This is a genomic window from Niastella yeongjuensis, assembly GCF_900110245.1.
Lineage (GTDB): Bacteria > Bacteroidota > Bacteroidia > Chitinophagales > Chitinophagaceae > Niastella > Niastella yeongjuensis.
Genome location: NZ_FOCZ01000001.1, coordinates 633,125 through 690,795, shown reverse-complemented (window position 1 = coordinate 690,795; position 57,671 = coordinate 633,125). Strand labels below are relative to the sequence as shown.

General features: G+C 44.0%; 52 protein-coding genes (2 of these 52 running past the window's edge). 32 read left to right on the top strand and 20 right to left on the bottom strand.

Annotated features, from left to right (window positions below; genetic code table 11):
- On the bottom strand, window positions 1-401 hold the 5' portion of the coding sequence (locus BMX95_RS03175; RefSeq protein WP_165758869.1) for a GLPGLI family protein. The gene continues 163 nt to the left of window position 1, outside the view; only the first 401 of its 564 coding nucleotides appear in the window; its start codon is at window positions 399-401; its stop codon lies off the left edge, out of view.
- A gap of 41 nt (window positions 402-442) precedes the next feature.
- On the opposite strand from BMX95_RS03175, the gene BMX95_RS03170 reads away from it, so the two are divergent.
- Window positions 443-1,087: a response regulator transcription factor gene (locus BMX95_RS03170; protein ID WP_081198870.1), complete on the top strand. Its 645-nt coding sequence runs from the start codon at window positions 443-445 to the stop codon at window positions 1,085-1,087.
- Here BMX95_RS03170 and BMX95_RS03165 read toward each other — a convergent pair whose 3' ends face one another.
- The 3 genes from BMX95_RS03165 to mqnC form a co-directional block, all read right to left on the bottom strand.
- A complete protein-coding gene (locus BMX95_RS03165) occupies window positions 1,088-1,384 on the bottom strand; it encodes a hypothetical protein (protein WP_081198871.1) in 297 nt (98 codons plus the stop codon).
- A 92-nt stretch (window positions 1,385-1,476) separates the two neighbouring features.
- A complete protein-coding gene (locus BMX95_RS03160; RefSeq protein WP_081198872.1) occupies window positions 1,477-5,466 on the bottom strand; it encodes a response regulator in 3,990 nt (1,329 codons plus the stop codon).
- Window positions 5,467-5,825: 359 nt separating this feature from the next.
- Window positions 5,826-6,950: a cyclic dehypoxanthinyl futalosine synthase gene (mqnC, locus tag BMX95_RS03150; protein ID WP_081198874.1), complete on the bottom strand. Its 1,125-nt coding sequence runs from the start codon at window positions 6,948-6,950 to the stop codon at window positions 5,826-5,828.
- A gap of 210 nt (window positions 6,951-7,160) precedes the next feature.
- Between mqnC and BMX95_RS03145 the strand changes: the two genes are divergently transcribed.
- The 8 genes from BMX95_RS03145 to BMX95_RS03110 all read left to right on the top strand — a co-directional run bounded on the left by BMX95_RS03145 (window position 7,161) and on the right by BMX95_RS03110 (window position 17,442).
- Window positions 7,161-8,360, top strand: coding sequence for an aspartyl protease family protein (locus BMX95_RS03145; RefSeq protein WP_081198875.1), 1,200 nt, complete (start codon window positions 7,161-7,163; stop codon window positions 8,358-8,360).
- A 120-nt stretch (window positions 8,361-8,480) separates the two neighbouring features.
- Window positions 8,481-9,719 carry a M16 family metallopeptidase gene (locus BMX95_RS03140; RefSeq protein WP_081198876.1) on the top strand — a complete coding sequence of 413 codons (1,239 nt, stop codon included), beginning with the start codon at window positions 8,481-8,483 and terminating at the stop codon, window positions 9,717-9,719.
- 27 nt (window positions 9,720-9,746) lie between these two features.
- Window positions 9,747-11,033, top strand: a complete 1,287-nt coding sequence (locus BMX95_RS03135; RefSeq protein WP_081198877.1) for a M16 family metallopeptidase — start codon at window positions 9,747-9,749, stop codon at window positions 11,031-11,033.
- Window positions 11,034-11,184: 151 nt separating this feature from the next.
- Window positions 11,185-11,532: a phage holin family protein gene (locus BMX95_RS03130; RefSeq protein WP_081198878.1), complete on the top strand. Its 348-nt coding sequence runs from the start codon at window positions 11,185-11,187 to the stop codon at window positions 11,530-11,532.
- A gap of 61 nt (window positions 11,533-11,593) precedes the next feature.
- Entirely contained in the window at window positions 11,594-13,597 is a 2,004-nt protein-coding gene (locus BMX95_RS03125) for an alpha-ketoacid dehydrogenase subunit alpha/beta (protein ID WP_081198879.1), read from the top strand.
- A gap of 97 nt (window positions 13,598-13,694) precedes the next feature.
- The gene (locus BMX95_RS03120) at window positions 13,695-14,228 is read left to right on the top strand and encodes a Uma2 family endonuclease (protein WP_165758870.1); all 534 of its coding nucleotides are present in this window, start codon (window positions 13,695-13,697) and stop codon (window positions 14,226-14,228) included.
- 49 nt (window positions 14,229-14,277) lie between these two features.
- Window positions 14,278-16,356, top strand: a complete 2,079-nt coding sequence (locus BMX95_RS03115; protein WP_081198881.1) for a carboxy terminal-processing peptidase — start codon at window positions 14,278-14,280, stop codon at window positions 16,354-16,356.
- Window positions 16,357-16,389: 33 nt separating this feature from the next.
- Window positions 16,390-17,442 (top strand): LIC11966 family surface protein, encoded by a 1,053-nt coding sequence (locus BMX95_RS03110; protein WP_081198882.1) that lies wholly within the window; start codon window positions 16,390-16,392, stop codon window positions 17,440-17,442.
- Window positions 17,443-17,924: 482 nt separating this feature from the next.
- Here BMX95_RS03110 and BMX95_RS03105 read toward each other — a convergent pair whose 3' ends face one another.
- On the bottom strand, window positions 17,925-18,272 hold the full coding sequence (locus BMX95_RS03105; RefSeq protein ID WP_081198883.1) for a SymE family type I addiction module toxin: 348 nt from the start codon (window positions 18,270-18,272) through the stop codon (window positions 17,925-17,927).
- Window positions 18,273-18,506: 234 nt separating this feature from the next.
- Between BMX95_RS03105 and BMX95_RS03100 the strand changes: the two genes are divergently transcribed.
- The 3 genes from BMX95_RS03100 to BMX95_RS03085 all read left to right on the top strand — a co-directional run bounded on the left by BMX95_RS03100 (window position 18,507) and on the right by BMX95_RS03085 (window position 21,753).
- Window positions 18,507-18,929 (top strand): helix-turn-helix domain-containing protein, encoded by a 423-nt coding sequence (locus tag BMX95_RS03100; RefSeq protein ID WP_081198884.1) that lies wholly within the window; start codon window positions 18,507-18,509, stop codon window positions 18,927-18,929.
- 263 nt (window positions 18,930-19,192) lie between these two features.
- On the top strand, window positions 19,193-19,522 hold the full coding sequence (locus BMX95_RS03090; RefSeq protein ID WP_165758871.1) for a hypothetical protein: 330 nt from the start codon (window positions 19,193-19,195) through the stop codon (window positions 19,520-19,522).
- A 458-nt stretch (window positions 19,523-19,980) separates the two neighbouring features.
- Window positions 19,981-21,753: a hypothetical protein gene (locus BMX95_RS03085; RefSeq protein ID WP_081198887.1), complete on the top strand. Its 1,773-nt coding sequence runs from the start codon at window positions 19,981-19,983 to the stop codon at window positions 21,751-21,753.
- 73 nt (window positions 21,754-21,826) lie between these two features.
- On the opposite strand, the gene BMX95_RS03080 is transcribed toward BMX95_RS03085, so the two are convergent.
- Both BMX95_RS03080 and BMX95_RS03075 read right to left on the bottom strand, forming a co-directional pair.
- A complete protein-coding gene (locus BMX95_RS03080; RefSeq protein WP_081198888.1) occupies window positions 21,827-24,001 on the bottom strand; it encodes a penicillin acylase family protein in 2,175 nt (724 codons plus the stop codon).
- 177 nt (window positions 24,002-24,178) lie between these two features.
- Window positions 24,179-25,762 (bottom strand): N-acyl-D-amino-acid deacylase family protein, encoded by a 1,584-nt coding sequence (locus BMX95_RS03075; RefSeq protein ID WP_242673077.1) that lies wholly within the window; start codon window positions 25,760-25,762, stop codon window positions 24,179-24,181.
- Between the two features lie 137 nt (window positions 25,763-25,899).
- Here BMX95_RS03075 and BMX95_RS03070 point away from each other — a divergent pair, with 137 nt between their 5' ends.
- Entirely contained in the window at window positions 25,900-26,163 is a 264-nt protein-coding gene (locus BMX95_RS03070; RefSeq protein ID WP_133053887.1) for a hypothetical protein, read from the top strand.
- 90 nt (window positions 26,164-26,253) lie between these two features.
- Here the strand turns inward: BMX95_RS03070 and BMX95_RS03065 are convergent, their stop codons facing one another.
- Window positions 26,254-26,442 carry a CsbD family protein gene (locus BMX95_RS03065; RefSeq protein ID WP_081198890.1) on the bottom strand — a complete coding sequence of 63 codons (189 nt, stop codon included), beginning with the start codon at window positions 26,440-26,442 and terminating at the stop codon, window positions 26,254-26,256.
- Between the two features lie 88 nt (window positions 26,443-26,530).
- Here BMX95_RS03065 and BMX95_RS03060 point away from each other — a divergent pair, with 88 nt between their 5' ends.
- Window positions 26,531-27,322: a Cof-type HAD-IIB family hydrolase gene (locus BMX95_RS03060; RefSeq protein ID WP_081198891.1), complete on the top strand. Its 792-nt coding sequence runs from the start codon at window positions 26,531-26,533 to the stop codon at window positions 27,320-27,322.
- A 160-nt stretch (window positions 27,323-27,482) separates the two neighbouring features.
- Here BMX95_RS03060 and BMX95_RS03055 read toward each other — a convergent pair whose 3' ends face one another.
- The 6 genes from BMX95_RS03055 to purN all read right to left on the bottom strand — a co-directional run bounded on the left by BMX95_RS03055 (window position 27,483) and on the right by purN (window position 34,067).
- Window positions 27,483-28,028, bottom strand: a complete 546-nt coding sequence (locus tag BMX95_RS03055) for a hypothetical protein (protein WP_081198892.1) — start codon at window positions 28,026-28,028, stop codon at window positions 27,483-27,485.
- A 47-nt stretch (window positions 28,029-28,075) separates the two neighbouring features.
- On the bottom strand, window positions 28,076-29,440 hold the full coding sequence (locus tag BMX95_RS03050; protein ID WP_081198893.1) for a serine hydrolase: 1,365 nt from the start codon (window positions 29,438-29,440) through the stop codon (window positions 28,076-28,078).
- Between the two features lie 94 nt (window positions 29,441-29,534).
- Complete coding sequence (locus tag BMX95_RS03045; protein ID WP_081198894.1) at window positions 29,535-31,052, bottom strand: serine hydrolase; 1,518 nt, start codon at window positions 31,050-31,052, stop codon at window positions 29,535-29,537.
- 40 nt (window positions 31,053-31,092) lie between these two features.
- A complete protein-coding gene (locus tag BMX95_RS03040) occupies window positions 31,093-32,385 on the bottom strand; it encodes a serine hydrolase domain-containing protein (protein WP_081198895.1) in 1,293 nt (430 codons plus the stop codon).
- 270 nt (window positions 32,386-32,655) lie between these two features.
- Complete coding sequence (locus BMX95_RS03035) at window positions 32,656-33,414, bottom strand: peptidase associated/transthyretin-like domain-containing protein (protein WP_081198896.1); 759 nt, start codon at window positions 33,412-33,414, stop codon at window positions 32,656-32,658.
- A 62-nt stretch (window positions 33,415-33,476) separates the two neighbouring features.
- Window positions 33,477-34,067: a phosphoribosylglycinamide formyltransferase gene (purN, locus tag BMX95_RS03030; protein ID WP_081198897.1), complete on the bottom strand. Its 591-nt coding sequence runs from the start codon at window positions 34,065-34,067 to the stop codon at window positions 33,477-33,479.
- A 438-nt stretch (window positions 34,068-34,505) separates the two neighbouring features.
- Here purN and BMX95_RS03025 point away from each other — a divergent pair, with 438 nt between their 5' ends.
- The 16 genes from BMX95_RS03025 (at window position 34,506) to BMX95_RS02950 (ending at window position 52,236) form a co-directional block, all read left to right on the top strand.
- Entirely contained in the window at window positions 34,506-35,837 is a 1,332-nt protein-coding gene (locus tag BMX95_RS03025) for a c-type cytochrome (RefSeq protein WP_081199868.1), read from the top strand.
- A gap of 96 nt (window positions 35,838-35,933) precedes the next feature.
- Window positions 35,934-39,122 carry a TAT-variant-translocated molybdopterin oxidoreductase gene (locus BMX95_RS03020; RefSeq protein ID WP_081198898.1) on the top strand — a complete coding sequence of 1,063 codons (3,189 nt, stop codon included), beginning with the start codon at window positions 35,934-35,936 and terminating at the stop codon, window positions 39,120-39,122.
- Window positions 39,123-39,196: 74 nt separating this feature from the next.
- Window positions 39,197-40,648 carry an NrfD/PsrC family molybdoenzyme membrane anchor subunit gene (nrfD, locus tag BMX95_RS03015; protein ID WP_081198899.1) on the top strand — a complete coding sequence of 484 codons (1,452 nt, stop codon included), beginning with the start codon at window positions 39,197-39,199 and terminating at the stop codon, window positions 40,646-40,648.
- Window positions 40,649-40,705: 57 nt separating this feature from the next.
- The gene (locus tag BMX95_RS03010) at window positions 40,706-41,299 is read left to right on the top strand and encodes a DUF3341 domain-containing protein (RefSeq protein ID WP_081198900.1); all 594 of its coding nucleotides are present in this window, start codon (window positions 40,706-40,708) and stop codon (window positions 41,297-41,299) included.
- Between the two features lie 17 nt (window positions 41,300-41,316).
- Window positions 41,317-42,024: a c-type cytochrome gene (locus tag BMX95_RS03005; protein WP_081198901.1), complete on the top strand. Its 708-nt coding sequence runs from the start codon at window positions 41,317-41,319 to the stop codon at window positions 42,022-42,024.
- Window positions 42,025-42,058: 34 nt separating this feature from the next.
- The gene (locus BMX95_RS03000; RefSeq protein ID WP_081198902.1) at window positions 42,059-43,285 is read left to right on the top strand and encodes a quinol:cytochrome C oxidoreductase; all 1,227 of its coding nucleotides are present in this window, start codon (window positions 42,059-42,061) and stop codon (window positions 43,283-43,285) included.
- 74 nt (window positions 43,286-43,359) lie between these two features.
- Window positions 43,360-44,478 carry a cytochrome c oxidase subunit II gene (locus BMX95_RS02995; protein ID WP_081198903.1) on the top strand — a complete coding sequence of 373 codons (1,119 nt, stop codon included), beginning with the start codon at window positions 43,360-43,362 and terminating at the stop codon, window positions 44,476-44,478.
- Window positions 44,479-44,525: 47 nt separating this feature from the next.
- Window positions 44,526-46,334: a cytochrome c oxidase subunit I gene (locus BMX95_RS02990; protein ID WP_081198904.1), complete on the top strand. Its 1,809-nt coding sequence runs from the start codon at window positions 44,526-44,528 to the stop codon at window positions 46,332-46,334.
- Between the two features lie 48 nt (window positions 46,335-46,382).
- Entirely contained in the window at window positions 46,383-47,282 is a 900-nt protein-coding gene (cyoE, locus tag BMX95_RS02985; protein ID WP_081198905.1) for a heme o synthase, read from the top strand.
- Window positions 47,283-47,306: 24 nt separating this feature from the next.
- Window positions 47,307-47,876 carry a cytochrome c oxidase subunit 3 gene (locus tag BMX95_RS02980; RefSeq protein ID WP_081198906.1) on the top strand — a complete coding sequence of 190 codons (570 nt, stop codon included), beginning with the start codon at window positions 47,307-47,309 and terminating at the stop codon, window positions 47,874-47,876.
- A gap of 30 nt (window positions 47,877-47,906) precedes the next feature.
- The gene (locus BMX95_RS02975) at window positions 47,907-48,581 is read left to right on the top strand and encodes a cytochrome c oxidase subunit 3 (protein ID WP_081198907.1); all 675 of its coding nucleotides are present in this window, start codon (window positions 47,907-47,909) and stop codon (window positions 48,579-48,581) included.
- A gap of 71 nt (window positions 48,582-48,652) precedes the next feature.
- Complete coding sequence (locus tag BMX95_RS02970; protein ID WP_081198908.1) at window positions 48,653-49,111, top strand: cytochrome C oxidase subunit IV family protein; 459 nt, start codon at window positions 48,653-48,655, stop codon at window positions 49,109-49,111.
- A 197-nt stretch (window positions 49,112-49,308) separates the two neighbouring features.
- The gene (locus BMX95_RS02965) at window positions 49,309-50,124 is read left to right on the top strand and encodes an SCO family protein (protein ID WP_081198909.1); all 816 of its coding nucleotides are present in this window, start codon (window positions 49,309-49,311) and stop codon (window positions 50,122-50,124) included.
- A gap of 3 nt (window positions 50,125-50,127) precedes the next feature.
- Window positions 50,128-50,709 carry a DUF420 domain-containing protein gene (locus BMX95_RS02960; RefSeq protein ID WP_081198910.1) on the top strand — a complete coding sequence of 194 codons (582 nt, stop codon included), beginning with the start codon at window positions 50,128-50,130 and terminating at the stop codon, window positions 50,707-50,709.
- 9 nt (window positions 50,710-50,718) lie between these two features.
- Complete coding sequence (locus tag BMX95_RS02955; protein ID WP_081198911.1) at window positions 50,719-51,201, top strand: hypothetical protein; 483 nt, start codon at window positions 50,719-50,721, stop codon at window positions 51,199-51,201.
- 21 nt (window positions 51,202-51,222) lie between these two features.
- The gene (locus BMX95_RS02950) at window positions 51,223-52,236 is read left to right on the top strand and encodes a zinc-binding alcohol dehydrogenase family protein (protein ID WP_081198912.1); all 1,014 of its coding nucleotides are present in this window, start codon (window positions 51,223-51,225) and stop codon (window positions 52,234-52,236) included.
- Here the strand turns inward: BMX95_RS02950 and BMX95_RS02945 are convergent, their stop codons facing one another.
- From BMX95_RS02945 to trmB, 3 genes are read right to left on the bottom strand one after another with little or no spacing between them, the layout of a single operon-like run.
- Complete coding sequence (locus BMX95_RS02945; protein WP_081198913.1) at window positions 52,237-52,635, bottom strand: MGMT family protein; 399 nt, start codon at window positions 52,633-52,635, stop codon at window positions 52,237-52,239.
- Window positions 52,610-52,819: a C1orf53 family protein gene (locus BMX95_RS02940; RefSeq protein ID WP_081198914.1), complete on the bottom strand. Its 210-nt coding sequence runs from the start codon at window positions 52,817-52,819 to the stop codon at window positions 52,610-52,612. The genes BMX95_RS02945 and BMX95_RS02940 overlap by 26 nt, the downstream gene beginning before the upstream one ends.
- Window positions 52,791-53,501: a tRNA (guanosine(46)-N7)-methyltransferase TrmB gene (trmB, locus tag BMX95_RS02935; RefSeq protein WP_081199870.1), complete on the bottom strand. Its 711-nt coding sequence runs from the start codon at window positions 53,499-53,501 to the stop codon at window positions 52,791-52,793. The genes BMX95_RS02940 and trmB overlap by 29 nt, the downstream gene beginning before the upstream one ends.
- 534 nt (window positions 53,502-54,035) lie before the next feature.
- On the opposite strand from trmB, the gene BMX95_RS02930 reads away from it, so the two are divergent.
- Window positions 54,036-54,506, top strand: a complete 471-nt coding sequence (locus BMX95_RS02930; RefSeq protein ID WP_081198915.1) for an Lrp/AsnC ligand binding domain-containing protein — start codon at window positions 54,036-54,038, stop codon at window positions 54,504-54,506.
- Between the two features lie 86 nt (window positions 54,507-54,592).
- A complete protein-coding gene (locus BMX95_RS02925) occupies window positions 54,593-55,000 on the top strand; it encodes a hypothetical protein (protein ID WP_081198916.1) in 408 nt (135 codons plus the stop codon).
- A gap of 53 nt (window positions 55,001-55,053) precedes the next feature.
- Here the strand turns inward: BMX95_RS02925 and BMX95_RS02920 are convergent, their stop codons facing one another.
- The 3 genes from BMX95_RS02920 to BMX95_RS02910 all read right to left on the bottom strand — a co-directional run.
- On the bottom strand, window positions 55,054-56,151 hold the full coding sequence (locus tag BMX95_RS02920; protein ID WP_081198917.1) for an ABC transporter permease: 1,098 nt from the start codon (window positions 56,149-56,151) through the stop codon (window positions 55,054-55,056).
- A gap of 125 nt (window positions 56,152-56,276) precedes the next feature.
- Window positions 56,277-57,428, bottom strand: coding sequence for a glycosyltransferase (locus BMX95_RS02915; RefSeq protein WP_081198918.1), 1,152 nt, complete (start codon window positions 57,426-57,428; stop codon window positions 56,277-56,279).
- A gap of 22 nt (window positions 57,429-57,450) precedes the next feature.
- On the bottom strand, window positions 57,451-57,671 hold the 3' portion of the coding sequence (locus tag BMX95_RS02910) for an alpha/beta fold hydrolase (protein WP_081198919.1). It continues 595 nt past the right edge of the window; 221 of the gene's 816 nt are visible here — the last part of the coding sequence; its start codon lies beyond the right edge, outside the window; its stop codon occupies window positions 57,451-57,453.

The window sequence follows — 57,671 nt, the reverse complement described above, 5'->3', positions numbered from 1 at the left end:
GTAGTGTTACCGTTAATATCGATCTGTAAAATTAAACCGGGTAACTGTCCTTCCAGGTCAGGGCCGGCTGGTACGGGGATGGCGGGTGTAAACCAGGCAACAATATGGCTGGTGTCCGGTACCACTTTTCGGCTCATAACCCCATTTTCCATAGATATCATATTGCGGTTACCGGGCCGGGCGGCAACAGCCTGCTGGCATGTATACCCCAAAATGGTGCTGGTTTCACCGGTAAGTTTCCAGTTCAGTTTGTGAATACTGTCTATAACCAGGTATTGTTTGGCAGCAAACTCCTTTTGTTCCACCTTACGGCCTTCGGCAAAATTTAGCCAGGTAATGTCATCTTCACCCAGATTAACGTGAAACTGTATACCGTTATCATTGCCGGGCTCGGGAGCCATACCTTCATCTAACCCCCTGCGCAGCATTTGGTTGTTCCCGAATAATACCTCCAGTTTTATTACATGCGTTCGGGTTTGAGGTGATCATGGAAAGCGATGGCACCCAGGTGTTGTCTCTTTTCAGGGAAATGAATCCTGATGTTTGTGTGCTCGATGTAATGCTTCCCAATAAAGATGGCTTTACCATTGCCGGTGAGATCCGGGAATTAAATGGCCGTGTACCTATTATTTTCCTTACCGCCAAAACACAAACAGATGACCTGGTAAAAGGGTTTTCAGTGGGCGGGAACGATTACATTCGCAAGCCATTTAGCATGGAAGAATTAATAGTGCGTATCGAGAATGCATTACGCTTCAGGGACCCGGCTGCCAAAGCCAGCAATGGAAAGGACACGCTTCAAATTGGTAATTACAACTTCAATGTCGCCCGGCAGTTGTTATCGGGTTATGAGGAAGAACGAAAGCTATCATTCCGCGAAAGCGAACTGCTAAAGCTGTTGTACGAAAACCGCGATAAGATCATTGACCGCAAAGACATTTTAAACCTGTTGTGGGGCAATGATTCATTTTTTAACTCCCGCAACCTGGATGTATACATCACTAAATTGCGCAGCTATCTTAAAGAAGATGAAATGCTGGAAATAATAACCATCAAAGGGGTAGGATACCGTTTTGTTGTAGGATGATCAACCGATCTTGATTGTTCTGATTGGTTGTTGTTTTTGTTGCGGTTTCCCTACTCTTTTAAGGAACCACATAATGGTGAAGCTGGGTATAAAATCGGTTCCGGGTAAAATCTCTTCCACAAAGTTGAACATACCACCCAACGCACCCTTCCAGCCACCAAAGGTTATAAAGAAAATGATGCCGGAGACAGGCGCCCAAATGATATCGCCAAACTCACCCAGTCCGGGTATGATGTAAGTGGCGAAACCGATGAGGTCCATCAACACACAAAACGCAAGCGAGGTTTGTTTCTTCATTTTCTGAATTTACTGCTTTTAAGACAAATAATGGGTCGCCAGAGTTGTAAAAAAATTACCTGCGCGGTGTTAAAATTTAGCCAACGGCGTAACTACACCAATAACATTCTCTTTTTCAATACTGATTCTATTTCTTCCAGTTTGAAAGGTTTTGAAATGTAGTCGTTCATGCCGGCCTCTATACATTTTTCTTTGTCGCCCTGCATGGCGTCGGCGGTGAGTGCAATGACGGGAATTAGGCTATAAGGCTCTGGTAACTGGCGAATGAGGCGGGTAGTGGTGAAGCCATCCATTTCGGGCATGTTCACGTCCATGAAGATCAGCTGCGGGTCCTGCTGTTGCAACAGGTCAAGTGCCTGTTTGCCATTGGTGGCTTTTATAACCGCAAATCCCATTTTACTTAATACTTCTGTTATCAGGAGCATATTGATGGGCTCATCTTCAACAACCATAATAGTTGCTGCATCGGTGATTTTTTCAATAACGGGTATATTGTTTATTTTTTCCGGCTGTTGTTTTCCGGTAGTGAACATGGCTGAAAGTGTGGCGTATAACTCATATAGTTTTATGGGTTTGGAAAGAAAACCATGAATGCCCAGTTTCCCGGCCTGCCGCTGGAACATATTTTTTTCCAGTGACGACAACATCATAATAACCGGCTGGGTATACCCTTGTGACGACCGGCGCATTTCCTGCACCAGTTGCATGCCATCCATTTCGGGCATGTGGTGGTCGGTTATAATAAGATCGAGCGGCTCGCTCTGCTGGTGAATGCGGTGTAATATAGCCAGTGCTTCGCGGCCACCGGGAGCGGTTTCACAGGTTATGCTGAAGTAGCGGAATATTTCCTGCATCAGCCATCTGTTGCTGGCATTGTCATCGATCACCAGTACTTTTTGTAAAGGCGGCCGGTAGGTACCGGTTATTTGCGGTTCGCTGTTTACAATTTCAAGCGGCAGCTTTAATGTAAACGTGCTGCCCCGGCCGGCCTCGCTTTCAACCTGCAGGCCGCCATTCATTAATTCGGCCAGGCTTTTTGAAATGGTGAGCCCTAAACCGGTTCCACCATATTTACGCGTGGTAGAGGAATCGGCTTGTGTAAAGCTGTCGAAGATCTTAACCAGCTTTTCTTTGTGAATACCGATGCCCGTATCACGTACGGACAATTCGATATCTATAAACTTTTTACCCGCTTTCATATACATGCTGCTGCTCTTTTTCAGCGACACGAATATTTCTCCCTTTTGGGTGAATTTGATGGCATTGCCCAACAGGTTTACAAATACCTGGCGTATACGAACCGGGTCACCGCTAACCCGTGAAGGCAGCAGCGGGTCAATATGGCAAACCATTTCCAGCTTTTTTTCAAAAGCTTTTACTGATAGAATGTCTATCGCTTCTTCAACCAGTTCATCAATTCTGAATGAAGTATTGTCGATCTGCAGTTTGCCTGCTTCCAGTTTAGAGAAGTCGAGAATATCGTTGATGATATCCAGCAGTCCATATGCAGATTTCTTAACGTTTTCGAGATAATCGCGTTGCGAATGTTGTAAGTTGGTAGTAAGCACCAGGTCGGTAAACCCAATGATGCCATTCATGGGTGTGCGCAACTCGTGGCTCATATTGGCCATGAATTCACTTTTAGCCTGGTTGGCCGATTCGGCCATATCTTTTGCCTGCACCAGCTCCTGTTCCATTTGTTTACGCTCGATGGCCGCAGCCAGCGTGGCAGCAAAGGATTGCAGTATGCTGAATTCGGTGATGGTCCAGTCGCGTTCCTGCATTCTGTCGCCAAAGCTTACAAAACCCCAGAAATAGTTCATGGTAAAAACGGGCAGTACCGCAGTGGTTTTAATGCCCCGGTCATCATAAAATTTCTTCAGTTCAGGGTCTTTTATATTTTTAACATGGCTGCAGAAGATCTCTTCCCGGATGAGGGATTGAAAAAGAAGCGACTTGTTGCTCAGTTCATTGTGCTGGCAACTGGCGGGGCGATAGATCAATTCATCGGTAGTGCTTTCCCATTGCCACAGCCGGCTTGTGTACCATTTATCTTCTGCCAGCACGTATTCATTCTTGTATACATTCAGGTTATCAACCTGCAATTTCATACCCAGCAACTGAATGGCTTCCCCAATAGCCTGATCGAGGTTGTTATTACTGATCAGCAGGTGCGTAGCTTCAGATACGGCCTGCAGCAACTGGTCCTTGCGACGCAAATTATCTTCCACTTTTTTCAACGGCGTAATATTGTGCACAAACCCTAACACACCCCACACGTTGCCCTCCTGGTCTTTCAACGGTACTTTCACCGTGCTCATGGTATTCAGCTGGCCATTGGCAAAATTCGGCTCCTCGGGTATGTACATTATTTTTCCCGACTTCACTACTTCGTCGTCATCGGCCCAAAAGCCGCGAATGCCACGGGCGGGGTCGCCGGTAACAAACACAGCCGGGAAGCCTACTTCCAGGTCGTCTTTACCGATAATATCTTCAGGTAGCCTGCGCAAAGAGTCGGCACAGGCCTGGTTAATAAGCAGGAACCGGTGGGCAGGGTCTTTTATAAAGATCCAGTCGGGGGTTGAATTGATGATGGTGCGCAGCAGTTCTTCCGATTGCTTTACCTCAACCAGTAGTTGCTCGCGTTCTACTTCGGCCTTCTTTTGCTCTGTTACGTTACGCGAGGTGGAAATGATCTTTACAACCTGGTTGTTTTCCTTTACCGGTTTCAAAATGCTTTCCAGCCAAATGTATTCGTTGGTATTGGTTCTGATGCGGTAACGCAGCCGCAGGTTATCAATTCTGCCTAATACCGCGCGGTTCTTTTGAAGGATGAATGCATGCACATCATCAGGGTGAACGAACTCTGTAATGGAATGTCCTTCCATTTCCTCCCGAAAATAACCCAGCGCTTTTTCCACCGAAGGTGATACGTACTGAAATACGCCCTCGGGACTGCTTACGGAGATAATATCTTCGGCATGCTCTGCCAGCAGCCGGAACTTTTGTTCGCTGTTTTGAAGCGCCTGTTCGGCAATCACTTTTTCGGTTACGTTTACCCCAATGCCCTGAATTTCAGAAACGCCATCTTCATTTTGAAGGGCAATGAATTCCCAGTCGGTCCATTGAAAGTGAATGGGGTTTTTAAGTGATTTTTTGATCAGCAGTTTGTATACGGTACCGGGGTGTAACCAGCACAGGTCGGCTACTTCCTGACAGCGGTGCAGGTCGCGGGTTTGGATGGTAGTATAAAAAGGAACGCCTAAAATATCTTTTTCATTATACCCGAAAGCCTGTAAAAACTGCGGATTGGCGTAGGTAAAATTGCCATTGCGGTCTATACGAACCACATAGTTGGTTTGGGAATTGAGGATAGACGACAGGTATTTCTTTTCACGCAACAGGTCGTTTCGGGCCGACTGCAGGGCCGCATAGTTTTGTTTATTGCTGCGCAATAAAGGATCTATTACCAGGAAAATAAGACAAATAAGCGCTACCACCAGTGAAATGAACTTACTGGTATTGATGGTTGACGACTCCTCCATTTTATCGGTTACTACGGCGGTGTACCGGTCAACCACTTCATTCATCAGCGGATAGAATTTTCTTTCGCTGTACAGGATCTGTTGTTTATAAAGGGCGCCGTTGATGGCCAGTAGCTGGCTGTCGGCCTGAATTACTTCCTGGGCTACGGCAATAATAGCTTTAAAATGGGTTTGGGTATTGGTAAGGTCACGGGTAATTTCCAACAGGTCGTTGGTAACCGGTTCATCGTTTCCGATCTTTATTTTGTCGCGCAACAGCTGGTTGCCGGTGATAAATGAGTCGGTAGCCTCGTGTAATTGTTCACGGATGGCCTGTTGTTCGGGTTCGGGAAGGTTGGCCTTGGTAAGCAGCATTACGTCCTTGGTAATAAGCTGACATAGCGTTTGCTGCTGCCCGCTTATATTCACCAGCTTTACCATTTTCTCATTCTGTTTGCTCGACAGATGGATCATGTAATAGCCGAAAAAGTTGAATAAAAGCACAGCCGCAAGCAGCACAACAGCAATTCTTACCAGTTTACGAAAGGGACTGTTCATTGTTTTTCAGAGTACAATACTTACCCAATATAATAACTGATTTAATACCATTTGTATTGAATATCAACCCCTGTTTTTTACCAGAATTAGGGGTATTCCATCAGTTTTTTAGGGACCCGGACGGGTTGGTGGGCATAATAGGACGCAAGAGTGGTGGATTGGAAGGGCAGGAATTATACCTGCTGTTCCAGGTTACAAGTTTCAGGTTGCCGGGTACCAGTTACCAGGTACCGGTTTCCAGGCCTTTATTCGAACCTAATCATTTGATTTTGGCCACCCGGTTTGCCGCGCAACGGATGACTGGAAACCGGTAACTGATTTTCCTGACAACTAAAACCCTACTTTAAATTCAATATCTTCTAATAGTCTATCACCTGCTCTTCAATTACTTGTGGCATTTGACGCCATTCGTACTGCTGGTTGCGTAATTGTGGTTCAAAGCCGGCCTCTTTAATAGCCTGCTGAATGCTTTTATAAGTGAAGCGATGCGGCGCACCGGCTGCACTTACCACATTTTCTTCCAGCATAATGCTGCCAAAATCATTGGCCCCTGAGTGCAGGCAGATCTGGGCGGTTTGTTTACCCACGGTAAGCCAGCTTGCCTGAATGTTCTTCACATTGGGCAGCATGATGCGGCTGATGGCGATCATTCGAATATATTCATCGGGCGTAGTGAGGTTGTGCACTCCGCGGATCTTCGTCAATAAGGTATCCACATCCTGGAAGGTCCAGGGTATGAAGGCCAGGAAGCCCTTGGCTTCGGCTGGTTTTCTGGATTGTACTTCCCTGATCTTTACCAGGTGTTCGAAACGTTCCCGAACGGTTTCCACGTGGCCAAACATCATGGTGCCGGAGGTGGTAATGTTCAGTTTATGTGCTTCGTGCATAATATCCAGCCACTCCTGGGAGCCGCATTTTCCTTTTGAAATAAGGCGGCGAACACGGTCAACCAGTATTTCGGCACCGGCGCCGGGAAGGCTGTCCATACCAGCTTCTTTAAGGGCGGTCAATACTTCTTTATGGGTCGATTTTTCGAGTTTGGTGATGTGCGCAATTTCGGGGGGCCCGAGCGTGTGCAGTTTAATAGTGGGATACAGTTGTTTCAATTGTTTGAAAAGATCAACATAGAACTGTAAACCCAGCTCGGGGTGATGGCCACCCTGCAGCAATAATTGATCGCCACCCCAGCGGATGGTTTCATCAATTTTCTTTTTATAGGTAGCGATATCAGTTATGTAAGCATCGGCATGGCCCGGTATGCGGAAGAAGTTACAAAACTTACAATTGGCAATACATACATTGGTAGTGTTAACATTCCGGTCTATTTGCCAGGTAACTTTACCATGAGGTACCTGTTTTTTACGCAACTCATTGGCTACAAACATCAGTTCTGTCAATGGGGCTTGTTCAAACAGGGCCATTCCTTCCTCAATGGTCAGCATGTCAAAATTCAGGGCTTTCGCGTATAGCTCATCCAGGTGCATAAAAAATTTATTGTAGGAACAAAAGTACTAAACGAACGGTTCAGAACGAATCGTATAAATAGAAATCCGAAGGTTATCGGTACTTCTTTAATGGTATTTCAGCCGGTACAGCGGGTAGTTTAGTTGTTTTTATACCAATGGTTTAGCATTTTCAGATAAATATTTTATCTTACTAATGAATACCAGAGCCAGCTACCAAAACCTGCTCCCATGCGATTGTTGACCATACCCATCCTGCTGTTTTTCTTCTCTGTAACGCTGGTACAGGCGCAGGAAGAATTTATTCCCCCGCCGGCCAAACAGATTGCCCGTTTTCCTTTTAGAATGCTTACGGGTGGTATTATTACGGTTAAAGCCCGGCTGAGTAACTATCCCGACACCCTCACTTTTGTGCTGGATACCGGCAGCGGCGGCATTTCGCTCGATTCTACCACGGCAGATTATTTGAAAGTACCTGCTAAATTAAGCGACCGCACCATTCGGGGCATTGCCGGGGTACGGCGGGTATTTTTCTCCTATGGGCAAACTTTGCACCTGCCCGATCTCTCGGTTGAAAACCTGGACTTTCATATTAACGATTATGATGTTTTGACCAGCGCCTATGGCGAAAAAATAGATGGGATCATTGGGTTGAGCTTTTTGTCGCGGTACATTTTAAAGGTTGATTATGATAGCCTGGCCATTTCGGTTTTTACCAAGGGCACCATAAAATACCCACGTGGCGGCTTTTTGCTGAAACCCCTTATTAACACGATTCCTATTTTACATGCGAATATTAAGGACAACCGCCAGGTGAATTCCCGGTTCTATTTTGACACCGGTGCCGGGATGTGTCTGCTGCTGTCGGCCGACTTCGTGAGCGATAGCAATTTTGTGAAACCCAAACGCAAGTGGTACGCCACCCAGGCAGAAGGTTTGGGCGGAAAAGCCCCTATGAAACAAGGAGTTATAAAGCAATTACAGCTGGGGCCGTACAAGTTTAAAAATGTGCCTACCTATATTTTCGACGATGAATACAATGTTACGCAGTACCCGGCGCTTGGCGGACTATTAGGGAATGACCTGCTGCGCCGTTTCAACCTCATCATTAACTACGAGCGTAAAGATATTTATATGATCCCCAATACCCACTACAAGGAAATGTTCGATTATTCCTACACCGGGCTGGGTATGTATGTGATAGATGGCGAAATTCAGGTGGTGGATATTATGCCCGAATCGCCTGCAGAACTGGCCGGGTTTAAACCAGGCGATGTAATTATGGGCGTGGCGAACAATTTCAGTAATAATATTCAAACCTATAAGAACCTGATGCAAACCCCGGGCGAAAAGCTTAAGGTGCTGGTACTGCGAAAAGATGGTCCCTACCAGCTTACCCTGAAGGTTAAAAACATTCTGACCGGACGTTAACCGTCTTTTATCAATCACTTTCAACCAAATACCCCAACTTGTCGTTAATTTGTATTCGTGCTGCCGTGCCAAGGTTCCAAACCGTGGCACGGTTGAGAATTTAAAAAGTAATTACGGCATATGATACAATTTGAAAAATTCACGCTTTCGAATGGCTTACGAGTTATAGTACATGAAGATCATTCCACCCCCATGGCAGTATTAAATGTGATGTACGATGTGGGCGCCAGGGACGAGAATCCCGATAAAACAGGTTTTGCTCACCTGTTCGAGCACCTGATGTTTGGCGGTTCTAAAAATATTGAAGATTTCGAAACTCCCTTACAAATGGCCGGGGGCGAAAACAATGCCTACACCAGTAACGATGTAACCAATTATTATATTCAGTTACCTGCCGAAAACCTGGAAACAGCCTTCTGGCTGGAGAGTGACCGCATGCTTTCCCTGGCATTCAGTGAAAAAAGCCTGGAAGTACAACGCAAAGTGGTTATTGAGGAATTTAAAGAACACTACATTAATAAACCCTATGGCGATGTATGGTTCAAGCTGCGGGAAATGGCCTACAAAAAACACCCCTACCGCTGGATGACCATCGGCAGGGAATTATCGCATATTGAAAATGCCAGTCTGCAGGATGTAAAAGATTTCTTCTTCAAACATTACCGCCCCATGAATGCCATTCTGGTAGTGGCTGGTAATGTAAAAGTGGAGCAGGTCCGTCAACTGGCAGAGAAATGGTTCGGCGATATTCCTTCCGGCGAAAAATACGATCGCCAGGTTCCGGCCGAACCCGTGCAAACAGAGCCCCGCTCTATGGAAGTAAAAGCCAATGTACCACTGGACGCCATCTACAAAGTATGGCATATGGATAACCGGCTCGATCATGGGTATTATGTGGCCGATCTTATTACCGAAGTATTGGGCGGCGGCGGTTCATCCCGCTTGTACCAACAGCTGGTAAAAGAGAAGAAATTATTCAGCCAGATAGAATGTTATCATTTTGGAACGGTTGATAAAGGTTTGCTGGCCATTGAAGGCAAACTGGTGAAAGGGGTAAAAATGGAAGATGCCGAAGCAGCCATCAACGAAGAAATTGAAAAGCTGAAACAAGGCGGCATCAGCGATAAGGAGCTTACCAAAATAAAGAATAAAACCGAAGCGACGCTTGCATTTGAAGACATGAGTGTGCTAACCCGGGCCAATAACCTCGCCTTTTATGAATTACTGGGCGATGTAAACCTGTTTAACCACGACCGGGATAAATACTTCTCTGTTACGGGGGATGACATTCTGCAATACAGCCAGAAAATTTTCAACCCCAATAATTGCAGTACACTTAAATACTATAGTGAGAATTAAAGAATAAAAGACGACTAAAAAGAAGATATGTTAAACAGAACAGTTGCTCCTAAAATAATAGATCCGGTTCAATTTGATATAAAATTGCCGGCTACCAAAAAATATAAACTCGCCAACGGTATTGAAGTGTTTGCGCTTGATATGGGGAGTGAAGATACCCTGATGGTAAACTGGGTTTTTTCGGCTGGTAACTGGTTCGAAAATAAAAAAGCCGTTGCATCTGCCACCAATTACTTATTGAAGAACGGCACCAGCAAGCGCAATGCTTTTGAAATAAACGAACATTTTGAATATTATGGTTCCTACCTTAACCGCTCCTGTTACAACGAAACAGCAGAGATAACCCTGCACACCTTAAGCAAGCACATCAACGAGCTGTTGCCCGTAGTAGCGGAACTGGTGCAGGACGCTGTGTTTCCACAGGAAGAGCTGGACATCTATATACAAAATTCACAACAGCGCTTAAAAGTAAATCTGCAAAAAGGGGAATTTGTAGCCGGCCGACTGATCGATGCCTACCTGTTTGGGGAAAAACACCCCTATGGAACTTACAATGAACTGGGAGATTACGCGGCGGTACAACGGGAAGATGTAGTTAAGTTTTACAATGAATATTACAAAGAGGGGCGCTGTGTGATCTTTGTGGCTGGTAAATTACCCATAGATATCATCGATACGCTGGAAAAATATTTTGGCCAGCTGCCATTAAAACCACGGATGGGTGGGGCAGAAGTGATTCAGCATCCCATACAACCGGCTGACCAGAAGAAGTACGAAGTACTGAACGATCCCAATGGCGTACAATCGGCCATTCGCATTGCCCGGCCGTTCCCTAACCGCCATCACCCCGATTTCCAGAAAGTAATGGTGTTGAACAATGTGTTTGGTGGCTTTTTCGGTTCCCGCTTAATGGGTAATATTCGTGAAGAGAAAGGCTATACCTATGGCATTTATAGTTACCTGTTGAATTTTACCAGTACCAGCGGCTGGATGGTAAGTACGGAAGCAGGTCGCGATGTAACAGCAGAAACCATTAAGGAAATATATTATGAAATGGAGCAGTTGCGCGATGAACCGATCGATGAGGAAGAATTGAGCATGTCGCGCAATTCCATGATCGGCAGCATTCTGGGTGACCTGGATGGGCCGTTTCAGGTTATTGGTCGCTGGAAGAGCATGATCCTGAACAATGTAGATGAACATTATTTCGATCGCAGTGTACAGATCATTAAAACCATAACCGCTGAGGAGTTGCAGGAGCTGGCTAAGAAGTACCTGGTTCCTGAAGAATTCTATGAGTTGGTAGTGATTTAGAGGGCAGAGGGCAGAAGGCAGAGGGCAGAAAATGCCGCGAGCTCTTTCACGTTTGCCGTTTCACGACATATAACAAGCCCGTCCCCATACCGGTACGGGCTTGTTACATTTCCCGGTTTTCACCACTTATATACAACCAAACCCCATCATTATGAACTTTATCATGCGTATGATTGTGACCTCCATTGTAGCCTTTGGGTTATCATACATTTTAAGAGGGGTGCATTTAGATACGTTCACAACGGCTATTGTACTGGCCTTCGTATTGGCTATTTTAAATGCCATTGTAAAACCCATCCTGATTTTCATCACCTTCCCCATTACCCTGGTAACATTAGGGCTTTTTTTATTTGTGATCAATGCCCTCATCATTATCCTGGCCGACAAGTTATTAAAAGGTTTTGCGGTAGACGGGTTCTGGTGGGCGTTGTTGTTTAGTTTGTTATTGTCGATTGTTACGTCGGTATTATATAAAGAAAAAAGAAACGAAAAAGAATAGCCTCCATCGCTTACGGATATTTGATTTGCCCTACCTTCATAGTACACTATTTTATTATTGTATGCACTTCGACAGTAAAGATTTAACCTATGACCAGCTGGTTCATTTGTATAAGAGCCTGTTATTGCCCCGGATGATCGAAGAAAAAATGCTGGTGTTGTTACGGCAGGGAAAAATCTCAAAATGGTTTAGTGGAATTGGACAGGAAGCAATCGCCGTGGGTGTTACCCAGGCGCTGGACGAAGACGAGTGGATACTACCCCTGCACCGGAACCTGGGTGTGTTTACAAGCCGGCATATGCCGCTGCATAAATTGTTGATGCAATGGCAGGGAAACCAGAGTGGATATAGCAAAGGACGGGAACGCAGTTTTCATTTTGGAAATGCCCAGCACCATATTTGCGGTATGATCTCGCATTTGGGCCCGCAGTTAGGCATTGCAGATGGGATTGCCCTTGCTCATAAACTCAGGAAAGAAGATAAAGTAGTGGTAGTGTTTACCGGCGAAGGCGGCACCAGCGAAGGCGATTTTCACGAAGCGGTAAATGTGGCTGCCGTGTGGGATCTGCCGGTGATCTTTGTGATAGAGAACAATGGCTATGCCCTAAGCACGCCCGTAAATGAGCAATACCGCTGCGAAGCGCTGGTAGAAAAAGCCCGCGGCTATGGTATTGACGGTGTAAAAATAGACGGTAATAATATCCTCAACGTATACGACACTATTAAGGGTGTAAAGAAATATTGTCTGGAATATCAACGGCCCTACCTGGTTGAATGCGCTACTTTCCGCATGCGCGGCCATGAAGAAGCCAGCGGCACCAAATACGTTCCTTCTTATTTGTTTGATGTATGGGACATCAAGGACCCCATCAAGAATTTTGAACAGTTCCTGTTATCAAAAAAGATCCTGACAAAAGAAGAGGTAGAAGCCATTCACCAGGATCTGAAAGACTATGTGGATGTGGAATGCAATATTGGCTTTAATGCCAAACCTATGTTTGTAGATACAGACCGGGAATTGCGGGAGGTATACGCCGAAAATAAGCTGGATGTAAGAGGCATGCAATACGATGAAGAAAACCCATCGACAGCCGGCGCTGTGAAAGAACAGCGTTTTATTGATGCTGTTAAAGAAGGACTTCACCAGAGTATGCAGGAACATGCCGACCTCATATTAATGGGGCAGGACATTGCCGAATACGGCGGTGTATTTAAAATAACGGAAGGTTTTGTAGAAGAGTTTGGTAAAGACCGCGTGCGCAACACGCCGCTTTGCGAAAGTGCTATTTTGGGCGCTGCATTGGGACTGAGCATTCAGGGCTACCGCTCGATGATAGAAATGCAGTTTGCCGATTTTGTGACCATGGGTTTTACGCAGATCGTAAACAACCTGGCCAAGATCCATTACCGGTGGGGCCAGTCGGCCAATGTGGTAATAAGAATGCCATGCGGCGCCGGCGTAGGGGCTGGACCTTTTCACTCCCAAACCAATGAAGCGTGGTTCGTGCATACACCGGGTTTGAAGGTGGTATATCCTTCTTCCCCGGCCGATGCAAAAGGATTGCTTATCGCCGCCATCAACGATCCCAATCCCGTGTTGTTTTTTGAGCATAAGGCCCTGTACCGGAGTGTACATGGCAATGTGCCAGAACATTATTATGAAATTGAGATCGGCAAAGCCCGTCATGTGCGTTCGGGTAGTGATTGCAGTATTATCACTTACGGACAGGGGGTAATTTGGGCACAGGAATATGCTGCTCATTATCCCGAGATCTCCATCGACATTCTCGACTTACGTACCCTGTTACCGCTCGATTACGAAGCCATCAGGGAAGCAGTGGGCAGAACCGGCCGGGTGCTGGTATTGCATGAGGATACCATGACTGGTGGTATTGGAGGGGAAGTTGCCGCCTGGATAGGCGAGCATTGTTTTGAACTGCTTGATGCGCCGGTAATGCGTTGTGCCTCCCTCGATACACCGGTACCGTTCAACATCGACCTGGAAAATAACTTCCTGGCCAAAGCCCGGCTGCACGAAACGATGGTGAAGTTGCTAAAATATTAGTAGCAAATGTGTTGCATATAATTAGTAATCAATAATGTATACGTCAGCCCTCTTTCATTATTCAGACTGAATATATATCTTTATAAAAAAGAAGTCAGTGCGAAGTTCTGAAAGAATAATACCATATTATACTTACGATCAATGGGTGAGGTGGGAAGGTCTTTGGGAATTGATAAATGGGTTGCCATTTGCCATAACCTCAAGCTCTGATATAAAGCATCAGATAATCTCCTCGAAGGTTGCTACTGTATTTACAATTCCCTTAGAATTAAGTAAAGAATGTAGTGCTTATCTGCCAATAGCATACAAGGTGTCGGAGGATACCATATTGCAGCCAGATTTATTGGTGGTAGCTGAAGAAATAACAAAAGACTATCTCGATTTTCCGCCAGTACTTGTTGTTGAAATTATATCAACAAAAACGGAGTTGACCGACCGGTATACTAAGTTTAATATTTACGAATCAAAGGGAGTTAAATATTATATTATCGTAACACCAGATAAAGAGAGAGTGGAGATATATGAGTTGATTGATAGAGAATATGAGTTAAAGCAATCTGGTAAAAATATAGTACACGAATTTATTTTTCCAGACTGTAAAATTCTAGTTGATTTCGAAAAAATCTGGTAAATCTGTCTGTAGCGATTCCTCCTGCTGAATTAATAACCTTGGAAGTAATATGCGCATATTTCTAGTCCTGATCTTTGTAGTCACAGGCTGTAACGTAGTTGATGCCCAGTCAATTCAAAAAGCTGTTACCGATGCTTATGTGGTGAGCCGCATGGTAGAGAAATTCCACATTCAACCCCGCCCGTTAGATGATGAACGATCAGCTGCTATTTTTAATGAATTGATGGAGGAATTGGATGAGCAACGCATATTCTTTTCGCAGGACGATGTAAAAAAGTTATCCGCCTATCGCTTACAACTGGATGACCAGATCAAGGGTAAGAAATCAGACTTCCTGCAATTACTGATCACTACTTACCAACAGCGGCTGCAACAGGCAGACACCATGCTGGATAATATTTGTAAAACGCCTTTCAATTTCCTGCTGAAAGAAAAGTATACGGTAGCAGAGGACACTACCTATCCGGCGAACATGCAAGTTATGCATGCAAAAATGTACAAGCTGCTGAAGTTAACGGTGCTGGCAGGCTTGCTGGAATACAATGAATTGGCTTTCCCTTCCAAACAACCAACAAAAAGACTCGTTGACAGCCTGGAGCCCTCCTTGAGGAAAAAGGCTAATGTCACCATTAAGCGATCTGTAAAAAGGGTATTACAAAGTCCGCTGGGAATTGAATTCATGATCGGCAATATGTATTGCCAGGCGCTGGCTGTTACTTACGACCCGCACACGGCGTATTTTTCATCTGATGCCAAAGAGGAATTTGAAAGCCACCTGGGCAAGAAACCACTCGAATATGGATTAACCTTTAGTAAAGACGATGAAGGCCATGCCCAGATCGAATACCTGAAGCCTGGAAGTTCGGCTTACCAAAGTGGGCGTTTGAATCAGGGCGATAAGATCCAATCTATACAGTGGGAGAAGAAAGAGCCAATAGATGTGGCAGATGCTGATGTAGAAGAAATCGAAAGAACATTATCTACCTCAGGCGGCAATACAGTTAACATCACAGTGAAGAAAGCCGATGGAACTACCCGGCAGGTGGCGTTACATAAAGAGCGCGCAGCAGAGCAGGAAGATGAAGAAGAGGACAAAGTGAAAAGTTATATTCTGCAGGGCGACCGCAAAATAGGTTATATCTCATTGCCTGCCTTTTATTCAGACTGGGAAGGAACCCTGGGGATAAATGGCTGTGCCAATGATGTGGCCAAAGAGATCATTAAATTAAAGAAGGAAAACATTGAGGGATTGATGATCGATCTGCGCTATAACGGCGGCGGATCACTGCAGGAAGCGGTTGAACTGTCGGGGATCTTTATAGATGCCGGTCCGGTAGCGATGTTAAAATATAAGGCGGCGCCCAAACCAGAGACTTTGAAAGACGCCGTGCGTGGTACCATTTATGATGGTCCCTTATTGATGCTGGTGAATGGGTTCAGCGCATCTGCCTCAGAAATGGTGGCGGCCGTAATGCAGGATTATCACCGGGCATTGATAGTAGGTTCACCGACTTATGGGAAAGCCACTGCACAGATTGTGTTGCCCATGGACACAACAATAAACCTGGAAACCTACAATGGGAAAACAGTAGCTTCCAGTTATATAAAGCTAACCACTTCCAGGCTGTTCCGTATAAACGGCACTACTGCGCAGGCGCATGGGGTTCAACCAGACATCAGTTTACCCGATTTAACTGATGCCGCTCCGGAACGGGAAGTGAATGAGAAATATGTGTTGCCGCCAACGACAATAGATTCCAACAAATATTATAAACCACTGGCTCCATTACCGGTGGCTGCAGCTGATGCGGTAGCGAAGAAAGAAATGGCAGCGTCTCCATACTTTAGCTATGTACAGCGATACATCGAGTATACAAAAACAGCCAGTGTAAAGAAAGATATCTCCTTGCATATAGAAGAAGCCTGGATGCGTAAGGAAGCAAAACATAAACAGGCGGAAGCGATCAAGGAACCCAAGGATGAAAAGGCCATTTATAAAGTGGTAAAGCCTGCTACCCAAAAGCAGCGCGAGCATGATAACGAGCTAGATGGCGAATGGAAAGAGAACCTGTTGACCGATGCGTATGTAAAGATCGCCTACCAGGTGCTCAGCACTATGAAACAGTAACCAACAACCCTTATAATAGCCAAACAATCAGCTATGAAAAAAAATGTACACAACCTTGTCGTGCTGCTCATTGTATGTATGAGTATTACCTTCTCTTCGCGTGCGCAGGCCATTGAAAACCCCGGAGAATATATGACCGCTATTACTAATGCCCGCGGTGGTATGGATGCCAAGTACATGCAATACCTGAGTGCCGCAGCGCATGGCCGAAGAGCCCGTAAAGTTGAAAAGTTGCGCGCTGAAGTGATCGAGACCATCAATCAAAGCAAATACAAAACAACCGATCTGCCCAAGTACAAAGGCGATAACACCCTTCGCCAGGGCGCTATTGACTACATCACTTTATGCTACCGTGTTTTTAATGAGGATTATAAAAAGATAGTGGATATGGAAGAGGTGGCTGAGCAATCATTTGATGCTATGTCGGCCTACCTGTTGTTACAGGAAAAAGTAACCGAGAAGTTGAATGAAGGTTTTGAACAGCTGCACCAGACCTCTATGACATTTGCCGCAAAGTATAATGTAAAGGTGGATAGTACCAAAGATGCCCTGGATAATAAACTGGAGCTGGCTGGTAAAGTAAACGATTATACCAATTCGGTGTTCCTCATCTTCTTCAAATGCAACTGGCAGGATATGGAAATGACAACTGCCATGAATAATAAAAAGGTGAATGATGTGGAGCAATCGCGCAACTCTTTATTGCGCTTTGCTACTGATGGCTTAAAAGGCTTAGACACCTTGAAAAGTTTCAATGGCGATCCAACGCTGGCCAATGCCTGTCGTGAGGTACTGAAGTATTATAAGAAGATGGCAGAGACTGATGTGCCCAAACTCACAGATTTCTATCTGAAAGAAGAGAACTTCACTAAAACGAAGAAGTCGTTTGATGCAAAGGCGGCTAACAGTCGTACCAAAGAAGATGTGGATACGTTTAATAAAACTGTGAATGAATACAACGAAGCGGTGAATAACTTCAACAAAACAAACAATGCGGTGAACAAAGAGCGCACGCAAGCAATAAGTACCTGGGAAGCGGCGCAGAAGAAGTTTGCGGATGTGAATATGCCGTATTATAAGGGGTAGATTCTTACTGAAATAAGAAGTAGGAAGTAAGAGGTAAGAAGTATGAGGTAAGAGGTTTGTGAATCTCTTACCTCTTATTTTTTGTGGAAATGGGAGTGAGGAAATCGTTGTAGAAGTTGATTGCCAGTGAAATGCGATATGGATGTTTGTTTGTAAGGTGTGTAATGTATTGAAGGACAGTTGTTTGACAGGGGTTTAACTCACTTTTCTTCGGGATTTGTTCGGGTTTCTCTTAGGTAAAGACCCTGTTTTCTCCGGGAAAACCAAAACAAATCCCGAACATGATAGCGTGTAGAGCAAGTGCAGACCCGAAGAAATGGTAGCGTAATGGCGTCGGAATGGTAGTCATATTGCCCTGGGGATGGCCTTGAGACGCTACTGGTACCCTAGTGCGCCAGGCAATCCTCAGGCAATGGTTAGGCCATCCCCAGGCTATCCAAGGCAATACCTCTGGGATGTGACGACCACATTTCACTTACATCTTATTTTTTAAGACCCTCCTGCGGAATAACAATCAGCAGATCAGCGAACGGAAGTACCCATACCATGTTGCCCGGCTGAAAGCCGGTACGCTGTAACCATTTGCCGCGCAATAATATTTCTGGCACAATAGTACAAGGGCAGGGACTGTGCGCGTCATTGGACTGAAAGCGTTCGTTGATTTTTATGCTTCTTATGATTTTCTTTAAGTAGTATCCATTGTGGCGGATAATATGTAAAGAATCGCGTACACTGCCATTGGAGATTGATTTCATTATAAATTCAGCGGCCTCCCATGTTTCGTCTTCGGTTGCAAGAAGGGGTACAGGTTGTGATATTGATTTGCTCATAATTAATAAAGCTCTTTAGGTGATAGAAGATGTTTACAGTTCAGTGCTACTAATTAGAGCTTTATTAATATCTGCGGTTATGGGTTGAATATTTAGCAAAGTAATGGAGCGCTTTCTTTCTACATTATTCTGTGGCCGCATACTTTATCCGGTTTGGGGAATATTTTATTCTGCAGAATTTACCTGGGTTTTCATAACTTCAAAAAATTATATTTGTAATCTAACTCTAACGGTATGGCCATTTCAACACATCAGGGTGAGAATATTAAAAGTATACGCGAAATAAGAAAAATGAAGCAAGAAACATTAGCAGAATTGATGGGTGACGATTGGAATCAGAAGAAAATATCATTGCTGGAGGCTAAGGAAGAAATCGAACCTGCAACTTTAGATCAGGTAGCAAATGCTTTAAAAGTGCCTGTTGAGTCAATTAAAAACTATGACCCCGAGGCCGTGATTAATTTCATTACCAATAACTTTTCTTTCCACGACAATAGTGTGAACCAGGGTGGTGGTTCAACTAATAACTATTGTAACTTCAATGCTTTGGATAAGTTTGTAGAGGCAATGGAAGAAAACAAGAAATTGTATGAACGATTGTTACAGGCTGAGCGGGAGAAGGTGGAGCTGGTGAAACAAATGCTAGGGAAAAAATAATTTAATTTAAATTATACATGGTGCTTGTATATGCTGATATTGAACTGATTAATGGAGGTGATCTGGAAATGGCACGTCGAAGCTTATTGGATTTTGATGAAGGTAGTACGGTTTAAAAACCGGCAAACTACTTGCAGAGCTATGGTATTGGCTGATGATACAGAGCCTTTACTCGGAGCCAGGCAGGAGCTTATAGTGCATCCTGATCATCCATACTTTGCGCAGATGAAAATAAAATGAAACAAAACTTGCCTTTTTTTATCATGTACTCAGTTAATGCAGAGACTGTTTTGTCATTTTTAAAGGGCATTGGAGGGGTTATTTTAGGATTGATATTGGTAATCTTTGTGAGATTTTTTTTGAGTTTATGTCAGGGGTATTTGAATAAATTAATAGAAAACAGGAAAAGGAAGAACATTGAAGAGAAATATGATTTCTTAAAAGAGAAGATAGTGGAGCAAAGACTGTATATAAAGATAAAGTTCAAAGACTCAGATCAATTGGGTTTATTGCAGGAGCATTTAAAAAAGCTGGAATTAGAAGAGTTAAAAACTGAAATTGATAAAATTGAAGAATTGAAAGCAACGAATTAATATTTATGATCAATTTTTTGAATAACCGAACGCGCATTTTAACCCCGGTAGCATATTGAAGTTTATTATAAAAGGCAAAAGTTAAAGCTCTGATTAATTTATAACTCATAAATTAATCACCATGACCTCCGAAGCTATCGTCGACTTTCTCACCCCTTCACCTCCCAACATCATTTGCGAATACCTTCACTTTTTTAAAAAAAGTGTACCTGGTACAATATGCATTTCCCAATTCAATCGATCTATAGAGTTGGAAATAATAAGCATGCATGCCATAATCTTACCAGGAATATTAAAGAAGTTGTTTTTAGGTATGCAACAAAAAAGCCCGGCAAAGCCGGGCTAATATTATAGGGAAGCGCTTTCAAACTGCGGGAATAAACCTCTGCCCAATTTGTTCTACTTCCCTTTACTTTATCTTAAGTGCCTTTAGTCTTGTACAAATATAACATTTTTCAATGATTGCATACTATAAAGTTAATTCACAATATACACCTGCCGAAAGGTTCCTGGCAGAAAAAATTATAGAACTGGTTTATTATAAAACGCTTGACTCCCATAGGGTCAGGCTAAATAATCCGAAAGGGATCTTGCACGAAATTAAATATGTATTACGAGATTGGCATGCCAATAAGATTAAACACTTCGATAAAACAATCAGACCCGTTATTCTTGAAACATTACAACTATTAAAAAATGATACTGCACTGGTATATGGTAGAGTGAATAAATCCTATTTCCACGGATTATTAGGAGGATGTTCGGATAAGAATTATTTGCACTTATACCATGCAACTAATCTTGTTTTAGAAGCCAATAAAAATTATTTGGAGCGTCTTTTTGAGCTTATTGAAGCTGAGATCAATAGAATTAACACTATAGGTTCTACACCATTTGATGTTTCTGAGCTTTTTGTACTCAATACGCTTGTAGATTACTTAGGTACGGAATTAATAAATTATGGATTTTCTAAGGGGTTTTTATATGCCGAGCTTACCCATTTGTTTAGTGATGCTACGGCTAATCATTTTCAAGATGCATTTAATAATTTTAAACTGCTTGGTAGGGGGGAACAGGAAGATTTTATTGTGATTTTCCGATTAAATAAAATTGCAGGCAAAACTAAAAACATTGATTTAAAATCAAAACTTGAACTGGCAAAAGAGGAAAAGGAAAAGTATGTACTAATCAACAATAAATCAACCGAGTTTTTTGCAAAAGGGGAAGATGATTCTTATTATTTGAAAATAAATTTAAAAGGATGGGATTACTTGTCCGTAATAGAAAAGGCCAAGAAGGAATTATTTTCAACAATGGACATTTTGCATTTAGGGTTTCCAGACAATCCATTTGATTTTTACAAAAAGTGCCTGGTTATAGGATCGCAAAGAGGGCCATATGCCAACGTTCTACCTGTCAGCTATATTCCAGATGGATACTATAAAAATAATCAGGACCTCTATGATTTTCTGCAAGAAAAGATTACAAGGCTATCGGAGAAAAGAGAAATTCAGCGGGAGTCATTACAAAAAATTATTTCTGCGTTCAGGCATCTTCGATTAGGGAGGGATGCAGATGAATTAGAACAAAAATTTATTAATTACTGGATTGGCCTCGAATATATATTTTCAAACTATGACATTAACGACAATACCATAACCAGACTGAAGGAATACTTTATTCATGCCCATTCTATTGCTTATATAAAAAGAAATCTGACAGAATATTGCCAGGATATTCGAAGACTAAAGCTAAGTAAGGCAATACCTGATTTTGGTTTTAGCCTTCAATTTCTGACAGAGGTGTCTACCTTTGATTATATACTGCATAACTATTCTATTTCTCATCCTTTACTGTCGTTTCGGGCGTATTCCTATAAAAAATTTATTACAGACAAAAGTGAAATTGAAAGGTTAATATCTAAACACAGAAGTAATCTCGAGTGGCACCTGACTCGCTGTTACCGAATTAGAAATGAAATAGTGCATGACGCTGCAATTCATCTGAATATTGAATCCATTACGGGAAACCTTAAATATTATTTGACATTTATTCTAAACGGCCTTATTTCATACTTAGATGATATGCCTGTTGATGTTAACATGAATGGCTTTGTGTCAATTGAAGATTACTTTCTCTTACAGGAAATAAGATATAACAGTCTGCATAAATCCGGATTTAAATTGGATCAATTGATTGAAGAAACCAGTGCGACAGAGATTTTTGGATAGTGAAGTAAAAACGAAAAACGATTGATCAACTTCTTAATTTCTTACCCTTACTTCCTGCTTCTTACATCGGATTTTATTCCCCCGGCCTATACCTCCGCTCCGCATGCTTCAACACATCTTCCTTATAAAACAACACCTCCTTAAATATCCCCTTCGTATACATCTCGGCCTGATCACCGAAGTGTTTGGAGTTAGGGTCACCGCATTCACCACCGGCAAGCAATGATTTTGCTTTCACTTTCTTACCAAATTCAACCGCACAGATAAAACTGTTACCATTGTAGCCATATCTTTTTATAGAACCATTGGGGTACCGGCTCACGAAGGATGGTAAACAACCCCAGGTACTGGCTGCCATTCCCACAGGCAGGCTGGGTTTGTTGTCGTCGTATGTTTCCTGCAGGTTGCCGGTCAATCGTTGATAGCGGTTAATATCGCCCCAGGGCGTTTTCCAGGCGCCGTATCGGGTGGTCAGGTCATTAACGACAGAAAGCAGGTTACTGGTTAATTCAGCAGCTGAGGCGGTTTGGGCATAGGTGTGCACCCGGGTTACCAGGTCAGTCGCCGCGCTATTTACCCGAACCTGGTTGATTAGCGGTAACAATCTTTGGATCCACTCAATGGCCAGGGTAGTAGCAACAGAGGAAACGCCTGCTTTAAGGTCCCAGTTTTTTAAGATACTGATGGGCTCGGCCAACCTTGTATATACAGAATCGCTTTTTGACAGGCCTTTTTCATACCCATTAATGAGTGCGGGGATCAGTTCTTCAAATGCTGAAAGGGTAGTATTGTAACTGTTGGCAATGATAGAATCAATAGTGAACTTTTGTGCCCTGGCTAGTAGGCGTGCAGCAGTGATGCCACGGAAGTTTTCCGGCTCGGTTGACATATACGCCGGATACTGTTCTTTTTTCGGACTGCTACTACCCGAAGCAGTAAACGGCGTGGAATTACAATTCTGGATAAATCCACTGGCCGGGTTATACAGGTGAATGGTTTCATCCAACGTATGCAGGCCCTTCCAGTCAGTGGCTTTGGTAGTGCCATCAACGGGTTGGTTCCAATCGTAAGCAGTATCGCGGCGCGGAATGAAATTGCCATGCCAGTAGGCGATGTTCCCTTTGTCGTCTGCAAATACAGTGTTATTCGAGCAGTTCGATAACAACTCCATGTTCTTTTTGAAGGCTTCAAACCCATTTGCTTTGGTACGTACCCACGATTGTATCAGGGAACTCATGGAACGGTTGTTGGCCTTTACACTGATCCATTTACCGCCACGGCTGCCCATAATGGGACCATGTTGCGTGTACCAGGTATTGACGGTAGTTGTTTTTATCTGACTGCCGTCTTTGTAGCTCAGCGTTATGGCGCGTTGCTTTACCGGTAATTGTGCTTTATCGTATTGATAAAACAACTGTTTTCCCTTTTTGCTGATCGTTTCTGTATACAGATCAGATACATCTGAATATCCGGAAGTATGCATCCACCCGCAATGCTCATTGAAACCCTGGTAAACGAATAGTTGTCCCCAGGTTACTGCACCATAAGCGTTCAACCCTTCTTCGCTGATCACATGTACTTCGGGTCTGAAATAAAATGTTACATGCGGATTGATATACAAAATAGCATTGCCCGAAGCTGTACGCGATGGTGCCAGCGCAAACCCATTGGATCCGGTTGCTTCTTCGTCCTCTGTTCTTTTGGTTAGAACCGTGGTGGTGGGATCGTTGGTGTAAAATCTCTTTAATTCATCAACCGTTAACCCACCGCTTTGTATGGCTGCTATGCTGCCATCCGTCCACATTAATTGGAACCAGGGTTCAAAGCGGGTGAGCAGGGCGGGCTTTACTGCGGGATGTTTGTATAAATAAAAATTGATGCCATCTGCAAAAGCATTCAACAGTTTTTTTAACCACACGGGACTGTTTGCATAGTCGCTTTTGGCGCCGGCCGAATCTATCAGCAGCCGGGTATACAGATCAGTATACAGGTTTTTTTCGCCATACACTTCTGCATTTCGGCCTAAGATATCGATGTAGTTAGCTTCCACTCTTTTTAAATCATCTTCGCACTGGGCATACAGTAATCCAAAAACGCAATCGGCATCGGTTTTCCCATAAACATGAGGGATACCCCAGTTATCACGGATAATATTAACCTGTTTTGCCTGTAGTTCCCACCGGTTTATTTCTTCTTTGGTTTGGGCGGCCAAAGAAAGTGGGAGTAGGAGGAGTAGGATGAGCTTCATAGTATAAAGTTATTAAAAAGGCTGTTCAAAGTTCCGGGGAGAAATTACACTTCGTCCCACCATTTGCCCTGAGCCGTCCCAACAGTTTCCGAAGCCCGTCCCATTTTGGGTTTACCAATGCGGGTATAGGGTATCTTTGTATTCGTATACGGCAGTTCTTTGACTTATGGGAATAATTTAATTGGGTTGAACCTTCGCTGGCCCATATAAGGGAATTCCACTTCGTACGCCGGTATGTTTCCCATTCTCAACAACCAGCTGACCATTTACCAACACATAATAAAAACCGGTTGAGTATTGGTGTGGTTGTTCAAACGTGGCATGATCACTCACGGTTTTATCATCAAAAATTACGATATCGGCTGCCATGCCTTCTTTCAATAGCCCCCGGTCTTTTAGCTGGAACTTTTGTGCTGCCAGTGAGGTCATTCGGCGGATGGCTTCTTCCAGGGTGATCACCTTTTCTTCGCGCACATACCTGCCCAGCACCCGCGCATTGGTGCCATAGCCCCGGGGATGCGGCATGCCTTTACCCGGAACCGGAACACCGGCATCGGCGCCACTCATACAAAAGGGATATTTCATGATGTATTTTACATCATCCTCATTCATGCTGTGGTACACCATCTGGGCACCGCCTTTCTCCACCATATCCATTATGGTTTCGGCTTCCTGAGGGGCTTTTGATCTACGGCCCATCAGCTTGTTGATATCGGTAATGCTTTTGCCGTTATAGCTGCTGTCGGCCGGATAACTGGCCACCACACAATAGCTGTAATTTTTGAATTTGTATTGCTGCAATTGCTGCAGCATTTCTTTTTTGATCTGTGTTCTTACAACGGGATCATGCAGCCGTATTTTTAGGGAATCGTTGCCACCCGCAAATGCCCAGTCCGGCAGGCGAACACCCAGGTTGGTACTGCTGGCTGTATAGGGATATTGATCTATGGTTACATCCCAGCCTTCCAGCCGGGCCTGTTGTACCAATCCTAACGTGACGTTGCTGGTGCCCCAATTGGCTTTTCCGCCTATTTTAAAGTGCGAAATCTCCACGGGGATATTAGCTGCTTTCCCTATTTTGATGGCTTCGGTAATGGCTTCTACTGCCTGGCTTTCTTCATTCCGGATGTGTGAGGCGTAAACACCGTTGTAACGCGATGCCATCTTTGCCAGCCCAACCACTTCCTCGGTATTGGCAAATGTGCCGGGAATATAAATAAGCCCGGTGCTGAGGCCGACAGCGCCATCCTTCATGGCTGTTTCTACCAGCGATTCCATTTGTTGCTGTTCAGTAGAGGTGGGCAGGCGGTTATCGTGGTGCATAACCTGATCGCGAATGGTATTGTGCCCTACTAATGAAGCAATGTTGATGGAAGGATGCAGGCTGTCTATGCGATGAAAAAAGTTTTGCAGGTTGGAAGAAGAACCGCCACAGTTGCCGGTAATAACCGTAGTAACACCATCATAAATATAATTATCGGCAGTAGGCCATTGAAAAATGGCGCCTTCCACATGCCCGTGTACATCAATAAAACCGGGAGCAATGATCATTTTGTTGGCATCGATGATTTTAGGAGCGGCATAATCGGCGAGTTTTCCTATTGCTATTATTTTGCCATTCTTTACCGCTACATCCCCATAAAACCACGAGTTGCCGGCCCCATCAATGATGCGGCCATTTTTAATGAGTATATCACAGGCGTTTTGGCCAAGGCAGGTAGTGCCTGCAAGCAGCATACAGGCAATCAATAATTTTCTCATGGTCTCTAAATTACCAAACCATTTTTACATTTTGGGCTGCGTTTTTATGCGGGCAACAGCAGTGATGTTGCCAAATTTCCACAACCAGACAACAGGCTGGAATGATTATTTCAGCAGGTAGAGGAAAAGATATTCTTATGAAAAAGAATAATATCTTATACCAGCTGCTGACCGGTATTGCCATCTATGGATGCATGTATTGCGGAAATGGTGGTGAAAATAAAGGCACAGCGGGATCTGATTCAACTAACAATATAAGCGATTCAATGAATGCGGTGAATCATGTTGACCCTTCCAACTCTTATCCGCAACCGCCGGTTACCGGTAGTAACCAGGACAGCAGCCGTACAAAAGATTCAAGCAGCAAATTGAAGGACACCCAAAACAGGCCAGGGTATTGATAACTAATTTACTTACTTCATGGTTGGTTTTGTATAAAAAAGAAGGAGCTGATGTGATGCCCCTTCTTTTTTTATTTGTTGAAATAAGTGTTAGCCTAATGATTTGAGCCATTTTACCAGGTCATCGCGGGTTTTACCCGTTTTTTCCTGCATACGGCCTATCCATTCATCATCTTTCCCTTCTTCATATTTGATATCATCGTCTGTTAGGTCACCAAAGGCTTGTTTGATCTTACCTTTCCACTTATTCCAGTTGCCTTTAATTTCTAATTTATCCATAATCTGGTGTTTGGTACATCAGTTAAAAACATGTGCCAGCATTTGTTCTATTGGTGCTTAAGCTTATTTTTGCCAAAAAAGGGACAGATTGAAACAGAACATCCAGGCTATTTTCTTTGATATTGATGGCACCCTGATCACCACCCAAAAAGCTGTATCCAAAAATGTAACTACTGAAATACAACGAGTTCAACGTGTTTACAAAACACCCATGTACTATATTTCAGCCCGCATGCCCAAAGGGATCAATACGGTGGGCAGTCAGCTGAAATTGAATGAGCTTGTTATAGCCTATACCGGGGCGCTTATTTTGGATAATAATAAAATCCTTAGAGAATCTCACATTACTCCGGACATCAGTTCCAGAATTATAAAAGATGTGACGGATGCCAATATAGAATATGTAGGACTTTATTCTTATAACAACTGGTATGTGAATGGTGATAATTACTGGACGCAAAGAGAGATCCTGGGAACAAAGGTGCAGCCCGACAGAATGGATATAAAAGATTTTACCCCGGGAAATATCCATAAGATCATGCTGCGCGATACGCCTGAAAAGATCAGCGTGATCGATGAAAAATTACGCGCTCATGGCGACGTGAATGTTTTCAAAACAAGGGATACCACCCTGGAGATCTTTGATACCTCCTGCTCAAAAGCGGTTTCAGTAAAGTTTATGTCCGCCCATTTTAATATCCCGCTGCAGGATATGATGGCCATTGGCGATAGCGAAGGAGATAAAGAAATGATCCAAACGGTGGGGTACGGAATTGCAATGGGAAATGCGGAGGAATCAATAAAAGAAATTGCTTTCGATGTTACTACTTCTAACGATGACGATGGAGTAGCCAATGCCCTGAAAAAGTACTTTCCATAGGGATAACGACCTGTAAGGTCCATCATTTGAGCCAGAATAAGTATTAGGCTTAATTGGACCTGACAGGTCTGGTGCTTCTTACAATAAACCCGACCTGTCAGGATCGCATAAACCCACTGGTCGTTCAGCACTCAATGGCGAACCTTACAGGTCTGACTTTTTAATCAGTTGTTGCGCCTTTTTCCCCTATAAACCATTGTTCTTTATTTCTGAACAATACGTTGAAGGTGGTTAATGAACCATAGATGCGGGTAATGTATTGTTGCAGGTTCACTTTGTCTTCATCACTTAATACTTTATGTGCATTGATCTGTTGTTCCAGCACGCGCAGGCGATCGCGCAGCATCACTATTTTATGAAAGAAGACATCGATGGGCACTTCTTTGCCTTTCTGCGTTTTATCGGCCGGTTGTAGAATCATGAGGCCGTTTTTCCAACGGTCGCCAAGGGGAACAATTTCCTGAAAACCGCCCCACAGGCGTAAGACCTTCAGCAGCGATGCTTCTACTTCACTGTTTGTTTCTATTTCTTCCGTAACATTTTCCGGAATGATCTCTTCCAGGCTGCTGTCGTTTTTATCGATCTCTTTAATGCCATGATGTATGAACGAGATCAGGTAGGTTGCGTACCTGATACCTACAATTACACCGGGGCCATGTTGCCGGTGTTGTAAACGCGTGCCGATGCCGAGGTTAAGTTGATCCATATTGCAATTTACTAATCGTGTTTGAAAATTGATCGGGGCGTTACAATCTATTTGATCTTCAAATGGGGCACCTTACGTTTATTGAAATACATCAGCACGTCTGTTATCTTTCCATTACCATCACGTTCAAACTCCAGCTGGCAGTTGGACTGCTTCGTAAAGAAGAAATCTTTCTTTTCTTCAAAGAATTTATAAGGTTGTCCGTTATTAAAGACGGCCTGCAGTTGATTGTCTTTAACGGTAACATCAATAACAAAACCGGCGGTACTGTCCATTTTATAGGTGCCGGTGTATTGGGGTAATGCAGCGGGGTTCGATCTAACAGCTACCCTGGGAATATAATAGACGGTGCTGGACCCTTCATAGATCTGTAAAAGAGGCACGGCAATAGCATTCAGTTCAGCATCAGGATTTTTATTGCTACCATAATCGTTACTGAGTACAATAATGCAGCTGTTGTCTTTCAAGCCACGAGACATCAGGGAACTAAAACCCATGATACCACCAGTATGGCCCAGGTTTTTCCCTTGTGGCCAGTCTCTTACATACCAGCCATAGCCATAACCTCCCTGGTAAGCCGTATAAGCCTCTTCCTGCGATTGTTGACTGATAATACGATTTTCCATTAATGCCTTATGATACCGGAACAGATCGCCTGCTGTTGTATAAATGCCACCGGCGGCATAAGCAGCGCTGGAATCTGCTATCCGGCCCGGGATATGTACACTGTCATTCAATACATCGTAGCCAATTGTTTTATAGAGGCTTTGCAGATTTTTCCAATCAAATCCTGAATGCATCATGCCGGCTTTGTTGAAGATGATGTCGCGTACGTTTTGTTCATAGGGCTTGCCGGTTACTTTTTCAATTAGGTAACCAAGTACAAAATAATTGGAATTGCTGTAATTGAAATCGCTGCCAGGCGAAAACTCCAATGGCCGCTCTTTTATGTAATTCCAGAAGTTTTTTTGGGTGTATGGTCTGAAGGCGATGGATTCAAAGAAATGGTCCTGGTTGCTGTATTCTGTAATGCCGGATGTATGGTTTAGCAGGTTTTTTATAAGGATCTTATACCCGTTTGTATATTCCGGAAAGTATTTACTAAGATTATCGGTCAGTTTTAATTTACCCTGTTCCTGCAAATACAAAATCACTACTGCGGTAAATGATTTGGTAAGGGAACCAATGCGGAAAAGCGAATTGGTGTCGTGGAGTATATGATGGTCATAATCACGCCAGCCGTATCCCTTTGCAAGTAAAATGCTATCGTGACGTGTTGCCAGTATAACGCCGTTGAAGAGTTTGGCCTTGTAAGCGGCGTCCATGTATTCTTCCAGCTTTTCAGCGGTAGTTTGGGCGCGTAAGGCCTGGATTAAAAAGAAGGCAGGAGCCAATAAGTATAATGGTTTCATGATAAGAATTAGTTTACTGTAAGAAACTCATTCTTGCCCTTATTGGTCCTGCCCCGCAGGTTAATTAAAACCTAAAACCGGTTAAATATTACAGTTACTTTTTATAAAATTCGTAGGTAGTATATTCCACATAATCGGCCGACATGGTTACCGACTTCACTTTGCCATTGGAAGTAGTAAATGGCCATTCTTTTATCCCATACTCCGGTTCACTAAAGGTGGCCAGAAAGCGGTTGCCGCCCAATGCTTCCAGGGTGGCAAAACGACCCTTATGATGTTCAAAACGTGCAATGAGTTTTCCGTTTTCCAATGCAATGGTCATTTTACCATATACACTATCCTGATAATTACCGGCATAAGCAGGAACAGGCAGGGTAGTGGCTGGTTTCATGGCAATGGTATCCCGTTTTTCCTGTAACCATTGCTTATCTTCCTGTTCCCCTTTTTCAGATGCAGTTATCCCTTCCTGGCTATAATTATGATAAGGCAAACCCAGGTAAGCATCCAGGATCTCGTCTCTTAAGTTCTCATAAAAGTTGTTGGAGTCGGTATTTGTTAACACGATTATACCCAGGTTTTCCTCCGGTACCAGCGTTACACTGCTTACAAAGCCGTTAGCGCCTCCGGTATGCCAGACGATCTTTCTGCTATTATGATCATGTAAAAACCAGCCTAGTCCATAAGTTAAAAAATGCGCTTTGTTGAACCGGGCGCTTACATTACTGATTATTGAATTGGATGACCAGGTTTGTGTTCTGGCTTCTGTGGGTATAACCTGTGTGTTGTTGTATTTTCCATCATTCAATAAAGCCATTACCCAATGGCTCATATCATTTATGCTGGAAGAAATGCTGGTAGCCGGCGCCAGATTGTCCAGCCTGCCGTAATATGTTTTTTTCAGCACGCCCTGTTGCACCGTATGACCGGTTGCTTTATTGGCAGCGGTATGTATATCCTTTGCCAGGGCCAGCGTATTGTTCATGCCCAATGGAGTGAACAGGCTGTCTTTAAGAAACGCAGCCCACGAATGACCGGTAACTTTTGGTATAATGTCACCGGCTGTTAAAAACGAAGCGTTGGAATAACCCCAACGGCTACGATAACTGTACAATGGTTTTATGCGACCGAGTTTTTCCCGTACTTCTGCTGCGGTTAGATCTGAATCCCAAAACATAAAGTCGCCCTGAAAGGTGGCGAAACCCAGCCGGTGCGAAAGCAGGTCGCGAATACTTGCTTCTTTGGTAACCCATGGATCGTATAGTTTAAAATCGGGTAACCATTTTATAACGTGATCATCCAACGATAATTTTTTATCGGTTGCCAGCATGGCCAGCGCGGTAGCAGTAAAGGCTTTTGTGTTGGAGCCGATCATGAACAGGGTGTTTTCATCTACCTTATCTGCAGCGCCCATTTCTTTAACGCCGAATCCTTTCATCACTACCACTTTCCCGTCTTTTACAACACAAACGGCCAGGCCGGGTATTTGCCAGTTTTTCAGGGCATGTTGCACATAGGTTTCCAAACTGTCTTTGATAAACGAAGGGGACTCCTGGGCAAAGCTGGTTGTCATAAATAACAAACAGCCTGCTAACAGGGTGTTACGGATTTTCATGGTTGTAAGGTTTGTTAAGGTAAATGAAAGTGCCTGATGCTTAGTAATTCATGGCCTGGTATACCATTACTTTGTACAGGTTACCCAGGTTGCCCCAGCTGGTGGGCCAGATATTACGATATACCAAGGCGATCAGTTTTTCTTTTGGATCAACCCAATAGGTGGTGTTGAACATCCCGCCCCATTCAAAGGTGCCTTCCTGCGTAGGTAATACGGCGCTGCCTCTTTCGGTGGTAATACCAAAGCCAAGACCGAATTTATTAGGCCCGCGGCTGAGGTCACCGATCTGATTCATCGTCATCATGCGCACACTGTTATGGCTCAGCAGGCGTTTGCCATTGTATTCACCGCCATTCAACAACATTTGCAAAAAGATGGCATAATCATATACCGTTGAAGAAAGGCCGGCACCGCCTGAATAGTAGGTACCATTCATGTTGGGATAATCGCGGTACATTTCTCCATACAGGCTTAATTTCTCTGGCATTTTCACCGGCAGTTTGGTATTGGTGTCTTCGGTGTACATCATGGCCAGTCTGTTTTTTTTATTTTCAGGCAGGTAGAAATAGGTATCCTTCATACCCAGTGGGTCGAAGATGCGTTTCTGAAAGAAGTCTTTCAGGTTCATGCCCGATACTAACTCAACCAGGTAACCCAATACATCGTCGTTTAATCCATACGTCCATTTTTCACCGGGTTGATGAAACAGGGGCAGGCCGCCGAGTATTTTCATTTTATCGGCCAGTTTAAACTCGGGTATGCCAATACCGCCTACTACTCCGGCTTTATAATAGATGTTTTTGGCTTCTGTAGTACCTATCTGTGCATAACCCAATCCACTGGTATGCGTTAGCAGATCGCGGATAGTGATCTCTCTTTTAGCTGGAACCGTGGTATAGGTTGTATCTGCCTTGTTGTACTTATCCAACACTTTTGGGTTCTTAAACTCGGGAATGAAAATGGAGATAGGATCATCGAGCATGAATTTGCCTTCTTCATACAACATCATTACGGCTACGCTGGTAATGGCTTTTGTTTGGGAGGCGATGCGAAAGATGGCATCTTTTTGAAGGGGAGCTTTGGTGTCGAGGTCGTTATAACCAAAGTTTTTATAATATACAATTTTGCCATCATGAACGACCATGGCGACAGCGCCGTTCATCCGGCCTTTGTCGACATATTCTTTCAGTACGGTATCGATGCGGGTTAATCGTTTTGTCGAAAAACCGCCGGCTTCGGGTGTAGCCGCCATTGTAAGTACCGGATGGGCGTTTTGGGAAAAGGAAATGGTAGCGAGGAACAATAGGGCAATTGTACTAACAATCTGTCTCATCACTTTCGATCATGTTTAGTGACGGAAGTTAGTAAATAGTTACCAGTTGCAGGTTTCAGGTTGCAGGTTTCAGGGAGTTAAAAAGCAGGAAATGTTGAATAAAGATGTGAGGAAAGGTAGTTAGTTAACATTGGAAGTTGATGGAATGAATAAAGTGTGAAGCAAGGCAAATTCGGCGACTGGTAACCGGCAACTGGCGACCGGTAACTTGTAACCTGAAACTTGTAACCTGTAACGGCCCTTACTATAACGTAACAACCAATCTACCTGTCAATTATCTTCCTTGCGCAATTCACCCATTATCTGTTTCCACTTCATGAATCTATCATAGCATTGTTTAATGTACGATTGCAATTCGTAGTCGGTGGCTGTTTCAACCAGTACCAGATCGGGTCTGTAGCGGACCATAAAAGTGTCCAGCTCGGCGCCTTTGAGCTGGGTAAGCCGGATAACGAGTGCCCGGCTGAAGCGGTGGTCAATATATTTATCTTTTTCCTCTGCTACCAGCCGGTCGCGGAAGTTGGCCATCCGCCGGTTCTTTTTGAAGTTGAATACATCAACGAGCTGGTCGAGGTCAACACCCACAGCGGCGTTTTGGGTATTGGGGTGAACGATGCCAAGCCCGGGCTTTTTGTAGTTGAAAACCTTGGCATATTCTTCCCGGTTGGCGAGTGAGTCAAGGTGGTAATTGCGTTGTTTTACCATAATGGGCCTCAGCTCGGTAACATTTACGTGCAGGGAAATTTCGAAATTCTGCTGGTTGGGAATGGCAACCACGGGGTATTTGGGAGTGCCTTTGTTTAAGTAAGAGAACCAGATCGAGTCGGATTCCTTAACATATATAGTATACCGGCCCAGCGAGTCGGTTTGGGTCCCTGAACCACCGGTACTTATCACACTTACTCCCACCAGGGGCACCTGTTGGGTCATGTCGAATACTTTACCTTTAACCTGCACCTGCAGCTGGCTAAAGCCAGCGAGAGAACCGGAAACCAGTAAGATTAATAATATGTACCGCTTTAAAGTCAAGTTTCGGGGGGTTTAAGATTGTGATATTATGCAAGAAAACGATAAAAATCTGCTCTGTAGATTTATTTAACACGATTTTGCAGGTCTTCAATCACTTTTTCTACGATAACGGGGTAATGCTCGTGTTCCAGTGCATGAATTTTCTGTGCCAGCGAATCGGCGGTATCGCCGGCTTCAATGGTACAACGGGCCTGGAAGATCAATTGACCATGGTCATATAATTCATCGACATAATGGATGCTGATACCGCTTTCGGTTTCTTTGGCAGCAATTACTGCTTCATGCACAAAACGGCCATACATGCCTTTGCCGCCATAATTTGGCAACAGGGCCGGATGTATATTAATTATGTGTTGAGGAAAGGCCTTAACTAATTGAACAGGGACTTTCCATAAAAATCCTGCTAATACAATAAAATCAACATTATGTTGTTTAAGTTCCTCGACGTAGGCATTGCCTCTGAAGAATTGTTCTTTTTCTATTAACAAAGAAGGGATCTTTTCATTTTGGGCAATAGTTAATACGCCAGCGCCTGGTTTGTTGCAAACGATTAATGCTATTTTAATTTGGGAATGCTTCTGGAAATAATCGATCAGCTTTTGAGCATTCGATCCTGCCCCCGATGCAAAGATGGCGACGTTAATAGTCTGCATATTATTAATTATCTACGTTATTAGTTCTTGGTTTGGTTAAGAAGTTAACACTATCCTTCGATCTGTTACCGATCAGTTTCATGCGTTGCAAAATTGCCGGTAATGGCAAAGACACACAGTTTGAAAAAAGCTGGGTGGCATTGACGCGTCATTTTTGTTTCAATGGATGAAACGAACGCAAAAGTGCAGGAAATATTTGGGGTGAAGAAAAGTCAATTTTATCATCAGTTTACGAGATGCGAAACTTTAGTTGTCAACTTGACAAAAGCATGACATTTCTGACTGAACCATTTTAGCGATGGGGGTAAAATCGGCTGAAACCCACGCCCAGCCTACATTAAAAAAATTTTAAACAGGTTGTGATTTTGTTAATTTCCTGACTTATTTTTGCACCCAATTCGGGAAATTTTTCCACATAATTTCATCATATCCAGCAATATGATTGATCATAGAGCAACAGTTAAGCGAATCCTCTTCAGTGCATTGTTCTTTTTATTATTGTCGGTCGGAAACAAGTTATCAGCTCAGGACGGAAAGGCGATTTTCCAAAATAATTGCGCCTCATGTCACTCTGTTTTCAAAGATCTGACTGGCCCTGCATTAGGAGGTGTAACATCACGTGGCCCCTGGACCGACCATAAAAAATTGTATGAGTGGGTTCACAATCCGTCTAAGTTCATGGCTTCAGACCCGTATACAGCAGGGTTGAAGCAGAAGTTTGGCGGCGTAGTAATGACTTCTTTTGATGCATTGTCTGAGAAAGAGATCGATGCCGTTATCGACTACGTAGAAAAAACTTTTAAAGCCGGTCCTCCAACATCCGGTCCACAAGGCACACCTGGTGCCGGTGGTGCACAGGTTATCGACGAAAAAGACAATTCCATTTTATATGGAGTGTTGACCCTGATCCTTGCGGTAGTGGCCCTGATCATGCTGCAGGTGAACAGTAATCTTAAAAAACTGTCCGATGATAAAGATGGTCTTCCTTCTTACGAGCCCATCCCATTCTATCGCAACAAATCTTACATCACTATATTAGTACTGGTGTTGTTTGTAATAGGCGGTTTTTATATAGTGAAAGGCGCGATCGGTTTAGGCCGCAGCCAGAACTACCAGCCAGAGCAACCTATCTTCTACTCCCATAAAGTACACGCTGGTGTAAACCAGATCAACTGTTTGTACTGTCATGGTGGTGCCATGGAAGGCAAACATGCCAATATTCCTTCAGTGAATATTTGTATGAACTGTCACATGACCATCAGCGAATACAGTGGTACTGCAGGTAAACTGTTCCGTGAAGACGGTACAGAGGTAAACGGTACAGATGAGATCAAAAAGATCTATGCAGCTGCCGGTTGGGATCCTGCTAAAAAAGCGTATAAAGAAAACGCCGGTCATGAAATTGCCTGGACTAAAATCCACAACCTGCCCGACCACGTATTCTTCAGCCACGCTCAACACGTGAATGCCGGTAAAGTACAATGTCAAACCTGCCATGGTGAAATCACCAAAATGGATGAGGTTAAACAATTTGCTGACTTAAGCATGGGTTGGTGTATCAACTGTCACCGTACAACTAAAGTTAACTTTGGTGGCAAAAGCGGTGAAGAAGGCAACAAGTTCTATAGTATCTACGAGAAATTCCATGATGATCTGAAGACTCACAAGAAAGTGAATGAATTTGGAGATACTATAACAGTTGCAGCAGTAAGAGACAGTATAACTGTAGCAGATATCGGTGGTTTAGAGTGCCAAAAGTGTCACTATTAATATAGCGTACACCGATTGGCTAAGTGTAAAATGAATCCTAAATCCGCCTGCCAACAGCAGGTGCTCAATTTCTCAAATTCTCAAATCAATAGATAAATGGCTAATAAAAAGTACTGGCAGAGTTTCGGAGAGCTCAACAACAGTGAGGCCTATGAAAAGTCGATTTCAAACGAATTCAAAGAAGACTTACCGTTTGAAAGTGCAGATAAAAAAGGATTGGATGTCAGTCCTGCCTCTCGTAGAGACTTTTTGAAATATCTTGGTTTTAGTACAGCAGCGGCAATCGTTGCGGCCAGTTGCGAAACTAAAGTTAGAAAGGCGATCCCGTATGTGAACAAACCACAGGATATGGTGCCTGGTGTTGCTGATTACTATGCTACTACTTATGTAAGTGGCGGTGAAGCAATTCCGGTTGTTGCCAAAGTACGTGACGGACGCCCCATTAAACTGGAAGGTAATACCCTGTCTACATTCACAAAGGGCGGTTCTTCTGCCCGTATGCAGGCATCGGTTCTCGATTTATATGATACAGCCCGTTTAAAAGGGCCTTATGCTAATAACTCTGCTACCGCTATCGATGTAGTTGATCGCGATATCAAAGGTGCATTAGCTGGTTTAGGCGGTGGTCAGCTGGTATTATTAACTTCTACCATCACTTCACCTTCTGCCAAACAGGTTATTGCAGAATTCTTAGCTAAATATCCCAACAGCAAGCACGTTCAGTACGATGCCATTTCTTACACCGGCATTTTGCTGGCAAACGAAGCTACCTTCGGAAAACGTGCTATTCCTACCTACAATTTCGGCAATGCTCAAACCATCGTGAGCCTTGGTGCCGACTTCCTGTGTACCTGGTTAAGCCCTGTTGAGTTTCAACATGGCTACAGCAAAAACCGTAAGGTGCATGAGAAGAATGTGGAAATGAGCAAACACTTCCAGTTCGAAAGCATGATGAGCACTACCGGTGCATCTGCCGACGAGCGTTTTGTACACCGTCCATCTGAAGCTGGTATCGTTGCAGCTGCTTTGTTAAGCGCTGTAAATGGCCAGGGTGCTACAGGTGTAACCGGTAAACTGAAAGAAGGTATTGAAAAAGCTGCTAAAGAACTGGTTGCCAATAAAGGCAAAGGCCTGGTTGTTAGCGGTAGCAATAATACACAGGTACAGATCATTGTAAACGCTATCAACGAAGCCATCGGTGCTTATGGTTCTACCATCAGCTGGGGTAACCCCATCCTGATGCACCAGGGTATTGACAGCGAAATGGTTTCCCTGGTTCAGGATATGGAAGCTGGCCGCGTAGGAGCCCTGCTGATCTACGGCGCCAACCCATCTTACGAATATTTCGACGCAGAGCGTTTCAATAAAGGTTTGAAATCAGTTAAACTGTCTGTTTCTTTCAACGACAGAAAAGACGAAACAACTGAATTGTGTAAATACGTTGTACCAGCTCCTCACTTCCTCGAAAGCTGGGGTGATGCAGAACCTAAAGCAGGTATCATAAGCCTGATACAACCAACTATCAACCCGCTCTTCAATACAAGACCTTTCGAAGAATCATTACTGAAATGGTCTGGTAACGCTACAGCCTGGGATGTATACCTCAAAAATTACTGGATTGCCAAATTGGGCAGTGTAGGAACATTTGATAAAGCATTGCAGGATGGTGTAATTGAAACACAGGCAATGGTTGAAGCTGCTACATTCAACGCCGCTCCTGTGGCCCAGGCAATAGCTGCTGCCAATGCCATGAAGAAAGGTGGTGAATTTGAAGTAGTGGTTTACCAGAAAGTAGGTGTAGGTAGCGGTAAACAGGCGAACAACCCCTGGTTGCTCGAGTTGCCAGATCCTATCACCCGCGTAAGCTGGGATAACTACGCTGTTATTTCTCCCGTTGTGGCTAAAAAATTCGGCATCGATCTGAACGACAGAGGATCTGCTGATAAATACGAGGTTAATACCGAAAAGCCTGTTATTAAAGTAAAAGTTCGCGGTAAAGAAGTTGAACTTCCAATCATAGTAATACCTGGTACACAGGAAAACACCATCGCTATAGCTGTAGGTTATGGCCGCAGCAAAGGTGTTGGCCGTTCAGTTGGCGCTGCCGATGGTGGTACATTAGGTAAAAATGCTTATCCATTCTTAAGCTTCAATGGTTCTACCATTGAGTGGAATGGCCAGGCTGAAATGGAAAAAACTGATAAGCTTTACAAAATTGCTCAGGGACAAACACACAACAGCTACGAAGGCCGTGAAGGTGTTATTCGTGAAGTAACTTTTGAAGAATATAAGAAAGAGCCAAATGTAATCCTCCACGAAAGAGCGAAAGAACTGGAGCATTACGGTGGCATTGAAGGCTTCGCGAAAGAAGGTACCATTTATCCCGACTATCCTGGTGAAAACAAACCTGGTATCAAATGGGGTATGAGTATCGATCTGAACAGTTGTTTTGGTTGCGGCGCCTGTGTGGTTGCCTGTCACATCGAGAACAACGTTCCTATCGTAGGTAAACACGAGGTAGCGCGTTACCATGATATGCACTGGTTGCGTATCGACCGTTACTTCAGTGGTAACCCTAACGATGCAGAAAGCATTCAAACCGTGTTCCAGCCAATGCTGTGTCAACATTGCGACAACGCGCCTTGCGAAAACGTTTGTCCGGTTGCCGCAACACACCACAGCCAGGAAGGCATCAATATGATGGCTTATAACCGTTGTATCGGAACCCGTTATTGCGCTAACAACTGTCCTTATAAAGTACGTCGTTTCAACTGGGCCGATTACACTGGCGCAGACAGCTTCCCTAACAACCAGCAACCGTTGGTTGACGAAGGTAACCTGGACGATGTAATTCTGATGATGAACGATGACCTTACGCGCATGGTACTGAACCCGGATGTTACAGTACGTAGCCGTGGTGTAATGGAAAAATGTTCATTCTGTGTTCAAAGAACCCAGGCTGGTAAACTGGAAGCTAAAAAACAAAATCGTCCGTTATCAAACGATGATGTGAAAACAGCTTGTCAACAGGCTTGTTCTGCAGACGCCATCGTATTTGGTAATGCCAACGATTCTCAAAGCTTAGTGAGCCAGGTTCGTAAACAATACAACTCACGTTTGTACCATTCACTGGAAGAAACACACACTATGCCTAACGTAAACTATCTGGCTAAGGTTAGAAACACAGCAGAGATCAGCAACGAAGGTGTATTGGGTACAATCGTAGGAGGAAGCCATGCTGAAGAAGCGCCTGCAGAAGCTGCAGCTGCTGAACACAAAGGTTAAGTTGATTAGGTAATTAAAAATTTTGGAGCTACCGTTTTCCCGACTGTCGGGATGAATAGCTAAAAGCATACAACATGTCATTAATTAGATACGAATCGCAAGTAAGACCTCCGCTGGTAGATAACGACAAGACTTATCATCAGGTAACGGAAGATATTGTGCGGCCAATTGAAGCAGCACCCTCCCGCCTTTGGTGGACCGGTTTCCTGATCTCGGTTGCGTTGTTGTGTTTTGGGGTTTACTCCATATACCGCGAGGTAACCTATGGTATTGGTCAATGGAACCTGAGTAAAACAATCGGTTGGGGCTGGGACATCACCAACTTCGTATGGTGGGTGGGTATCGGTCACGCCGGTACACTGATCTCAGCGATCCTGTTGCTGTTCCGTCAGGGATGGAGAACGGGTGTGAACCGCGCCGCGGAAGCGATGACGATCTTTGCGGTAATCTGCGCCGGTCAGTTCCCGATCTGGCACATGGGTCGTGTTTGGATGGCCTTCTTCGTATTACCTTACGCAAATACCCGCGGTCCTTTATGGGTGAACTTCAACTCACCGCTGTTATGGGACGTATTCGCGATCTCTACATACTTTACTGTATCATTACTGTTCTGGTACTCTGGTCTGTTACCTGACCTGGCTACCGTACGTGACCGCGCCAAATTGAAATGGCGTAAATATATGTACGGTTTGCTGTCATTCGGCTGGACCGGTTCTACCAAACACTGGCAACGCCACGAAAGCTTATCACTGGTTTTGGCCGGTATGAGTACACCGCTGGTATTATCAGTACACACGGTGGTATCTTTTGACTTCGCTACCTCAGTAATTCCCGGATGGCATACTACCATCTTCCCGCCTTACTTCGTAGCGGGTGCCATCTTCTCTGGCTTTGCGATGGTACAAACCCTGTTGTTGATCAGCCGTAAAGTGCTGGGCCTGCAGGACTATATTACCATGGAGCACATTGAGGTAATGAACAAAGTAATTGTACTGACCGGTTCAATTGTAGGTATTGCCTACTTAACCGAGTTGTTCATATCATGGTATGGTCAGAACCCGAACGAAGGATGGGCATTTGCGCAAAACCGCGTGAACCTGTTCAGCCCCTACGGTTGGAGCTACTGGCTGATGATGGGTTGTAACGTGATCTCTCCACAGATCTTCTGGTTCCGCAAACTGCGTCGTAACCTGGTAGTAACCTTCTTCATGTCGGTTATCGTAAACATCGGTATGTGGTTCGAGCGTTTTGTGATCATCGTTACTTCAATCTATCGCGACTACCTACCAAGTAGCTGGGCTACTTACTACCGTCCTTCTATCTGGGAGATCGGTTTCTATATGGGAACGTTTGGTTTGTTCTTTACCTGCTACTTCCTGTTCTCTAAATTCTTCCCGATTATCGCGGTGGCTGAGATCAAGCACATTCTGAAAAAGAATGGTGATAACTATAAGAGAGAACAACTGAAGTATGAGAAAGTTAGTGTGGACCAGTTCTATCATGATCAAATGTCAGAACACCACTAATCAGGTATACAGACAAACACGAAAGAATAAATAAGTCAGAATTTTTAAAATCATTATATGGCTGTTAAAAAATTTGTTGTTGGTGTTTTTACTGAGGAGGAACCATTATTTGAAGCCGTTAAGAAAGTACGCAAAACAGGTTATAAGCTGCACGAGGTATATACACCTTTCCCCATTCACGGCTTAGACCATGCCATGGGTTTGCGTGACACCAGCATTCACACAGCGGGATTTTTGTACGCTATTTTTGGTACTACCAGCATGTTGTCTTTCATGACCTGGTGTTTAACTACCGACTGGCCATGGAACATTGGTGGTAAACCACACTTTGCATTACCAGCCTGGATACCTATCACATTTGAGTTCACTGTATTGTGTGCTTGTGTGGGCATGGTATTAACTTTCTGCTACCTGTGTCAGTTAGCACCTTTTGTTAAAAAGCATCACTTTAACCTGCGTTCAACTGATGATCAGTTTACCATGGTAATTGAGTGTACTCCTAAGACAAACGAAGCTGAATTAAGTTCATTCCTCGGCGGAATAGGAGCCACTGGAATTAACGTACAGAATGCCGAAACCGGCTGGTGGTTAGGTAGATATGATAAAGATCAAAAATTGTTTGAAGGTCAAAGCGAAACTGTATCTGCATAATATCTGAATACTTTAAGATGAAAAAATTATCAATTGTTTCTGTTTTAGTGCTGGCTGTGGTAGCGTGGAGTTGCAAGGAAGACGTACGTAGAACTCCGGGTCACGTATATATGCCTGATATGGCTTATAGCCGTGCCATTGAAACCTATGCGCCCATAGATACACTCGCTAAACAGGGTATTCATTATAACCGTTTGCCGGTACACGGCACCATTAAACGTGGTGAATTGTTGCCTTTTCCATTGGATAAGGACAAAGCTGGCGATACTACCAATTATGCACAATCAGTGCATATTGCAAACCCGGTACCTGCACTGGATGCAGTACAAATGAAAGAAGCAGAGCGCTTATATCTTGTAAACTGTGGTATTTGCCACGGTACTGCACTGGATGGCAATGGCCCCCTGTACAAAGGTGGCGAAGGACCGTTCTCAGCAGCGCCAGCAAATCTCGCAGGCAACGCGAAATATGTTAATATGCCTGAAGGACAGATGTTTTATTCTGTTACTTATGGTAAAGGTCAAATGGGTAGCTATGCTTCTCAGTTGAGTACCACACAACGCTGGAGTGTAATTCATTACATTAAATCCAAGCAAGGTGGTGGCAAACAACCGGCAGCAGCAGCACCTGCAACTGATTCAGCAGCCGCAGCGAAACCTGCAGCCGCTGGTGCAGCAACTGCAGCCAAGAAACCAGCAGTAGATACATCTGCTAAGAAAAAATAACTGACACGAACACAGAACATATAAATTACTGATAATGGCTATTAAAGAATTTTTCGACATCCCCGCACGGTACAAGAACTGGTCAATGGCATTGATGGGAGTCGGCGTTTTATCTGTTATCATCGGTTTTATATTATACGGAACCGGTGAACACCATGGCGCAAGATTTTGGGGTTCCATGTTGCATAACAGCACTTACTTTTTGCTGATCACCAATGCGGCTATGTTTTTTATCTGCGCTGCTACCCTGGCCATGGGTGGTTTTCAGATAGCTTTCCGCCGTGTTTCAGAAGCCATTTCTATAGCCGTTTATCCTTTAGGAGTTATTGCGCTTGTCGTTTTAATAGCCCTTTGTGTAGTTGATCCGCACATCTACCATTGGTTACATCCAAAAGGTGATAAGATCCTGGAAGGCAAATCAGGCTTCCTGAACTCCGGATTTTACATTATCTGGACTATTCTTACCATTGGTCTGTGGATGGTTCTGGGTCGTAAAATGCGCCAGATATCACGGGAGCTGGATAATAATCCATTGCCCGATGTAGAAGCTGGTCGTCGCTATATCTTTAAGAACAGTGTTTGGGCTTCTATCTTCATCGTATGGTTCGGTTTAACTGCGATGTCAGTTACCCCATGGTTGTGGTTGATGAGTTTGGATGCACACTGGTTCAGCACCATGTACAGCTGGTACACTTTCGCCAGTACATTCGTTGCCGGTCTGGCGCTCATCACTATTTTTGTGGTGTATATGAAAAACCAGGGCTACCTGGAGTACACCAACGAAGAGCATATTCATGACCTGGGTAAGTTCATGTTTGCCTTCTCTATCTTCTGGACATACTTATGGTTTGCACAATACATGCTGATCTGGTATGCAAACATTCCTGAAGAAACCATCTATTTCAAATCACGCGTAACCAGCAATCACCACAGCGGTGCCTACACCGGACTGTACTGGTTCATGTTCTGTATCAACTTCATTGCTCCAATTTTGATCTTGATGCGTCGTGGTTCAAAAAGAAATTATACCACAGTTACCTTTATGGCAATTGTGATCATATTCGGTCACTGGCTGGATTTCTACCAAATGGTATTCGCAAGTATATCTCCTGAGCACGTAGAATTGAACCTGTTTGATTTTGGTGTAGCTGCCGGTTTTGTAGGTTTGATCATGTATTCAACTGGTAAAGCAATGGCGAAATATCCTTTGCTGGCGAAAAACCATCCGTTCATTAAAGAAAGTATTATCCATCATACCTAATCGTATTCAAACAGGTGTGATACTTAATAAATAAGCGAACTTAGTTTCGATAGTATAAAAATTATTGAAAGATCATGACAACTACCGGAGTATTTTTGTTAGCCATCCTGGCGCTTGGGTTTCTGATAACGTTTCAGATAGCCAAGGCGAGTGAGTATGTATCCGTTTTAAAGGGAGAGAAAAAAGCTTTCGAGCAAAATAACAGGATCAACGGATTCCTGATGGTAGTGTTCCTCGTATTGGGCCTTATTGGTGTATACATGTGTAACGAAGCACTGTATCCTAAAACATTGATGACCCACCCATCGGCTTCTGACCATGGTGAGAACATCGATACCATGCTGAAGATCACTTTGCTTATTACCGGCATTGTGTTTTTCATTACCCAGATCTTATTATTCTGGTTTGCTTATAAATACCAGTACAGCGAAAAAAGAAAGGCATTCTATTATCCGCATAACAACAAACTCGAGGTGTTGTGGACAACCGTTCCTGCCATCACTTTGTGTTTGCTGGTTGGTTTCGGTTTGTATTACTGGTTTAAAATTACCGGTGAAGCACCCGAGAATGCCATGAGAGTAGAGATCACCGGCCGTCAGTTCGGTTGGATCTATCGCTACCCAGGTAAAGACAATACCTTCGGAAAGAAATATTTCCGCATGATCGATGAAGCCAATGGCAACATGCTGGGTATGATCTGGAAAGATTCTGCCATGAAAACACCAAATGGTGTTCAGAACCTGAAAGCCGATGCTTCCGGTTATGATGATATCATTGAAACTTCAGCTATGTATCTGGTAAAAGGTACACCTGTGAAATTGATCATCAATTCACGCGACGTTATCCACGACGTTGGTTTGCCTCACTTCCGCATGAAAATGGATGCCGTTCCCGGTACACCAACTACTATGTGGTTTACGCCTAAGTACACTACTGAAGAGATGAAGAAGATCACTAATAACCCCAATTTTGAATATGAGATCGCGTGCGACCAAATGTGCGGTAACGGTCACTATTCAATGAAAGGACTTATTAAAGTGGTAACTGAGCAGGAATATAAATTCTGGCTGGCACAACAAAAGCCATCATACAAACCTGCTGAAGCTGCCCCTGCTGCATCACCTGCACCCGTTGCAGATACAGCAAAAACTGCGGCTGCCGGAACAGCAAACGCAGTATTGGCTGCTAAATAAAACCAGAGACTTTAAACAGAATTATTACGACCTCAAAATAAGATACAATGAGCCACGGTCACGCAGAAGTTTTAACAACGCATGATGTGCATCACGATGAGCATGGCGTGCATCACCACCACCAGTCGTTTATATCGAAATACGTATTCAGCCAGGATCACAAGATCATTGCGAAGCAATTCCTGATCACTGGTATGATATGGGCCATTATTGGTGGTTTGATGTCAGTGTTGTTCCGCTTGCAATTAGGTTACCCCGACCAAACCTTCCCCTGGCTGGAAGACATTCTGGGTAACTGGGCAAAAGGCGGTAAAATTACCCCTGAGAACTATTATGCATTGGTAACCATGCACGGTACCATTCTGGTATTCTTCGTGTTAACCGGCGGTTTGAGTGGTACATTCGCCAACTTCCTCATTCCTTTACAGATAGGAGCACGCGATATGGCTTCTCCAATGATGAACATGTTGTCATACTGGTTCTTCTTTGGCGGTAGCATCGTGATGTTATCTTCCCTGTTCATTCAAACTGGTCCGTTCAGCGGTGGTTGGACAGCCTACCCGCCATTGAGCGCCCTGGGTGATGCTTCACCTGGTTCTAAAACCGGTATGGATCTGTGGATCACGGCGATGGCCATGTTCGTAGTATCTTCTTTATTAGGTGGTTTGAACTACGTATCTACTGTACTGAACCTGCGTACAAAAGGTATGAGCATGACCCGTTTGCCTTTGACCATCTGGGCCCTGTTCTTCACCGCAGTATTAGGTATCTTATCTTTCCCTGTATTATTATCAGGTTTCATCCTGTTGCTGTTCGATCGTCACGGCGGCACCAGCTTCTACCTGTCAGATATTTATATTGCTGCAACCAATACAGCATTGCCAAACGAAGGTGGTAGCGCGATCCTGTACCAGCACTTGTTCTGGTTCCTGGGTCACCCTGAGGTATACATCATCCTGTTGCCTGCGATGGGTATGGCGTCTGAGATCCTCTCAGTTAACTCACGCAAACCAATCTTTGGTTATATGGCCATGGTGGGATCGCTGTTCGCAATCACCATCCTCGCCTTCCTGGTTTGGGCGCACCACATGTTCGTAACCGGTTTGAATCCATTCCTGGGCTCAGTATTCGTACTGTTGACCCTGTTGATCGCCGTTCCTTCGGCCATCAAAGTGTTCAACTGGTTAACAACTATCTGGAAAGCTAATATCAAGTTTACCCCCGGTATGGTGTTCGCATTAGGTTTTGTGAGCCTGTTCATCTCTGGTGGTTTAACTGGTATCTTCCTGGGTAACTCTACACTGGATATTCACCTGCACGATACTTATTTCGTAATTGCGCACTTCCACATTGTAATGGGTGTGTCTGCATTCTTTGGTATGTTCGCCGGTATTTACCACTGGTTCCCTAAAATGTACGGCCGTTACATGAACAGTACACTGGCGTACATTCACTTCTGGGTAACCCTGGTTGGCGCTTACCTCATCTTCTGGCCAATGCACTACGAAGGTTTGGCTGGTATGCCCCGTCGTTACCTGGATTACAGCAACTGGGCATCTTTCAACCAGTTCGGTGATCTGAACAAGTTCATCTCAACTGTAGCTATCATCGTATTCGCTACTCAGTTGTTGTTCGTGTTCAACTTCTTCTACTCTATCTTTAAAGGTAGAAAAGTAACTACCATGAACCCATGGGGCGCTACTACCCTGGAATGGACTGCACCAATCAGACCAGGTCACGGTAACTGGGAAGGTGAGATTCCTGAAGTTCATCGCTGGGCTTATGATTACAGTAAAGATGGACGTGATTTCATTCCTCAAACCGAGCCTATCGGTCCGAATGAAAGCCACCACTAATTGAACATAAGAAGTGGGCAACCACTACTAAAACATATTTTTTAACTGATGGAGCAAGTAACCGTGAAGCAACAGAGTTCTTTAAATATCGCCGGTAAGGTAAGGGATTATATGATGCTGATTAAGTTCAGCCTCAGCTTCATGGTTGTGTTTAGTTCCGTTATCAGTTACCTGCTGGCACCGAAAGTGGTTCAATTCGACTGGCTTCACATTATCCTGTTGTTTGTGGGTGGTCTGCTGGTAACCGGCAGCGCCAATACCGTAAACCAGATAGTGGAGAAAGACACAGACGCTATGATGGCGCGAACTGCCAAACGGCCGGTAGCATCCGGAAGAATGCAGCCGGCAGAAGCGTGGGCGTTTGCGGTCATTGCAGTAGCAGCAGGGTTATTTATCCTGGGTTATTGCTTCAACTGGTTGTCTGCCGGGCTGGCCCTGTTCAGCTGGTTTGTATATGCTTACATGTACACACCGTTAAAAAAGGTAAGTGCTGTATCGGTGCTGTTAGGCGCCGTTCCCGGAGCTTTACCCTGTTTAATTGGCTGGGCCGCTGGTCAGGATGAATTGAGCGCTGGTGGTTGGGTTCTTTTTGCCATCCAGTTTTTCTGGCAGTTCCCGCACTTCTGGGCTATTGCCTGGATCGCGCACAAGGATTATACGAACGCCGGGTTTAAACTGATGCCCTCGGTAGAAGGACCTACCAAGTATTCAGCGATACAGTCTATCATATACTCATTGGTATTGATACCGGTTGGCACATTGCCATACCTGGTTGGTATGAGTGGCATGATGAGTTTCTGGATCGTACTGGCGGCAAACCTGTTTATGCTTTGGCAAAGTGTAAGATTGTACCGTGAGATGGAAAAGAAGGCCGCGCGCCGGGTTATGTTCACCAGCTATATTTATTTGCCTATAGTGTTATTGGCTTTACTGGCTGATAAATTATAAAAAGATAAAAATTTAAAAACCGTGATGGCAGAAGCAGTGAGTACGCAACGAAAGAAAATACATCCACATAAGTTTACCTTGTGGGTAGGCATAGGCAGCATCATTATGATGTTCGCCGGGTTAACCAGTGCCTATATTGTAAAAAGCAGTATGCCCGGGTTCAGCCTGGTGAAAATACCTCAGATCTTTTATTATTCAACTGCCGTAATGCTGCTGAGCAGCTTTACCATGCAGTGGGGCCTGAAATCGTTTAAAGAACGCGGTATGCAACAATATCGCCGCCTGTTAACGGTTACCATGATACTGGGTATCGCCTTCATTGTAATGCAGATCACCGGTTTTTCACAGCTGTGGAACGCCAATAATAAACTGGCGGGATCAGCCGGGGCAGGACAGTTCTTATACGTAATTTTCGGATTGCACGCGGTGCACGTTTTAGGCGGCATCATTGCTTTAATAGTGATGTTTATAAAAGCATTCAGCGCACGCATCAGGAATTATAATTCAGTACCGGTAGAGGTGATGAGCACCTACTGGCATTTTGTAGACCTGTTATGGGTTTATTTGTTTGTGTTCTTTTTGTTTAAATCATAATTGCAGAACTACTAATACTAAAATAGCAACATGGCACAAGTAGCAACGGCTAATCAAGGCGTGTGGTCAGGTGGAAAGAGCCCATTTAAAGTGGAGTATGGCAAGTTAATGATGTGGTACTTCTTAATGAGTGATGCTTTTACCTTTGGCGCATTCTTGATTTCGTACGGAACCATCCGGTTTTCAACTAACTCATGGCCCGATCCCAACCACGTGTTCAGGTCTTTCCCCATCATCGGCGAAATGCACATTCCGCTGGCGTTTGTGAGTATAATGACCTTTATTCTGATCATGAGTTCGGTAACCATGGTACTGGCTGTAGGCGCTGGCCATGAAATGAATAGAAAAGAAGTATTGAAATGGTTAGGCTGGACCATCGTAGGCGGTATCGCTTTCTTAAGCTGCCAGGCCTGGGAGTGGACACACCTGTATCATGAAGGTGCCTGGTGGGGTCACAATCCGTTCCTGAACATCGACGGAACACAGGCTTCTACCAACTTTACCAACTTCTTCTTCACCATTACAGGCTTCCACGGATTCCACGTATTGTCTGGTGTAGTGATCAACATCATTATGTTCATCATGACCTGGAGAGGTGTGTTCGACAGAAGAGGCCACTACCTGATGATCGAAAAAGCTGGTTTGTACTGGCACTTCGTTGACCTGGTATGGGTATTCGTATTCACTTGTTTTTACCTGTTCTAGTAGATTGAAAAATTCAACTACTTTACATTATAACATAGGCAGTTAACAGATTTATATATAATATTGCGATTATGGAAAATGCACATGTAGCAGCAGTACCTCACGCACACGCAACAGACGAGGCACACACATTCGACAGAAAAGCGATCTGGAGAACCTTCCGGATACTCTTAGCCATAACAATATTCGAGTTGTTCCTGGCTATCGGGTATTATGAAATAGATTTTTCGAACCCAACCCTGGTAAAACATTTACTGAATGGGGTGTTCATTATACTGACCCTGGCAAAAGCTTTCTATATCATAGCTGAATTCATGCACTTACGTCATGAGATCAGAAATATGATCTTAACTATATCAATTCCAGCCTTATTGTTCATCTGGTTTATTACCGCTTTCCTGTGGGATGGAAATTCTTACAAGAACCTGCGTAATACTTACGACAGACACTATAAGGACCATGCTGCTGAAAAAGTAGAGCAAAAAGAGCCAGCCAAAGGTGAAACAGAAGAGCCTGGCAAAATTCACTAATCGACTTTACTGCTAAATGTGATATAAAAAAGAACCATCGTCACCTGACGATGGTTCTTTTTTTATGGTAGAACCGGTTAATGAACAACGAGTTGCGGCGGTTCATCCCATAGAAATTACATAAATGTGTTTTATTGAAATAAAAAACTGCATGGCATTGCGCCTTGCGGTAACTTTGCGCAGCAAAAGAAAAACCCGTGAGTCAGAAAGCATTATTAGCCCTGTGTATTGCCGTTTTTTTACCGGTTATCAGCTACTTCATTGTAAAGGGAGTAAGCCGCGATGCCATTCATATGCCACCGCACTTTTATCCCGATGATATAGTAGAAACCGTAAAGAATGGTAAACAACATACCGATACCATCTGGCATCAGGTAGCCGATATAAAACTGCGCAATCAGTTGGGCGACTCTGTGTCGTTAAGCAGCCTGCGGGGTAAAATTGTGGTAGCCGATTTCTTCTTCACCCATTGTCCTTCTATTTGTCCGTTCCTTACCAAAAACATGAAAGGGTTGCAGGATGCCCTTAAAATGAAGGATGTTACCAAAAGACTAGATAGTTCCTTTGTTCAGTTTGTTTCATTCACTGTTGACCCCGAAAGAGATACGGTAGAACAATTGAGAAAGTATGCCGGTCATTTTAATGTGAATCCCGATGTATGGTGGATGGTTACCGGTCCTAAAAAGACCATCTATGATTTTGCATTGAACGAAGTAAAGCTGGGTCTGCAGGATGGGGAAGGGGTTGATTCCAACTTTATACACACTCAGAAATTTGTAGTACTCGATAAAAAAGGCATTGTACGTGGTTATTACGATGGACTCGATACAGTAGCCCTTTCCAAACTGGCAGAAGATATTACCCTGCTGATGTTGGAAAAAGATAGAAACGAACCTTCGCCGGTATTGGCCCAGCTGATAAGTATCTGGCCAATTTATATCGCCGTGATCGTAGCCGTTATACTGTTTGTATGGATCACCCGCCGACCAGCAAAAGAACCCAAATTCCAATAAATTATGCTTCCTCCTGTACTGGCAAAAAATGACAGAAAGGCCCATTGGCTTATTCTTGTATTCTCTTTCGTAGTATTCGCTGCTGTAACGGCATTAAGCCGCATCAAGCTCGATGTTGACCTTGGTTTCAACATACACGTTTTCGCACAATTGAATGCCGTGATCAATGCCATCGTAAGTATTTTGTTACTGGCGGGCCTGGCTACGGTAAGACAGGGCAAATATGAACTGCACAAAAAGATCATGATAACGGCGTTGATCTTATCGGTGATCTTCCTGGTATCTTATATCTGTCATCACTTATTTGCCGGTGAAACCAGGTTTGGCGATTTAAACCACGATGGTCAAATGAGTGAGCAGGAGATCGCATTGGCCGGTGGTAAAAGAACCTTGTATTTTATTATTCTTTCAACCCATATTCCGCTCGCAGGCCTGGTGCTTCCCTTCGTATTGTATACGGCCTACCGAGCATTGATCGGCGAATGGCCACAGCACAAAAAACTGGCGCGATATACCTGGCCTGTCTGGTTGTATGTTTCTGTAACCGGTGTATTGGTTTATTTAATGATCAGCCCTTATTATTAATTGCTTCCCATGCAACAACCCAACGCATTTAAGGTATTGAGAATATTGCATACCGCTTTATTGATTGGTATGGTCATATTCAACATTGTAGGCATTGTACTGGTGCAGCAGAACATTGTTCCCGCTTCCGGTGAAGATTTTGAACGCATTTTTCAGGTCGTTTGCATCCTGGTATCTGGTACTGGTTTAATAGCAGGCTTTAATCTCTTCAAGAAAAAGATGATCGTAGCCCGCAATAGTACAGGACCGGGTGAGCAAAGGATGGACTTATATCGTACTGCCTGTATCTTGTGGTGGGCAATGATCGAGGGGCCGGGTTTATTGGCGACCATAGGATATATTCTTACCCACAATTATGCGTTTTTTGCTTTGGGTGTGTTTCATTTATCGTGCCTGTTTGTTTTCTCCCCACGCAAAGCGAATATTATTGTGTTGTTGAATTTAACTCCGCAGGAAGTAGCGCGTTTGGAAGGCGGTGCAGCTCAAAAGTAGGACTATAAAGACATTTTACATATGAAGCAATTAGTGTGCATTACACCGGGACAACTGGAATACCAGCAGGGACAACAACCGGAAGTTAAAGAGAACCAATCGTTACTTAAAATAAAAAGAATAGGTATTTGTGGAACCGATCTGCATGCCTATGAAGGCACCCAGCCTTTTTTTAATTACCCGCGTATTTTAGGTCATGAGCTGGCTGCTGAATATGTATCGGGTGATGCGCCAGGTTTTAAAGCCGGCGAACCCGTAACCATTATACCCTATTTCAATTGTGGTAAATGTATCGCATGCCGCAGTGGCAAACCTAATTGCTGTACCAGCATTCAGGTATGTGGAGTGCATGTGGATGGTGGTATGCGTGAATATTTAGTGGTTCCATCCAGTTCATTACTGCATGGCGATGGTATGAGTTTCGATGAGCTCGCATTGGTAGAACCGCTGGCAATTGGTGCACATGGTGTACGCCGTGCAGGTGTTCAACCCGGAGAATATGTACTGGTAATTGGTGCCGGTCCTATTGGATTGGGTATTATGGAATTTGCCCGTATAGCCGGTGGTCACGTTATTGCCATGGATATTAATGAGCAGCGTTTACAATTCTGCCGTGAAAAATTACAGGTAGCCCATACCATTAATGCGGCTACAGAAGATGTAATGAAACGCCTGCAGGAGATCACCAATAACGATATGCCTACCGTAGTGATCGATGCTACCGGAAGTTTAAAGGCAATCAATAATGCCTTTCAGTATATGGCACATGGCGCCCGTTATGTGCTGGTTGGTTTGCAGAAGAATGAGATCTGTTTTTCCCATCCTGAGTTTCATAAGCGCGAAGCTACTTTAATGAGCAGTCGCAATGCTACCAGGGAAGATTTTGACCTGGTAATGCAAAGCATGAAAAAGAAACTGGTTAATCCTGCCACTTATATTACTCACCGGGTAGCGTTTGATAACGTGAAAGATGAGTTTGCGAGCTGGTTGAAACCGGAGACAGGGGTGATTAAGGCTATGGTGGAGTTAGGGTAGTTATATTAATTCCGTTGATGGGTCCCAAAACAGTGTCTTGAAATCAACAACGGTATCATTTTTAACCTTGATACCTTCTTTCTTCAATAGGTCAGCCATTTTGGAAGGCGGGTTAAAATGATGTTTACCGGTTAACATACCGTTGCGGTTTACTACGCGATGGGCTGGTATTTTAGGTTTGGCACCATGTGCCGCGTGCATAGCCCAGCCAACCATTCTTGCCGATAGTTTGGTGCCGAGACAACTGGCAATAGCGCCATAAGAAGTTACGCGTCCCTTGGGGATCTGGCGGGCTACTTCAAACACCAGTTCAAAAAATGTTTCCTGTTTTTTGCCCGAGGGATTTACCGTAGCCAGTTTTTCCCTGGCGGCGTTATTGGTTTTTTTGCGTGGTGCCATCTTGTTTATGTTGATTGATCAGCTGGCTCTTCCGTGGCTCCGGAACATTTACATAATCAAACGGACAGTGCCGGCATCCGTTTCCACAGCAACGTCCTCTCTCCAGGTGGTATTGCGCCGTAAGCACCATATACCCCTGTTCATTATAATAAAAATCAACTCCTTCTGTCAGATTCTTCTTCAAGCAATAAAATTTTTAAAGCACTTTCCTTGTCAGGTAAAGGAGTGGCCGGCAGCATGAATTGTAAATAATGCACTTTGCTGCTTTGCGCAATGTCCAGCCCTTCGTAATGTGTTTTTATCTTCAGCACATCGCTTACTTCACCGGCGTATACGTCGTCGATGTCCTCTATAACGGGAAGATCGTAGAGATCGATCACCCATTTAGTGAACCGGTATAAGCTTGGCGAATCGGTTTTCAGGTGAATATAACCACCCGGGCGCATGATTTGTTGATACAGCCGCAGGAATTTGGGGTGAGTAAGCCGTTTACGGGCTTTTGACGTCCTTAATTGCGGATCGGGGAACGTTAACCAGATTTCCGATACTTCACCCGGTTCGAAATAAGTGCCAATCCGATCGATCTGTGTGCGCAGGAAGCCTACATTGGTCAGGTTCTCCTTAAGGGCTTTTTTGGCGCCTACCCAAATGCGATTGCCTTTTACATCAACTCCCAGGAAATTGCGTTCAGGGAATAACCTGCCCAGTCCCAGGGCGTATTCACCCTTGCCGCATGCGAGTTCGAGTGTAATGGGATTTTCGTTATGGAAAAAGTTTTTCCAGGTACCGGGCATATTGTCCGGGTATTGCAGCACATTGGGAAATGTGAGTACTTCTGCGAAGCGTTGTAATTTTTTTTGGCCCATGAAGCGGCAAAAATAGGCTAAAAACAAAAATGCCGTCATTATACTGATAGTCAATATAAAGACGGCATTGGAAGCTGTAGAGGGAGGATTCGAACCTCCACGGGGCAGTTAGCCATGGTGCAAATCTGTGGTGGTCAACCCCAGTCGACCAATTGCTTGATCGGCATTACACCACGTTTATCCCGAACCCCCACCCCCGAGACAAGAGGGCATGTCTGCCAAATTTCATCACTCCACAAGATAAAAACGTGTCAAATAAACCAGCTGTAGGAGGAGGATTCGAACCTCCACGGGGTTGTTAGCCACGCCCGAAAGCGCAATTTTTCCTGGATCCCCACCCTCGAGACGAGAGGGCATGTCTGCCAAAGTTCCATCACCCCACAGTATATTTTCTTTGTTTAAAGAACTATTACAACACAAAATTAAAGAAATTGCCCCTATCGTTGTAAATTATTCAAGAGAAATTTGGAAAGTTTCGACAATATATAAATATTTGCATCATTGCTTGAATTTTGTAAAAAAACGATTGCAAAAATGGCGGCTAAATTGAATTTGGATAAACTTGACCTGCAGATAATCCACGAGATGATGGACAATGCAGAAATTTCCTATGCAGATCTGGGTAAGAAGCTTTTCGTGTCCGGAGGTACTATTCACGTACGTATAAAAAAGCTACAGGAAGCGGGTATCGTCAAAGGTACAAAATTAAATGTGGACCTTAAAGCGCTGGGGTATGATGTAATAGCGTTTATTGGTATATATCTTGAGAAAAGCTCCCTGTACGATTCCGTAGCCAAAGAACTGCAGCGCATCCCCGAAATTGTACGGTTGAACTATACAACCGGTAATTACAGCATGTTTGCTGAAATAGTATGTAAAGATATTAATCAATTACGGTTTGTGTTACACGATGAGTTACAGAAGATAAAGGGGATTGAACGCACCGAAACGTTTATTTCGCTGGAAGAAAGTTTCAGCCGGAACGTTCAGGTTTTTTCACAATAGCAATGTTTTCATAGTAAAATATGTAAAACGGCAGCTTTTTTGCGTTGTAAGCAAGTATATTTCAAAAAAAATTATCTATACCTATTATGAAAAAAATTATCCTTGGGTTGGCCGTACTGTTTGTGCTTGCCGTAACAGTTAGTTGTAAAAAGAAAAAAGAAGGCAACGAAGGCGGTTGCGGCGAACAGGCTATAAAAGCAACAACAAATCCTGCCGTCAACACTGTTGACCCACCAGCCCCCGGAACAGATTTTCCCCTGGTTGTGAATATTGAACCTCTGCCTGCTACAGGCGCTACCGTAATTGTTAGTGCCAAAACTGAAAATAACGGTTCCGTATACTTTACAGAAACCCGTGAGAAGGCATTGTCATCAAATCTCTTTACCATCACCCAAACACCGCCGGGTGTTTCTTGCATGGTTACAGTTACTGTTACTTCTGCAACCTGTAATACCAACACCTGGTCTGGTAGCTATAGATACACCGCTAAATAACCTGAATTATAAATTATTACTACCTGCCCTGGCAAAAGCCGGGGCAGTTTTTTTTATTCCTTTACCTGAAGTGCATCTCGTAAACCATTGCCCAGCATATTAAACGCCAACACCAGTAACATAATGGCAAAACCTGGCGCCAGCGCCAGCATTGGATTGTGCGTAATTATAAAGTTGTAGTTTTCTTTGATCATCAATCCCCAGCTTGGTTGCGGCGGTTGAACGCCCACCCCTAAAAAGCTTAACCCCGCCTCAATTACTATGGCCGAAGCAAAATTCGAAGCAGCCACTACCATCACCGGTCCCATAACATTGGGCAGTACATGGCGTAAAACTATCCGGGTATGCGAATAGCCCAATGCTTTGGCTGCCTCCACATATTCCAGCTCCCGCACGCTTAATACCTGCCCGCGAATAATACGGGCTACGCTTACCCACATAGTCAATCCTATTGCTATAAATACCTGCCAGAAACCTTTGCCCAATACCAGGGTAATGGCAAAAACAAGTAATAAAGTGGGTATGCTCCAGATCACATTGATGAACCACATAATTATATCATCGGTACGGCCCCTGAAGTAACCTGCCATTGCGCCCAACATTACACCGATACTTAATGATATCAATACAGTGACCAGTCCTACACCCAGGCTTACCCGAACACCTACTAATAATCTGCTCAGGATATCGCGGCCGTATTTATCGGTTCCCAGGTGAAATTTTTTTGTAACTACTTTAAAGTCGCCTTTGGCAGCTCCTTCCTGCCAACGGGTTTGGGAAATGGGCAGGGCAACTCTTTCAGTGAGGCCTTCATCGATGTATTTCTGAATAATTAAACTATCGCCTTGTTGTTGATAATTGGTAATGGGGATGTATTGATATTTATCCTCATCACCTGCAAAAAGCCGGTTGAAGAAACCCGCAGATCTTACTTTTCTTGCCCGGGGTAATTGAAGAAATAACTGGGAATAACCGGGCCGCTGCCCCCCTATTTCCACCACCATTCTATTGGCATTGGGCGAACCATCCGGTGCTATTAAATACGCAAATACAGCCACCAGTATGGCCAACGCAATGATGGCAATACCAATCAGTGCCCCTTTATTTTTTTTAAGTCGCCGCCAGGTTGTTCTTGTGGTGGCAGTAGTCATATTATTCAGTTTCAGGTTACAGGTTGCGGGCTACAAGGTCATGAAACCTGTAACCTGTACCTTGTAACAGCTTTCAATTTAAACAAAATATAGTTTAACACCAGTTTGCAGAAAATAGTATACCGTTACTTTTTAATGCGTCTTCCCTTCCACTCATAATGCCCAAATTTACCCAACCAGCCTGCGGTGATGGTGTAGCCAATATGCAGGGGTTGCAGAAAAGGAAAGTACTTCATTAACTTTTGCTGGCCAAAAAAGATGGCCACCGAATTTACAAATGGGAACTCTATTAACACTTTAGCCAGCAATAATAAAAGCACCATCAGCAGCCAGGTGGCATTCCAGAATGAGGCAATAGCGCCAGCCAGAAAGCAAACATTCAGCAGGTACACCAATAACAATACCCAAAAAATGCGTTTGTCGTCATAACTGTCGGCTTTGCTTGCCCAGCGAATACGCTGGTGAAAGAACTGTTTCCAGTTGTGTGCCGGTTCGGTGGTTACAATGGCCCATCGGTTCTTCAGATAAAATACCTTGCTGGGGTATTGTTTAAATATTTTATGCATTAACAACATGTCATCGCCCGAAGCAATGTTGTCGATATTGTTAAATCCACCTACTTCATAAAACGCCGACTTTTCATAAGCCAGATTGGCGCCATTGCACATGGAATGGAACCGTTTGTACACCGATGCGGCAGTAATGCCTTGCAGGGTTAGAAAGTCGAGGGTTTGAAAAACGGATAGTAAAGTCGATTGATTATAAAACGTAACGGGTGCGGCAATGAATTTTGCGTTGTTGGCCTCATAACAGGCGGCTATTGACTGCAACCAATGTGGGTTGAACCGGCAATCGGCATCGGTAGTTACAATCAGTTGTCCGGCGGCGGCATTGATGCCGGTTTCAATGGCCTTCTTTTTATAAGAACCTATAGCACTTCTTTCCTCCACATAATCTTTTAATGCCAATGCTTTTAACTGCAGTCCGTCAAAATGCAGGTCCTGTAAAAGCATAGCTGTATTATCGGTTGAATGATCGTCGATGATAATTACTTCATACAGGTGTTTCGGGTATTGCTGGTCATGCAACGACTGTAACAGGGTAGGAATGTGTTGTTCTTCATTACGGGCAGCGATAATAACAGAGATGAAGACGGAGGGCTGCTTTTCGGGGAGTACAAATTCCGGCAACTGGCTCCAGGCACTGTGATAATAATTTATCAGCACCGCATAAACCACCATAAACAGAAAGAACAGGAAAAAGAAAAGTGCCATCATTCAATTGGATTTGGAAAAATTTTTAGGATTCTATTAATTGTATTATCTCATTCACTTGTTTTTCCTGTAATACCTGGTGGCCTGTCTGAATAATATGCAACGTACAGAAAGATTCAATACCCCTGCGAAATTTTTCTCCCCGTTCGGGCCTGATTATGCGATCGTATTGGCCATATAACAAACGAACCGGAAGTGAGTGCGTACGAATTAGCTTTTTTATAGATGCAAGGTTGGGTTTTATTG

Coding starts and splice junctions, on each gene's coding strand:
- BMX95_RS03140 (WP_081198876.1), top strand. CDS start 8,481: ATGATACAATTTGAAAAATTCACGCTTTCGAATGGCTTACGAGTTATA.
- BMX95_RS03055 (WP_081198892.1), bottom strand. CDS start 28,028: ATGGATCAACTTAACCTCGGCATCGGCACGCGTTTACAACACCGGCAA.
- BMX95_RS03125 (WP_081198879.1), top strand. CDS start 11,594: ATGCACTTCGACAGTAAAGATTTAACCTATGACCAGCTGGTTCATTTG.
- BMX95_RS03105 (WP_081198883.1), bottom strand. CDS start 18,272: ATGAGCAAATCAATATCACAACCTGTACCCCTTCTTGCAACCGAAGAC.
- BMX95_RS03165 (WP_081198871.1), bottom strand. CDS start 1,384: ATGAAGAAACAAACCTCGCTTGCGTTTTGTGTGTTGATGGACCTCATC.
- cyoE (WP_081198905.1), top strand. CDS start 46,383: ATGGAGCAAGTAACCGTGAAGCAACAGAGTTCTTTAAATATCGCCGGT.
- BMX95_RS02990 (WP_081198904.1), top strand. CDS start 44,526: ATGAGCCACGGTCACGCAGAAGTTTTAACAACGCATGATGTGCATCAC.
- BMX95_RS02915 (WP_081198918.1), bottom strand. CDS start 57,428: ATGATGGCACTTTTCTTTTTCCTGTTCTTTCTGTTTATGGTGGTTTAT.
- BMX95_RS03005 (WP_081198901.1), top strand. CDS start 41,317: ATGAAAAAATTATCAATTGTTTCTGTTTTAGTGCTGGCTGTGGTAGCG.
- BMX95_RS03145 (WP_081198875.1), top strand. CDS start 7,161: ATGCGATTGTTGACCATACCCATCCTGCTGTTTTTCTTCTCTGTAACG.
- BMX95_RS03020 (WP_081198898.1), top strand. CDS start 35,934: ATGGCTAATAAAAAGTACTGGCAGAGTTTCGGAGAGCTCAACAACAGT.
- BMX95_RS02925 (WP_081198916.1), top strand. CDS start 54,593: ATGAAAAAAATTATCCTTGGGTTGGCCGTACTGTTTGTGCTTGCCGTA.
- BMX95_RS02975 (WP_081198907.1), top strand. CDS start 47,907: ATGGCACAAGTAGCAACGGCTAATCAAGGCGTGTGGTCAGGTGGAAAG.
- BMX95_RS03110 (WP_081198882.1), top strand. CDS start 16,390: ATGAAAAAAAATGTACACAACCTTGTCGTGCTGCTCATTGTATGTATG.
- BMX95_RS02950 (WP_081198912.1), top strand. CDS start 51,223: ATGAAGCAATTAGTGTGCATTACACCGGGACAACTGGAATACCAGCAG.
- BMX95_RS02995 (WP_081198903.1), top strand. CDS start 43,360: ATGACAACTACCGGAGTATTTTTGTTAGCCATCCTGGCGCTTGGGTTT.
- BMX95_RS03090 (WP_165758871.1), top strand. CDS start 19,193: ATGTACTCAGTTAATGCAGAGACTGTTTTGTCATTTTTAAAGGGCATT.
- BMX95_RS02945 (WP_081198913.1), bottom strand. CDS start 52,635: ATGGCACCACGCAAAAAAACCAATAACGCCGCCAGGGAAAAACTGGCT.
- BMX95_RS03080 (WP_081198888.1), bottom strand. CDS start 24,001: ATGAAGCTCATCCTACTCCTCCTACTCCCACTTTCTTTGGCCGCCCAA.
- BMX95_RS03075 (WP_242673077.1), bottom strand. CDS start 25,762: ATGAGAAAATTATTGATTGCCTGTATGCTGCTTGCAGGCACTACCTGC.
- BMX95_RS03010 (WP_081198900.1), top strand. CDS start 40,706: ATGGCTGTTAAAAAATTTGTTGTTGGTGTTTTTACTGAGGAGGAACCA.
- BMX95_RS03115 (WP_081198881.1), top strand. CDS start 14,278: ATGCGCATATTTCTAGTCCTGATCTTTGTAGTCACAGGCTGTAACGTA.
- BMX95_RS03065 (WP_081198890.1), bottom strand. CDS start 26,442: ATGGATAAATTAGAAATTAAAGGCAACTGGAATAAGTGGAAAGGTAAG.
- BMX95_RS03100 (WP_081198884.1), top strand. CDS start 18,507: ATGGCCATTTCAACACATCAGGGTGAGAATATTAAAAGTATACGCGAA.
- BMX95_RS02960 (WP_081198910.1), top strand. CDS start 50,128: ATGCTTCCTCCTGTACTGGCAAAAAATGACAGAAAGGCCCATTGGCTT.
- BMX95_RS03070 (WP_133053887.1), top strand. CDS start 25,900: ATGAAAAAGAATAATATCTTATACCAGCTGCTGACCGGTATTGCCATC.
- BMX95_RS02980 (WP_081198906.1), top strand. CDS start 47,307: ATGGCAGAAGCAGTGAGTACGCAACGAAAGAAAATACATCCACATAAG.
- BMX95_RS03045 (WP_081198894.1), bottom strand. CDS start 31,052: ATGAAAATCCGTAACACCCTGTTAGCAGGCTGTTTGTTATTTATGACA.
- BMX95_RS03040 (WP_081198895.1), bottom strand. CDS start 32,385: ATGAGACAGATTGTTAGTACAATTGCCCTATTGTTCCTCGCTACCATT.
- nrfD (WP_081198899.1), top strand. CDS start 39,197: ATGTCATTAATTAGATACGAATCGCAAGTAAGACCTCCGCTGGTAGAT.
- purN (WP_081198897.1), bottom strand. CDS start 34,067: ATGCAGACTATTAACGTCGCCATCTTTGCATCGGGGGCAGGATCGAAT.
- BMX95_RS03135 (WP_081198877.1), top strand. CDS start 9,747: ATGTTAAACAGAACAGTTGCTCCTAAAATAATAGATCCGGTTCAATTT.
- BMX95_RS02930 (WP_081198915.1), top strand. CDS start 54,036: ATGGCGGCTAAATTGAATTTGGATAAACTTGACCTGCAGATAATCCAC.
- BMX95_RS03000 (WP_081198902.1), top strand. CDS start 42,059: ATGGCTATTAAAGAATTTTTCGACATCCCCGCACGGTACAAGAACTGG.
- BMX95_RS02970 (WP_081198908.1), top strand. CDS start 48,653: ATGGAAAATGCACATGTAGCAGCAGTACCTCACGCACACGCAACAGAC.
- trmB (WP_081199870.1), bottom strand. CDS start 53,501: ATGGGCCAAAAAAAATTACAACGCTTCGCAGAAGTACTCACATTTCCC.
- BMX95_RS02955 (WP_081198911.1), top strand. CDS start 50,719: ATGCAACAACCCAACGCATTTAAGGTATTGAGAATATTGCATACCGCT.
- BMX95_RS03160 (WP_081198872.1), bottom strand. CDS start 5,466: ATGAACAGTCCCTTTCGTAAACTGGTAAGAATTGCTGTTGTGCTGCTT.
- BMX95_RS03025 (WP_081199868.1), top strand. CDS start 34,506: ATGATTGATCATAGAGCAACAGTTAAGCGAATCCTCTTCAGTGCATTG.
- BMX95_RS03050 (WP_081198893.1), bottom strand. CDS start 29,440: ATGAAACCATTATACTTATTGGCTCCTGCCTTCTTTTTAATCCAGGCC.
- mqnC (WP_081198874.1), bottom strand. CDS start 6,950: ATGCACCTGGATGAGCTATACGCGAAAGCCCTGAATTTTGACATGCTG.
- BMX95_RS03085 (WP_081198887.1), top strand. CDS start 19,981: ATGATTGCATACTATAAAGTTAATTCACAATATACACCTGCCGAAAGG.
- BMX95_RS03130 (WP_081198878.1), top strand. CDS start 11,185: ATGAACTTTATCATGCGTATGATTGTGACCTCCATTGTAGCCTTTGGG.
- BMX95_RS02920 (WP_081198917.1), bottom strand. CDS start 56,151: ATGACTACTGCCACCACAAGAACAACCTGGCGGCGACTTAAAAAAAAT.